Raw genomic sequence first — 57,671 nt, 5'->3', positions numbered from 1 at the left:
GACAAGTCAAAATGCGTTGAGTGCGGACAATGCGCAAAAGTCTGTCCATACACAGCCATTATTAATCGAAAAAGGCCGTGCCAGAATGCCTGCAAAATCAAGGCTATCGCAATTAACGAAGAAAATGCCGCTTCAATTGATAACAATACCTGCATTTCATGCGGAGCCTGTGTGTATCAGTGCCCGTTCGGCGCAATTACAGATAAATCATATATTTTAAATGTTATTGACTTGATTAAGAAAAGCGAACAAGGCAAAAAATATAAGCTGTATGCTGTTGTCGCTCCGTCAATTTCGAGCCAGTTTACATATGCAAAACTTGGTCAGGTTATAAGCGGGTTAAAAGAACTCGGTTTCCATACGGTTGTTGAAGCCGCTTTGGGTGCCGATATGGTTGCTCAGGCAGAATCAAAAGAACTTGCCGAAAAAGGATTTTTGACAAGCTCATGCTGTCCTGCGTTTGTGTCCTATGTTAACAAGGCATACCCTGAGTTAAAACAATATGTTTCGCACAACCTCTCCCCTATGGCTGCCATTTCAAAATACATTAAGGACACAACCGAAAACGCAAAAATTGTATTCATAGGACCGTGCGTTGCCAAAAAGGCAGAAGCTCAGCTTGATTCTGTAAAGCCGTATATTGATTCCGTGCTTACTTTTGAGGAACTTCAGGCTTTGTTTGACAGCCGAGATATTGATATTACAACGCTTGATGAAGATGTTCTTGACAACGCCTCATATTTTGGCAGAATTTTTGCCCGCTGCGGAGGACTTGCCGACGCCGTTGCCGAAGGTCTTAAGGAACAGGGGCTTGAAGATTTTGAGCTTAACGCAATTTCATGTGACGGAATTGAGGAGTGCAAAAAGGCTCTGCTTAAAAAGAGAAAAAATGTTTTGAAAGAAAACTTTATTGAGGGCATGGCGTGCGTCGGAGGTTGTATCGGCGGTGCAGGATGCCTTACTCACGGCGAGAAAAACAAAGCCCAGGTGGATAAATACGGAAAAGAAGCACTTGAAAAAACGATTTTAGACGCTATTTCAGTGCTAAAGTAAATAGATATATACATTCAAAAGGTGAGCGCAAATACGCTCACCTTTTTTTGCAAAAACCACACAAAAAAAGCAACCGACGCTTTGTTCGGTTGCTTCTTAGGGGGTATATTGGATTATAGAAGGAATGTATCAAAGTTATAAAGAAATAAGCATTGACATAACAAATAAAAGAAAACTTCAACAAATTATGTTTATTTTAAAACTCCACAAAATTACAAAAAACTCAATTATATATCAATGCTTATCTCTATTCAAATTCATCATCTATATTGTACATAAGCTATAATAACAAATCAATTGCATTTGCAACATAATCAAAATTTCATTGTAAAACTTTTTAAAGTAATTTTGTTAAAAACGTCTAAATAATGCCTATATAATATAAAAATCGAATTGATATAATTCTTCAATAGAAAAACAACAAACAAAAGACATAGTCTGCGGAATCTTCCGTAATGACCATGTCTTTGATTTTTAAAACAGAATCGTACTTATTTTGTTTGCAAAAAGCAGAATTTTCAACCGACTATAAACATCTCAGGAATGTGACTCCTCAGAATTTTAGCGGAGCATCTAATCCTAACCAGAATTTAAAATGTCCCCCGCCGACTTAGGAGTGAGGGACATCTGTATTATTTATAATTATATATTTTAATTAATTTCAAAAAGGACTTTTACAATATTTCTCCGCTGCCAATTGGCAGAATCCGATTTGATTATTACTGTCAGTGATTCCCTCTCGGCAAATATGTGGTATGAAGAAGTTCGTGAGCCTTATGCGTTCCGGGTTTTTCAAAATAATCTTCATAAATCATCTTAACCACGGGGCTCTCGTCACTGCTTCTAAGTGCACAATTTTCATCATAATTATAAAGCGCCTTAGAGCGAAGTGCCTTATAATCAACATAATTGCTGACTTTATCGCTTCTAATCGGCTGACCTCCGCCATTAATGCAACCACCCGGACAAGCCATAACCTCAACCATTTGGTAGTCTGCTTCACCGCTTTTTATTTTTTCAATCAGTTTTCTTGCATTACCAAGCCCTGAGGTCACTGCAACCTTAACTTCAACTCCCGCAACTTCGTACTTTGCTTCTCTAATCTGTTCGGGACCTCTTACCTCTTTAAATTCAACAGCCTTAAAATCGCCGTCAAGCATTCTTGCCGCAGTACGCAAAGCAGCTTCAAGGACACCGCCTGTTGCACCGAATATTGCGCCACCGCCCGTTGCTTTGTTGAACGGAGCGTCATAATCTTCATCTTCCAGGTCTGCAAAGTCAATGCCTGTGCTCTTTATCATCCTTGCAAGCTCTCTCGTTGTAAGTGCAACGTCAACATCGTCAAATTCCTTTGAGCGAAGTTCCTGACGTGTTACCTCAAATTTTTTACCTGTACAGGGAATAACGCTGACAACAAACATTTTTTCGGGGTCGATGTTGTATTTTTCTGCGTAATAGCTTTTTAATATTGCGCCAAACATTGCCTGAGGTGATTTGCAGCTTGACAGGTGCGGAAGCATTTCCGGATAGTAATGCTCGGCAAATTTAACCCAGCCTGGACAGCAGGAAGTGAACATCGGCAAAGTTTCGTGATTGGTGATTCTCTGCACAAGTTCGTTAGCCTCCTCAAGTATTGTAAGGTCGGCTGTAAAGTCCATATTAAATATCTTGTCTACACCAAGTCTGCGAATTGCCGAAACCATCTTTCCCTCAACATTGGTACCTATCGGCATATCAAAACTTTCTCCAAGAGTAGCCCTGATTGACGGAGCAGTGTAGAACACAACATATTTATCGGGGTCGGCAAGAGCCTCCCACACTTCATCTACATTGCTCTTTTCGTATAAAGCGCCGACGGGACAACTTACAATACACTGTCCGCAGCCAACACACGGCGAATCATTGAGACTTCTGTCAAACGGTGAACCAACGTGCACTTTATATCCGCGGCGAATAGGTCCGATAACAGACACAGACTGCACATTTTTGCAAACCGAAACACAACGCATACAATTTACACACTTATTGTTATCACGAACGATATACGGAGATTGGTCGTCAATCTCATATACCGGTTCTTCTGACGGGAATCTGTCTTCATCAACATTGTATTCCATTGCAAGTTTTTGAAGTTCACAGTGGTTGTTTCTGATACAAGATAAACATTTTTTATGATGGGTAGAGAGCAAAAGTTCAATAGTTGTTTTTCTTGAAGCCCTTACCTTTGGAGTATTTGTTAAAACCTCCATTCCGTCTTCTGCCGGAATTACACAAGCTGCGGTTAGTCCTCGTCTGCCTTTTACTTCAACCATACAGACACGGCAAGAACCGATACAATTTATTTCCTTTAAATAGCAGAGAGTAGGAATTTCAATTTTTGCTGCCTTTGCAGCCTGCAAAATAGTATAACCTTTCGGCACCGATACAGGAATTCCGTTAATTGTAAGATTTATCATATCCATAATTATCCCCTCCTTAATGCACTTCAATAGCCCGGAATCGGCAGTTATTCATACATACGCCGCACTTAATACACTTATCCTGGTTAATAACATGCGGTGTTTTAACCTTGCCTGTGATAGCATTTGCAGGGCAGTTTCTTGCACAAAGCGTACAGCCCTTGCACTTATCGGAGATAATTTCATACTTTTTGAGAGCCTTACACACTGCGGCAGGACAAGTCTTATCCTGAATATGCGCAATATATTCGTCTCTGAAATAATTCATTGTTGAAAGAATTGGATTTGGGGCAGTTTGACCGAGAGCACAAAGTGAAGAAAGCTGCATATGCTTTGCAAGCTCTTCAATCTTATCAAGGTCTTCCATTGTACCTTTTCCCTTTGTAATTTTATCGAGTATTTGAAGAAGTCTGCGAGTTCCTACACGGCATGGCGTACATTTTCCGCAGCTTTCATCTACGGTAAATTCAAGATAGAACTTGGCAATATCTACCATACAGGTATCTTCGTCAAGAATAATCATTCCGCCCGAGCCCATCATTGAACCGAGCTTGATAAGACTGTCATAGTCGATAGGCGTATCAATATGCTTTGCGGGAATACAGCCTCCCGAAGGACCGCCTGTCTGAGCAGCCTTAAATTTCTTACCGTTTGGAATACCTCCGCCGATTTCCTCTATAATTTCACGAAGTGTTGTGCCCATCGGTATTTCAACAAGTCCTACATTGGTAATTTTGCCACCAAGCGCAAAAACCTTTGTTCCCGGGCTTGTCGGTGTTCCCATTGAAGTAAACCATTCGCTTCCTTTTAAAATAATCTGAGCAATATTTGCATAGGTTTCAACATTGTTAAGGACAGTCGGTTTGCCAAAAAGTCCCTTTACCGCAGGGAAAGGCGGTCTTGGACGAGGTTCGCCTCGATGACCTTCGATTGAGGTCATAAGCGCAGTTTCTTCTCCGCATACAAAAGCACCGGCTCCAAGGCGAATCTCTATATCAAAGTCAAAGCCCGAGCCAAAAATATTCTTGCCCAAAAAGCCCATACTTCTTGCCTGATCAATTGCAATTTGCAGTCTTTGAACGGCAATTGGATATTCCGCCCTTATATATACGAAACCGTGATGAGCTCCGATTGCATAACCTGCAATTGCCATAGCCTCAATGATGCACTGTGGATCGCCTTCAAGTATGGAGCGGTCCATAAATGCTCCGGGGTCTCCCTCATCGGCGTTACAACAGACATACTTTACATCATTTACACTCGCCTTGGCAAAAGACCACTTTCTGCCTGTCGGGAATCCTCCGCCGCCTCTTCCACGAAGTCCCGAGGCGGTAATTTCATTGATTACATCGTCGGGAGTCATTGTTGTCAGCGCCTTTGCAAGGGCTTGATAACCGTCAACCGCAATATACTCGTTAATATCTTCGGGGTCAATAACGCCGCAGTTACGGAGAGCAATTCTCAACTGCTTCTTATAAAAATCCGTTTCGGACAATGAAATTATAGAACCGTCGGTATGTACTGTTTCTTTATATAAGAGGTCTTTTACGATGTTTCCCTCTTTAAGATGTTCTTTTACTATTCTTTGAACACCCTCGGGAGTTGCCTGAGAATAAAAGGCTCCTTCCGGGTACACAATCATAATCGGGCCCAGAGAGCAAAGTCCAAAGCAACCGGTTCTTACCACAAGGATTTCATCTTCAAGCCCATTATCCTTGAGAGATTTATGCAGTGCGTCAAGAACCTTTTTGCTTCCCGAAGAAGTACAGCCTGTACCTCCGCAAACAAGTACCTGCTTGCGATAGCCGGTTTCTTTTGCAAGCTTCTCACCCTCAGAAGCCACAATTTCTCTTACCTGAACAATCTTTTCGTGTTCCTGTTTAATTCTGTTAAGTTCTTCAAGCGTCATACGGATTTGCCCCCTTTCTCAATATAGCTGTCAATAATTTTGCCCACCTGATCAGGAGTCAATTTTCCGTACACCTCATCATCAATCATCATTACGGGAGCAAGTCCGCACGCCCCCACACAGCGACAGGAATCAATTGAGAACATTCCGTCCGGGGTACACTCACCGCTTGTGATTCCAAGTTTCTTTTCAAGCTCGGCAAGAATTTTGTCTGCACCCTTTACATAACACGCAGTACCCAGACAGACGCTTATCCTGTGTTCGCCCTTTGGGGTAAGGCTGAACTGGGAATAAAAGGTTGCAACGCCATAAACCTCGCTGAGAGAAATTCCTAAACCGTCAGCCACAGACTGTTGAACTTCTATCGGCAGGTAACCGAAAATTCCCTGCGCTTCTTGCAACACAGGGAGCAAAGCACCGGGCACATCTTTGTACTTTGCAATTACTTCTTTTAGCTTTTCATCCTGAGCAGACGTGCTCTTGAAAGCAAAAAGAGTTTTCTCAGACATAAAAATACCTCCAATTTTGAATTATTTATTTACTTGTACATACAATTATACAATATAGCGAAGAATAAAACAATATTTTTTTGAATATCGTAATATATGACTATTTTGATTGTTAAAAAATTATCAACTCAAAATTAAGTCCTGTGCAATAATTCCATTTATTTATTCATATTTTAAAATTTACTGTATTTATTTTGCCGATAAATTGTACTTAATTTGTTCTTACTTGATTAGAGTTCAAGCGTATTTATTATTCTAATTTAGAATATTGAACATCGAAGATAATATTTTCCATAAATTGCATATTATTATCACAAAAGTTTTAATATTAAAAGAATTAAATTTAGTGTTTTGGTATAAAATGCATATATGATAATTTATTCAATAGATAAAAACAGGGTTTTTGTTGAAAAACCAACTTAAAAGTGATAAAATTGAATTGTTGTATTTATAAGATTAAAAATTCAGATAACAGATTGAAGCATATATGCTCAGGGGGAAAGGTTATGTTAAGGGATTTGAAACCTACTGACCGAATAAACGGTTTTGACGTAAGGCCGGGACATTATACAATAAACGGTGCTACGCCGGTGCGCGGCGGTGTTAATTTTACCGTCAGCTCATTCTATGCAACTTCAGTAACCCTTTTGCTTTTTAAGACACGTGCCAAAGAACCATATGCACGTATTCCGTTTCCGGATTCATTCCGCGTCGGAAAAACTTACTCTATGATAGTTTTCGGACTTGAAATTGACAAGTTTGAGTACGCTTATGCAATTGACGGTCCATATGATAAAGACAAAGGTCTTATTTTTGACAAAACAAAATATGTTCTTGACCCATATGCAAAGGCCGTAACAGGTCAGAGCAATTGGGGCGAAAAACAGGACGACAGCTGCGTTTACAAAGCCCGTGTTGTATTTAACGATTACGACTGGGGCAATTTTTCAATGCCGTCTCACCCACTTGAGGAATTGATAATTTATGAGCTTCACGTGAGGGGCTTTACAAAAGATAAATCTTCGGGGGTTGAAAATCCCGGAACCTATGCCGGAATCCGAGAAAAAATTCCGTATCTCAAAGAGCTTGGCATTAATGCTGTTGAACTTATGCCGATATTTGAATTTGACGAGATGGGTTCTTATCGCAAATTCAACGGTGAACAGCTGTATGACTATTGGGGCTACAACACAGTCTGTTTTTTTGCGCCCAACACAAGCTATGAAGCGGACCATGAGCACAACCGTGAGGGCACGGAGCTAAAGCAACTCATCAGAGAACTTAAAGAAAACGGAATTGAAGTAATCCTTGACGTTGTGTTTAACCACACAGCCGAGGGCAATGAGGACGGTCCGTTCTTTAGCTTTAAGGGAATTGATAATAATATATACTATATGCTTACGCCGGACGGAAAATACTATAATTTCAGCGGCTGCGGAAATGTTCTTAACTGCAACCACCCTATCGTCAGAGATTTTATTAAAAATTGTCTGAGATATTGGGTTACAGAGTATAAAATTGACGGTTTTCGTTTTGACCTTGCTTCTATTCTCGGAAGAAACGAAGATGGCTCTCCTATGGACCAGCCGCCGTTGCTAAAGAGTCTTGCTTTTGACCCTATTCTCGGAAATGTTAAATTGATTGCAGAAGCTTGGGACGCAGGCGGACTGTATCAGGTAGGAAGCTTTCCGTCATGGAACAGGTGGGCTGAATGGAACGGCAAATACCGTGACGACATGCGCCGCTTTCTTAAGGGCGACAGCAACCTTGCATGGACTGCGGCTCACAGGCTGACAGGTTCAAAAGACTTATATAATCCTGTTCACAGAGGTCAAAACGCTTCTGTTAACTTTTTGACCTGTCACGACGGTTTTACTCTTTATGATTTGTATTCATACAATGAAAAGCACAATTTTAAAAACGGCTGGAACAATACAGACGGAGCCAATGACAATAACAGCTGGAACTGCGGTTTTGAGGGAGAAACCACTGACGGAAATATAAACGCTTTGCGCATTAAGATGATAAATAATGCTTTTGCAACATTAATGTGCAGCCGAGGTGCAGCATTATTTCTTGCCGGCGATGAGTTTTGCAATACTCAGTTTGGAAACAACAATCCGTATTGTCATGACAATATTATTTCTTGGCTCGACTGGTCAAGAAAAGAAAAGTATAAAGACGTATTTGAATTTTTCAAATATATGATTGCCTTTCGCAAACGCTTTCATGTAATAACACGAAACAGACAAGAAGCAACGTGCAGTTTTCCGTCTGAAAGCATACATTCTGAAATTCCGTGGAACACAGATTTTAATGTAAACACACGAATGATTGCGGTAATGTATGCAGGAGCTTCGGATAAAAATCCGTCGCTTGATGAAATTGTTTATTTCGGCGTTAATGCATATTGGGGCACGGTAAACGTTGAGCTGCCCGCACTTCCCACAGGTTATGCGTGGAAATTATATATTGACACAGGCAGAAACTCAAACGAAGTAATTACGGAACACCTTAATATTTTTCTGCATGACAGGCATTACGCAATGCAGGGCAGGTCTGTAATTGCCGCAGTTGCCGAAAAAATATACTGATTATTTTTTCAGCAATAATTATTCGAGGATAAAGTATTAATGTTACCTACAAGAGAAGAAGCCGAAAAAATATTAAAAGAAGCTGAAAAATGCAATCCCGGTGCATGGAGCAACCACAGCAGAATTACCGCCTGTTGTGCTGAAAAAATAGCCGAAAAATTTGACGGCTTAGATTCGGAAAAAGCATATATTCTGGGACTTTTGCACGATATAGGAAGAAAATTCGGAGTAAGTCATCTCAGGCACGTTTCTGACGGATATTCGTATATGATGTCTTTAGGGTTTGACGAAGCGGCAAAAATTTGTCTTACTCACTCATTTAACAGTCAGACTTTAGATGACTATATCGGCAGGTTTGACACCACAAAAGATGAGCTTAGATTAATTGAAGACAAGCTCAAATCCATTGAAATGAATGACTATGACAGGTTAATTCAGCTTTGCGATTCACTGGCGGGTTCCGAAAAAATTCTGAATATTGAAGAGCGTATTGCGGATGTTAAACGCAGATACGGACAGTATCCACAAGAAAAGTGGAATAAAAACTTGCAGTTAAAACAATATTTTGAAAATAAAATCGGTAAAGATATATACACAGTAGTAGGTAAAGACCATTTCAAAATTTAGAATTTAAGCAATTTTTTGCTTTAATATCAAAGTTTGCGACACCTTAGAAGCGAAGGGCTTTAGAATCTACATTAAATTTAAAAGGCAGCGTTAATTATTTATTAACGCTGTCTTCAATTATTTAAAACAATTAATAAACTGACAAACAAAACCGATCGGGTGCTTTTCGGCAACCCGACCGGTTTTTAAGGTGTTATTTGGTTTCAAATGTGAATTTATCATCTTTGTAGTCACACTCAACGGAAAAATTTTCTTTAATCCTGCCGTCAAGCATATACTCGGATAATGTATCCTCAATTTCGCTTTGAATAGCTCGGCGAAGAGGTCTTGCACCGTAATTATCATCAAAGCCCTTATCGGCAATTGCTGAAACCGCCGCATCGGTAAATGTGATTTTAATATCCATATTTTCAAGACGCTTTGCAAGTGTATTGAGCATCTTCTTAGCAATTTGCTTGATTTCGTCCTGAGTAAGTTTATTGAACACAATTATGTCATCAACACGGTTAAGGAATTCCGGACGGAACACATTGCGAAGCTCGCCCATAACAAGTTCCTTGATATCCTTTTGTGAATTATCTTTTTCGGAATCGTCTTTCTTAAAGCCAAGCGAGTTCTGCTTTTCCGTAATAAGTCTTGCACCGACGTTTGAAGTCATAATTATTACGGTGTTCTTAAAATCTACCGTTCTGCCCTGAGAGTCGGTCAAACGACCGTCTTCAAGAATCTGCAAAAGCATATTGAATACATCGGGATGAGCCTTTTCAATCTCATCAAAGAGCACTACCGAGTAAGGTTTTCTTCTTACCTTTTCGGTAAGCTGTCCGCCCTCTTCAAATCCTACATATCCCGGAGGTGAACCGATAAGTTTAGACACCGTGTGCTTCTCCATATATTCACTCATATCAAGTCTGAGCATTGCATTTTCGTCGCCGAACATTGCCTGAGCAAGAGCCTTGCACAATTCGGTTTTACCGACACCGGTAGGTCCGAGGAATATAAACGAGCCGACAGGACGCTTCGGGTCTTTAAGTCCAACCCTGCCACGGCGAATTGCCTTGGCAATTGCAGAAACTGCTTCATCCTGACCGATTACTCTTTCGTGAAGGACTTTCTCCATATTCAGCAAACGTTCGCTTTCCTCTTTGGTAAGCTGAACAACAGGTACACCTGTCCAATCAGAAACTATCTGAGCAATAACTTCGGCTGTAACCTCGCCGGAATTAGTTTTCTGGTTATCCTGCCACTCTTTTCTTGCCTTATCAAGCTTAGCCTGAACCTCTTTTTGTTCATCACGAAGTTTTGCGGCACGCTCAAAATCCTGTTCGTTGATTGCGCTTTCCTTTTCCTTGTCATAATCGGCAATTTGGTCTTCAAGCTCCTTGACATCACTCGGCGATGTAAGAGAAGCAAGTCTTACCTTTGAGCAACCCTCATCAATAAGGTCGATAGCCTTATCAGGCAGGAAACGGTCTGCGATATATCTTGAGGAAAGCTTAACGGCAGCGTCAATTGCTTCATCGGTAATTTTTACCTTGTGGTGAGCTTCGTAGCTGTCACGAAGTCCTTTAAGAATTTGAACTGCCTGTTCCTGAGTAGGTTCGCCAACCTTAACAGGCTGGAAACGACGCTCAAGCGCTGCATCCTTTTCAATATATTTTCTGTATTCATTAATGGTTGTTGCACCGATTACCTGGAAATCGCCTCTTGCAAGGGACGGTTTAAGAATATTTGCTGCGTCCGCACTGCCCTCGGCTGCACCGGCACCGACAATTGTATGAAGCTCATCAATAAAGAGGATAACGTTTTTGCTCTTCTTAACCTCATCAATTGCTGCCTTTATACGTTCCTCAAAGTCACCTCTGTACTTTGCACCGGCTACCATACCGGTAAGGTCAAGGCTTACAACCTTTTTGTCTTTCAAAATTTCAGGCACATTACCCTTGGCAATCTCAAGTGCCAATCCCTCTGCAACTGCGGTTTTACCTACACCCGGTTCACCGATAAGAACAGGATTGTTCTTGGTACGACGTGACAAAATCTGAATTACACGTTCAATTTCTTTTTCACGTCCGATTACAGGGTCAATTTCGCCGTTTTTGGCTGCCTGAGTCAAATCTCTGCCGAATTTTTCAAGCGCAGAGCCGCCTTGTTTGCCACCCTGGGGCTGTCCGAAACCTCCCATATTTTCTGAGAAGTTACCTTCGCCACCGCTCTGCATACTGCCCTCAATAGCCTGCACTATTGCTTCAGCGCTAACGCCAAGCTCATTGAGGAAAGCAACCGCATAGCTGTCGCTTTCGGAAATTACGGCAAGAAGCAAATGTTCTGTGCCTACATAGCCGCTGCCCATTCTTGAGGATATAAGCATTGCGGATTTAAGTACACGCTTTGTGCGCGGTGTAAAGTCATTTGGTGTCAGCGTTGTTGATGCGGCTATGCCGTCAACTCCGCTGATTTTATCGCTGAGGGCTTGTTCAGTAACGCCGCATTGCTGAAGTGCGGCAGCAGCTACACCCGAACCCTCTTTTAACAAACCAAGCAAAATATGTTCTGTTCCTACATAGTTATGTCCCATATCTTGTGCAGTTTCAACTGCAAGGTTAAGTGCGGTGTTTGCCTTTTGAGTAAAGCCTCTAAATTCATACATAATATTACCCCCTGTCAGATTTGATTGGGAAGATTTTGGCGAGTGTTAATCGCCGTAGCATTTATATTAAGCCAAAGCCGATTGAATCAACTTTGCTCTTTCAATATCTCTTTCGTGCGGTGAAAGATTCTTGTTAAGATTTACGGAAAGCGTTGCAGGCTCAACCGATAGCATAAGCTTGTCAACGGTTTCTGTTGAAACATTTTTGATTTGTCCCGACACAATGCCAAGACGTACGTTTGAAAGCAGTTTCAAAGCCTCATCGTGAGAAATTACAAGCGCTGATTTCAGTATGCCAAGGCTTCTGCTGATTGCATCCTGAATGTCAATACTCGAACACAGCCTTGTGCGGGCCTGATTTTCCTGAGAAATAAGCTGCATTGTAATATTCTTAAGGTTTTCAATAGCTGCTTTTTCAGAGATACCAAGTGTTACCTGATTTGAAAGCTGGTAGAGCGCACCGTTAGGTTCTGTTCCTTCCCCGTGTGCACCTCGGATAGTAAGTCCAAGCTTTGAAAGATTACCTGCAATTCTTCCTATTGCTCTGCTTTTTTCAAGAGCAGGCAAATGAAGCATTACCGAAGCACGCATACCCGTTCCGAGATTTGTAGGACACTGAGTAAGATAACCAAGTTTGTCATCAAAAGCAAAATCAAGGTTTTCATCAAGCAACGTATCAAGCTTATCGGCTATGTCGTACGTATCTTCAAGCGACAAACCGTTATTGATTACCTGAAGCCTTATGTGGTCTTCTTCGTTAATCATAATGCTGATGCTCTCGTCCTTGCTCAGAAGCAATGCCCTGCCCTGTGATTCGCTGATAAATTCAGGACTGACAAGTCTTCTTTCAACAAGGGACACACCCTGCTGAGGTGTGAGCTCAGACATTCTGATAAAAGAAAAATCTTTTGAAATGGGGCTGTTGCTGTTTTCAATTGCGCTTTTTACCTTTTCGATTATCTTTTCCTTGTCCTGGGTACTAAGCCTACACGGAAACGGATAATCTTTCAGGTTTCTTGCAAGTCTGACTCTGGTTGAAATTACAACATCATTACTCATTTTTAAGCCTCCATTTCTTTGATTTTATCTCTAAGTTCTGCGGCGTGTTCAAAGTTTTGTTCCTTAACAGCTTTGTCAAGTTCAGCCTTAAGAGCCTTTATCTTATCTTCTTTGGTCTGCTCGGCGGGCTTTTCTGTTTTAGCATTTTCAGCTCGTTTGCTGTTTTTGCCGCAATGGGTTGTGTTGCCGTGTATTCTGCGAATTGACGGATATAACTCATCGGCAAAAACGTCATAGCACTTTGCGCAACCTACATGACCTGTCTTGGCAATCTCGGGATAAGTAGTGCCGCAGAACTCGCAGCGAGTTGCCTGAGTTCTTGCAGGAAGAACATTTCCGAAAAAGCTTCCGAGGAAGTTTGAAAACTCATCTTCCATATCTGAGAACACATTAGTGTATCCCATTTTCTTTGCACAATCACTGCACAAATCATATTCCTTAAATTCACCGTTTATTATAGTTTTAACATGTGTATTAGCATTGTTTGCACCACATTTTTGACATTTCATAAATTATACCTCCATTCAACTGTTGAGAGTAAGTAACATATTTTTAAACAAGTCCGCTCGAATTGTATCACGCTTATCCTGTTCAATATGTGACAATGTTCTGTCGGATAATGCCGACGCAATGATTTTTGCCGAACGCAAATCAATTATTTGGCGCCCAAGCATATTGTGAAGCATCGCTTCGGCAGCCGCTTTGTCAAGAGTATTGCCAACCGAATTTATTATATGCATAAGGGCGGTTCCCTTATCCATCTTAACACGGCTTATTCGGATATAACCTCCGCCGCCTCTGCGGCTTTCTACCATATAACCCTGTTCAGGCGTGAATCTTGAAGTTATTACATAATTTATCTGGCTCGGCACGCAACCCAAGTTTCCTGCAAGTTCATTTCGCTGGATTTCTGCGCTGCCGTTTTGTTGTTCAAGCATTTCAAGAATGTATTGAGCAACTAAATCACTCATTCTCATTTATGTCGCCTCTTTTCTGCACATTGCTGTGCTTCTTTCGGGTTCTCTCAACCTTTTGACTATATTATAGCCTCAAGGTCAGGCAAAGTCAAAGTCAATTAAAGTCAAATTTTATATAATAATCTTACTTATGCTCTGATATTCTTAATTATTCTTTTATTTCCTAACAAATCAAAATATTTTTGACTTTTTCTGACTTTCACTTTCAAAAAAACAAGCCTGATTTTGGGAATGATAATCTCCAATTCGGCTTGTCCATAAATATAATTAATAAAAAACCGTTTGATACGGTTGTATCAAACGGTAATTAAATTATTTTAACTTTAAAAATTACTTGTTAACTATATCCTTAAAGCCTTTGCCTGCCTTGAATGCAGGAACCTTTGAAGCAGGAATTTCGATTGAGTTGCCTGTTCTTGGATCAACGCCTGTTCTTGCGTTTCTCTGACGCTGCTCAAATGTACCAAAACCTGTGAGTTGGATTTTGTCACCCTCTGCTACTGCCTTAATGATTGTATCAATTGTTGCGTTAAGTGCTTTTTCTGCATCCTTCTTTGTAAGTCCGCTCTGTTCTGCAATTGCAGCTATCAGTTCAGTTTTTTTCATTAAAAAATACCTCCAAGTTATTTTTGATTTATTTTAACTTCATCCCATAGGGAGTCGAGTTGTGAAAGTGGTGCCGATTTCATATCAATATTACGCTCTTTTGCAAGAGCCTCTACCTTTGAAAAACGGTCTGTAAATTTGTCACAAGCATCGTAAAGTGCGTGTTCACTGTCTATGTTAAGCAAGCGTGCAACATTAACCGCCGAGAATAAAACATCACCAAGCTCTTCACGCTGGTTTTCTTCATCATCACTTAGTATTGCCGCTTTCAGCTCGTGACACTCTTCATAGAGTTTTTCAAGCGCACCCTCTGCACTGGCCCAGTCAAAACCGGTTTTTGCGGCTTTTTGCTGGATTTTTGTGCTTCGCATAAGAGAAGGTAACGCCTTTGACACGCTCTGCATTGCTTCAGCCTGTGATTTTTGGGATTTAGTTTTCATCTTGACTGCATCCCAACTTTGGAGTGCTTCTTCGGTGTTGTTAGCTACAACCGTTCCAAAAACATGGGGATGACGTGTGATTAGTTTTTTGCAAACACCATCACAAACGTCTTCGATATTAAAGCTGTTTTTCTCGCTTTCAATTTCCGAATGAAGCGCAACCTGAAGCAGTACGTCGCCAAGTTCCTCTTTCAGCAGCTCGGTATCGTCCGTATCTATCGCTTCAATTGCTTCATAGGTTTCCTCAATAAAATTGGAACGAATGGATTTATGGGTTTGCTCTCTGTCCCACGGACATCCGCCCGGCGACCTGAGAATTTTTACTATTTCAACAAGGTCGTTAAAATTATAGTTCTGCTTTTCCTTAAAATCCATTTTCTATCCATCTCCGTTATCTTTAAGAGCTGTCAATACAACCCACAATTACTTATTTTAACCAATAAGATGCCATTTTTCAAGTACTTTTGCAATTTTTTCGCCTTTTGGCAAAAATTTTATTTCCGTTGATGTAAATGTTTTCATAAGTAACAAAACAATAAAATAAACTACAATTGCTGCCAATACTGAAATAATTGTTGATATTCTCTGAGGAATAATATTATTCAGCCACATATTTATGAAAAATGCCGTAGCAGAACTAAAAACTGAACCAATCAACGGCTTTACCGTTGTTCCGAAAAAGTCGGGTACAACTTTTGAATTTTTGATAAGCAAATACATTCCAACCACAAAACTGATTGCATATGCAATCAAGGAACCTGTGGTTGCACCCTGAATGTTTATTTCCGGTATGCTTACAAACATCCATGTGGTACCAATTTTTATCAGCATACACATTGTGTATATTTTCATCGGAAGCTTTACCTTTCCGATAGCATTCAGCATACTGCAAACAGGAGTAATTGCGGCAGTAAATATTGTGGTTATGCCCATAAGCGTAAGAACATTGCCGCCAATATCAACCAAAGCTCGGTCAGAATATATAAGTCCCATTATCGGATGCGCAAGCACACAAAGTCCAAACGCCATCGGCAAGGTAAACATCATAGTCATTCTGACTACTGTATTAATTGACCTTTTAAGCTCTGTTTTGTCGCCCTTTGTCCAGGCACTTGTAACGTTCGGCGTTGCGCTTGAACCAAACACCTGAGTTACAGAGTTGACAAGCTGCATAAGTGTGATTGCAGCCGAATAACATCCCAGCAAACTGGTATGAATTGTAATCGGTTGCTGGAAGAAAACGTCATCAGAATAATACTGGCTGTACTGCGAGTACAAAGCGTCGGGATTCTGAGTTGCAATATTAAGCAAAACATTTTGAAGAATAATCTGGTCAATAAGAGAACCGAGGCTCATTACAAGAGTACCTGTTGCAATCGGAATGGCTGTTTTACAGATTACAATAAAAGTATCTCTTTTTGCCCTTGCTTCAATAGAATTTTGATAATATTCTTTTGGGATTCCGTCGCCGCCGATTTTGTATTTCAGAAAAATGAACAAAAACGAAAGTATGCTGCCGAGAGAAATACCGATGATTGCTCCTGCAACAGAATAAGAAAGTATGGTTTTCTCAGCTTCTGCGCTTGAGGAAAAAGTAAACCACAAAAATGTTCCGTTATTATTGTAAGAATCCATTCCCCATACTATTATAAAGTATGCAAGAAAAGTGCCTGCAAGCAACTTTACGCCCGCTTCAATTACTTCTGATATTGCGGTTGGGAACATATTTCTCTGTCCCTCAAAATATCCTCTGTAAATAGAAGCTACACAACCAAAAAGTACTGTCGGAGCAAGGCATATCATCGCGGGAATAGAATACGGCTGTTTTATGACAAATGTAGCGTAAGGAACACTGGCACCGATTATGATAATAAAACAAATTATACCGACTATTGAAAAAAGCGGTACAGATATTCTGTGCACAAGCTTTACGTCCTTATATCGTTTTTGAGCCATATTTTGAGACACAAGCCTTGAAATTGCTATTGGAAGTCCGCCGGTTGCAACGGTAAAGATTACGTTGAAGACCTCAAATGCATTGCTGTAAAGTCCAAGACCTATTGATGAGGCACTGTCTCCGAACATTCCGTAAATGTTGGCAAGCAAAATTTTGTCAAGCAATCCGAACAACTTGACAATTACCATACTTACCGTAAGAATTGCGGCACCCTTTAAAAAGGTTTGAGACGAATCTTTTTCGGAAGTGGCTACCGCGTTATATTTTTTAGACAAGTTAAATCACCCAAGAGAATTATTCTGCAACTTCATCAGTTGTTTCTGACTGTACTTCTGCTGTCTGCTCTGCATCATTTTCTGACTCTGTTTCTGCTTTGACAGTTTCATCGTCTTCAATTTTTGCACCGCAAATATTGCAATAAAGTGAGTTTTTCGGAACAACCGCATCGCAATTAGGGCATTTGCGCTGATTTTTTGAATTTGCAATGTGTTCGTTGATTACTGCAAGGCTATCCTTGAGGTCGGTAATTTCTGACACAAGGGTTGCAATATCTTCGCAGAGGTCAACATTATGTACCTGTGCCTTATAAGTAAGAGCACCCAAATCTTTGAGCTTTTTGTTTATCTCGCCTCTGAGTTCAGCCGCTGTAATCTTATGTTTGGACGTATCATAAACGCTCGAAGCCTTTTTTGAAACCGCCGAAGCAGCAGCCTTGGCATTTACTACAACATCGTCAAAAATTTCGTCGAATTTTCCCATAGTAAAACAACCTTTCTGTTTAATATAATGCAAATTATTATACCACTATTGATTTTAATAATCAACAGTTTATTGCTTTGCTTACAAGAAGTGCAAAGGAACCATTAGCTTCTCAGGAGTTCAGTAAGAGATTATAACTTCCGCCGAAAACCTGATTCATCCTCCGCATTATGTGCGAGAAACATCTGCACCATGGTTATAGAACCGCTTAATTCCCGATTTTCTCGCAATTATTTCATCAAACCTGTCAATATATTCATATGGATATTTAAAGTTAAATATCCTTTCAAGATAATCATCAGCCTGATTTTTCAGTTTTGTAACTCCGCCCGAACCGCAGGCAAGAATTGTGTGGGTTTCGTCCATTACGTAAACATTGTACAGACTTTCAAAGCCCGGCTTTGACCAACCCACATTTTCAAGATTGCCAACCATTCGGCTCTGACGATAAAGATAATACGGTATGTACTCATTTGAAATAAGGGAATCCTGAGCGTATTTGAGCATTTTGCGTGCGGTTTCGGCGTCATCCCTGTTGAGCGAAACACCTTCTTTGGTAAGCGTTGAAGCACGCTTCATACAAAGGGTGTGAACGGTTATACATTCGGCAGAAAGGCTTAGCATTGAGTCAAGCGATGATTTAAAACTTTCAACCGTGTCTGTCGGCAGTCCTGCAATTAAATCGGTGTTTATATTATTAAAACCGCATTTTCGTGCAAGTTCAAAAGCAGAAAAAAACTGCTCAACAGAATGTTTTCTTCCGATAGCTTGCAAGACGCTGTTATTTGTTGTCTGTGGATTTATGCTGATACGGTCAACATTATTTTCTTTTAAAGCAAAAAGACGTTCTTTATCTATTGTGTCAGGTCTGCCTGCTTCAACCGTAAATTCACGACAGGTTGTCATATTAAAACTTGTGTTAACTGTTTTAAGCACACGATTAAGCTGTTCGGCATTGAGTGTGGTTGGCGTGCCTCCGCCAAAATACACGGTTTCAAGCCTTAGTCCAAGCCGGTTTGCTATTTCGGCAGTTGCCTTAATCTCTTCGCAAAGCAAATTTACATACGGTTCAATCAGTTTTTTTGCACGCTCGATTGAAGCCATTACAAATGAACAATAGCTGCATCGTGAGTGGCAAAACGGGATTCCAACGTAAAGGCTGAAAGACTCAGGTTTTGAAAGCTCCAAAATTCTTTTTTCGTGCTGTTCGGTGTCAAAAGCAAGGTTTAATTTTTCCCTGCTTACAAAAAATTCGTCTAAAAATGTTTGTTTTGCTTTATCAACACCAGATTCTTCACAAACTTTGCGAAAAAGTTTTACCGGACGAACACCTGTAAGAAGTCCCCAGGGCTGGTTTATTCCCGAATAACGGCAAAGGATTTTATACAAAAGCTGAACAGTAATAAGCTCGTTTGAATTATCATCGCTGCCGAGAGGAGCCGACAATTCGCTGACAAAACCGTTAATTTCAGCTTTTACAGTAACTCTGTCTGCCAATTCAGCCAAAATATAGGGAGTTACAGTTTTTTGTTCTTCACGATACACATTTATTTTTTCATCGGGGAAAAACAGCCGTGTTAAGTTTTCAAGTTCAAAGTGAAAATTATTGTTTTTAACGTATAAATTCATATCAAAGCGTACTCATAAGCGGATTGTATTTTCTTTCATGACTAAGTGTTGTAAGCTCTCCGTGACCCGGGATAACCTTATAATCCCCGTCAAGGTCTTTAAGCTTTTTAAGCGAAGCAGCCATATCGGCATAATTGCCTGTCGGCAAGTCAACCCTGCCGTAGGATTCGCAAAACAGGGTATCGCCGCACAATATCACATCATCAAAAATATAAGTGCCGCATCCGCTTGTATGGCCCGGAGTGGTAATATATTTTATCTCGGTTTCGCCCAGCATAAAGGTGTCTCCGTCTCTAAGCAAAATGTCTGCCGAAAACGGCGCAAGATTCAGGCTGTGCTTTGCTGTAAGATTAAGGGCAGGATTGCTGAGAAATTCGTTGTTCTTCTCCCCTGTTACAATCTTTGCGCCAAACATATCGGCAAGCTGCTTTGCAAAGTATATATGGTCATAGTGACCGTGAGTAAGCATTACATATTCAAGATGACCGCCGTCGGATTTAATTTGACTTATAAGCTCGTCGCTGCGTCCGCCCGGGTCAACAACAGCTGATTTTCCGGTTGCTTCATCCACAAGGTATGTGCAGTTGGTTTCAAGAAAAGTAACTTTGTATATTTTTATCTTTATCATCGTTTCAAATCCTTTGAATTAATATCTATTGTTACAGGACCGTCATTTAAAAGCGACACCTGCATATCCGCTCCGAAAATTCCCTTTTCAACAACACCAACGCCGTTGTCAAGAAGCTTTTGACAAAAATACTCATATAGAGGATTAGCAATTTCAGGACGTGCCGCACCGATAAAACTCGGACGTCTTCCGTGCGAACAATTGGCACATAATGTAAAATTAGAAATAACCAAAGCCGAACCGTTGACGTCGGCAAGCGAAAGATTCATCTTGTCATTTTCATCGGTAAATATTCGCAGTCCAGATATTTTTGAAGCAAGAACATCGGCTTCAACTTCATCGTCGCCCGATTCTACTCCGAGCAAAATCAAAAAACCTTTTCCTATCTTGCCCACTGTTTTATTATCAACGTCCACCTGTGCATGAGAAACACGCTGCAATATTGCTTTCATAATTATAGCCTCTTTATTTCTTCTATTCCGTTAATATCGGAAAGTTTTGATATTACGCCTCTCAGATGATTACGTCCCATTACATCAATAGTTGCGGTTACAATTGCTTTACCGTTTTTCAACTCACGGGAATTAAGTGAGTGAATAAAAATATGCATATTAGAAAGCATTATGGTAACGTCGGCAAGCAAGCCCGTTCTGTCGTTTGCCGTAATCTGCAATGTGCTGCGGAATGCCTCGCCTACCTCATCTTCCCAATAACATGAAACCCAGCGTTCGGGTTCCTCTGACTTTGAAATATCCTTTGGAACGTTAGTGCAGGTCCGCTTATGAATTGAAACACCGTAACCCCTTGTTATATAGCCGATAATATCATCGCCCGGCAAAGGATTGCAGCAGTTTGAAAACTTAACAAGCACATCTCCTGCGTCTGTGCCCTCAATAACAACGCCTGAATTTGATTTGGTGCGTTTTACGGGAGCTTGCGGAACATTTATATTTTCAATATCCGAGGCATAAGTCTTCTGATATTCTTCTTTGAGTCTCGGCATAATCTTCCAAAGCTGAATACCGCCATATCCGATTGCCGCATAAAAATCATCTATTGTATTATACTGCTTTTTGATAAAGAGCTGGTGCAGAAAGTCGCTCCACTCGCTTTCGGCAAGGTTGATTCCGTGACGTTTAAATTCACGTTCAAGCATTTGCTTGCCTTCTGCGATATTTTCATCACGCTTTTCGTGCTTAAACCATTGCCTGATTTTTGACTTTGCGGAAGCCGTTTTACATATATCTATCCAAGCACGGTTGGGATGTTCCTCTTTCTGCGTGGTAATCTCGCAGATTTCGCCCGTTTTGAGCACATAGTCAAACGGCACAATTTTTCCGTTGACCTTTGCACCCACCATTCTGTGACCGACCTGAGTATGAATAGTATAAGCCATATCTATCGGTGTTGAGCCGCGCGGCAGGCTGATTACGTCGCCCTTAGGGGTAAACACATATACGTCGTTTTCTTCAAAGTCGTTTCGGATATTCTTTGCAATCTCGGTGGAATCTTCCGCCTCAAGCTGTTCAAGAATCATATTTTTGACTTTTTCAATATTCTTCTTAAGCCTGTCATCGCCCTTGCTGTCAGGACCCATACCGAGTTTGTATTTCCAGTGCGCCGCAATTCCGTATTCTGCGGTATAGTGCATTTCCCATGTCCTTATTTGAACCTCAAACGGAATTGCATTCTTGTCAAGCACCGTTGTATGAAGTGATTGGTACATATTGGGCTTTGGCATTGAAATATAATCTTTAAACCTGTTTGGAATAGGCTTAAAAATATCATGAACAACACCCAAAACATTGTAGCAGTCAGAAACATTGTCAACAATTACACGAACCGCAAAAACATCAAAAATTTGGTCCATAGTTTGGTTCCGCATATAAGTCTTGCGGTAGATGCTGTTAATGCTCTTAACTCTGCCGGTTATATAAACATTCTTTATTGTATCTTTTGTTTTTTCGAGAATCTGCTTTTTGATTGACTCAATAAACTTATCTCTGCCCTCTTCATTCATAAGCAGTTTGTCTTCAATCTCTTTATAGCCTATCGGGTCGAGATACTGCAATGAGCGATCCTCAAGCTCATCTTTAATTGTTTTGATACCGAGGCGGTGAGCTATCGGCGCAAACACCTGCATATTTTCAAGAGATTTATCCCTGCGTTTCTGTTCGGGCATACAATCCATTGTTCGCATATTGTGCAGTCTGTCGGCAAGCTTAATAATTATAACACGGATGTCGTCAGCCATAGCAATCAACATTTTGCGTATATTTTCAGCCTGCTGCTGCTCACGAGATGAATATGGAATTTTGGAAATTTTTGTTACTCCGTCGATAAGCTTTGCAACGTCTGCACCGAACTTTTTTTGAATTTCATCAAGCATAACAGTCGTATCCTCAACCACGTCATGCAAAAGTGCGCCGCAAATAGTATCTGTATCCATTCCGAGTTCGGCAACAATACAGGCAACCGAAGTCGGATGAAGAATGTATGGTATTCCGCTCACCCTGCGCTGGTCACCGTGTGCAACTTCCGCAAACTTGTAGGCTTTTGTGATTTTGTCCATATCATAGCTGTTGCTTGAATGAGACAGAATGTTTTCAAGTTCAGAAAAATCCTGATAGTGTGCTACATTAGAATACTTACTCACAGTGACATCTCCTTTAACTTTCGGATTATTTCGGCCGATTCAAGATTGACCTTTTGCGGGTTGGGAATTACCCTTATTTCGGACTCCTTTACTCCCTCGTTTATCTTGATTAATCCAAGTTCGTTTAGAGCCTCAAGAATAACTCTGATTTTACCATATGTAAGTTTATTGTCAAGTCTGTGCATCAATGTTACAAACGGATAATTGTAACCATTGTTTTTTCTTAAATATGTGTACAGCAGTACAAAATCATTTCTGTTAGGTAAAATCTCAAAAATTTCTTTCCTTGTAATTTTGACGCCGCAACAAAAATCTTCAAAAATGCGTTGGCTTTTCAAGATTTTTTCGGTATCGTCAGATGAAAATTTAATTGCCTGCACAATCACCGACGGCTTGACATATCCGTTGTATTCATTTATATCAAGTTTGGCTGCAATATCAACCACATCGCCCTTATTATATGGAAAAGTTGATGTTGACATACCAAATTGCATAGCTTCAATTGTTGTGCCGTTTCTGTTCAGCATAAGCTTTAAGTGCTTATTATTCGCTAAAGGAATAATATCAGCAACAGTCATATTGTAAAAACCAAACAGCGGCGTGGGATTTCCTGCTCCGTACGGCTTTAGATAATCAAGGCTGTTTATCATATCCACATTTATGAATGCCGGATTGAGTTTGCAGGAAATGTTAAGTGAATCAAACGGCATATTCTCAAAGGAATTTGCAAACTCGTTTATTCTTTTGCGAAACAAATCTATATTTTGAGTTTTAAGAGAAAGCCCCGCCGCCATCGGATGTCCGCCGTGATGCATAAGCAAATCGGAGCAATATGCCACTGCTGTATGAATCGGAAACCCCTCAACGCTTCTTGCCGAGCCTTTGGCTTCATCGCCGTCATGAGATATTACAATTACGGGTTTGCCAAACGCCTCTTTAAGTTTTGACGCAACCAAGCCGTTCACACCCTGACGCCAGTTTTCGCCGTCAATCACAATGATACGTGAATTAACAAACGATGGATTTTGCATAATTGTGTTTTCAATCTCTGTCAACTCATCCGCCTCTATTTGACGGCGTTTTGAGTTGTCATCGCACATTAATTCTGAAATTTCATCGGCTTCTTCTTCATCGTCCGTAAGCAAAAGTTTTACTGCGGCTTCACAATTTCCAAGACGACCGACCGAATTTAGTCTTGGTGCAATTTTAAACGAAACATCATAAACCGATAGTTGTGATTTGTCTATATCTGATTTTTCCATCAGCTTGTTTATGCCGATTCTGTCACAAATTTTTAAGCTCTCAAGCCCGTGTTTTACAAACGCACGATTTTCGCCGCTCAGCTCAACAATATCTGCTATTGTTGCAATACATAATAAATAAGAATAATTTTCATAGAGAGAGTCAAAGTCGCAATCTTCGCCCTCCAAAGCCATAATTAATTTAAAAGCAACGCCTGCGCCGCACAAATTTTTAAATTTGCTCGGACAATCTTCACGATGCGGGTCAACAACGGCGTATGCCTGAGGAAAATCTTTCTGCGGCATATGGTGGTCGGTTACAACTGTATCAATTCCAAGCGAATTTGCATAAGCAACCTCATTTGCTGCGGCAATACCGTTATCAACTGTCACAATCAGCCTGACGCCCTTTTCATTAAGAAAATCAACAGCGTCTTTGTTCATGCCATATCCTTCATTTTCACGTGAGGGTATGTAAAACATAGCGTTCGCAGATATAGTCTGCAAATATGAATACAAGATTGCGGTTGAAGTTATGCCGTCAACATCAAAGTCACCGTAAACACAGATAAGTTCATTTTTGTCAATTGCTCTGTTTATGCGTTCTGCCGCCCTATCCATATCCTTAATCTCAAACGGAGAGGCAATTTTTGAATCATTAAAAAGATAATTATCAATCTCATCCTGCGTTTTTATGCCCCTGATTTGAAGCATCATTGCAAGAAGCGGCGGCAAACCGTATTTTGATTGAATTTCTGTTGCTTCGCTCTTGTCAAGCTGTGCAATGGACCATAGCTTCAAATAATTTCTTCCTCTCGTCTTTCTGGATTTTTAATCAGTTATCGTACTGTAAAAGCATTGACTCCGCATGCGACAAAGCCGCTTCGGTAATATTTACTCCGCCGATTATACGGGCAAGTTCATTTTTTCTGCCGTCGTGGTCAAGCAATCCCACGCTTGTAAACGTTCGTCCCTGCTCAACCTGTTTTTGTATAAGGTAATGATAATCGGCAAGAGCTGCGATTTGTGCTTGGTGAGTTACGCAAAGCACCTGACGGTTTTTGGAAACTTCTTTTAGTTTAAGCCCCACCTTTTCGGCTGCCGAACCGGAAATTCCCGTATCAACCTCATCAAAAATCAATGTGTCCACCGTGTCGGTGTCCGCAAGAACGGTTTTTATGGCAAGCATCATTCTTGAAAGTTCACCGCCGGAGGCGATTTTTGCCACAGGTCTCGGAGTTTCTCCGGGATTTGCCGATATTAAAAATTCGACCCTGTCAATTCCGTCGGGTGAAAGCTCAATTTTCTCAAATTCAGGTACAAGCTCAACATTAGGCATATTCAAAAACTTCATTTCGGATTTTACCTTTTTGGCAAAAGTCCGAGCCGCGCTCTTACGGCAATCACTTAGTTCCTTTGCCGCCTTAAGAGCCGCATCTTCAGCACTCTTGCAATCTGCGATTAACTTATCACGGTTTTTATCGTACCCTATAAGTTCATCAAGCCGTGATTGAATTTTTTCCGCATACTCGGGCAATTCATCACACGGACAATTATATTTTCTGGAAAGCCTGTTAAGCAAGTCGAGTCTTTCTTCAATCTCTTCAAGTCTTTCTGGATCACTTTCAAGATTGTCAATCAAATCGGATATACTTTCGCTGCAATCCTTAAGATTATAATAAATATCGGTCAGACTGCTGCTGAGTTCTTCATACTGGGGGTCAAGTTCCGCCGCCGACTGCATTGCCGACGAAGCAACGTCAACAGCCTCCGCTCCGCCGTTTGAATCTTCACCGTCCAGCATCATTTTGGCTTTGTTAAGCAAAGAAAAAATTCTTTCAAAATTCATCAGAGAGTTGCGCTCCGCTTCAAGAGCTTCTTCTTCTCCAATCTGAACATCAGCCTTAGCAAGCTCGTCTGACTGAAAAGAAAGCAAGTCAATTTCTCTGAGCCTTTCGCTTTCATCGGTATTTGCCTCATTTAATTTCTTATAGAGAATTTTATATTCTTTGTATTTTTCTTTATAAGCATTAAGCAAATTTTCAGACTTTGCATAGCTGTCAATATAATTTATGTGAGTTTCAGGAGAAAAAAGCTCGTAACTTTCGTGCTGTCCGTGAATATTAATCAAATTCAGCGAAAGCTCTCTGAGCATTGACGCCGTGGCAGGTTTGCCGTTTATCTTGCAGCTGCTTTTGCCGGCTGCAGAAAGCGTTCTCTGCAAAATAAGCTCGTCATCTTCTCCCGAAAAGCCAAGCTCGGTTAATTTTCTTTTTACAGTATCGTTTATATCGTCAAAAACAGCGCTGACAAATGCAGTTTTTTCTCCTGTTCGGATAATATCCTTTGAGATTCGCTGTCCCATAATCGCATTTATAGCGTCAATAATAATACTCTTACCTGCGCCGGTTTCACCGGTAAGCACATTAAGACCGGAATTAAAATCAATTGACGTTTTTTCAATTACGGCTATATTTTCAATATACAAAGTTAATAGCATAGAATTTCATCCCTGTTAAATCAGCTTCTTTAATTTGTGCGTAAGAGCCTGGGCAAGCTCGGAATTTCGGCAGGCTATAAAAATGGTATCGTCGCCGGCAATAGTTCCTACTACCGCATTGTTGTCGGTAGAGTCAAGAGCCGCACACACGGCATTTGCCATTCCGCTGTATGTTTTGACAACAACAATATTTTGAGCAATGTCAACGGAAATTACCGATGATGTAAACAGCGATTCAAATGTTGAACGCACGTTGCCCGTATTTTCTGACGGAGCAATATAATGATATTTTCCGTTGGAGTCGAGTGCCTTTACAAGGCGCATTTCCTTTATATCACGGGAAATTGTAGCTTGAGTGGTTATATATCCCTCAGCCTTAAGATGAGTTAGCAACTCGTCCTGGGTTTCTATCGGATATTTTTCAATAATTTCAAGAATTTTAGAATGCCGTCCCGATTTCATTAGAACTCCCTCTCTTTCAGCTTTTCGTTAAGGCGTTTGTAAAAATTGCGTTTGTGAATTGACAAAAGCTCAAGTCTTTGCGATGACTTTCTGATAATTACTTTGTCTGAGTCACATATATTTATGTTCTCCTCACCGTCTATTGTTAATACACAACTGCAACCTAAGGGAATTTTTACCATTACGGAAAGTTCGGACTTTCCGTCAAACAAAACCGAACGTGAAAACAAAGAGTGCGGACATACGGGCGTCATAAGGATACATTCCATCTGCGGAGCAAGAATAGGTCCGCCCGCCGACAGCGAATATGCCGTTGAACCTGTCGGAGTTGAAAACAAAAGTCCGTCCGCACGGTACTTTGAAATTATTTCGTCGTCAAGCGAAAGCTGAAAGTCAACAATTTTTGAAAGCTGACCGTGTGCCATTACCGCATCGTTTACAGCCAAATAGTGTTTTGATTTATTGTTTTTGACTACGGCGATGTCAAGCAACATACGCATTTCCGAATAGTAATCACCGCTTAAAAGCCTTGTAAGTTGTCCGATTTCATCAGCCTCAACATCAGCCGCAAATCCAAGCCTGCCGACATTAACGCCGATTATAGGCTTTTTGCACGGTGCGGCATACTTTGCGGCATGTATGATAGTTCCGTCTCCGCCAACGGTTATTGCAACGTCACACTGCAAAAACAGTTCCTCAATTGTATCTGAAAACACAATCTTTTTATCGGAATAAAACGGCTTACATTCGGAAAGCATACATATTTCCGCTCCGTTAAGGCGCAAAAGTTTTACAATCTGCTTTGCACAATAAATTGCGTTTTCTTTGGAAAGATTTACAACGATGGCTGTTTTCATAATATCACCTATTTATCAAGCTGACTATGTGACCTCTGCACAAGTTCCTGCGGCGTAATTTTGACATAAGACTTAGGGTCGTCGCTTTTTTGCAAGTGTATAAGGTATTCTATGTTGCCTTCGGGACCTTTTATCGGCGAAAAGTCAAGATTCAGCACATCAAAACCGTTTTGCAGGCAAAAATCATATATGTTTTGCACAACCTCGATATGTACATTCGGGTCTCTGACAACGCCCTTTTTCCCGACCTTTTCTCGCCCTGCTTCAAACTGCGGCTTTATCAGACAAACTGCCTGAGCATTGTCTGCCATAAGTTTTCGTGCAACCGGAAGTATAAGTTTTAAAGAGATAAACGAAACGTCTACCGAAAAAAAGTCAATTTTGTCCGGAACCTGCTCGTCTGTTACCTTTCGCATATTTGTGCGTTCAAGATTTACAACACGTTCATCGTTTCTGAGCTTCCAGGCAAGCTGACCGTATCCGACATCAATGGAATAAACCTTTTTTGCTCCGTTTTGAAGCATACAGTCCGTAAAACCGCCGGTTGAAGCTCCAATATCCATGGTGGTTTTGTCCTGCAAATCAAGGTTAAAGTTTTTAATTGCCTTTTCAAGCTTCAAACCGCCGCGGCTGACGTACCTGAGTGTATTGCCTCTGACCTCAATATTAACGTTTTCGTCATATGAAGTGCCGCACTTATCTGCTTTTTGATTGTCAACATACACAAGCCCCGACATAATTATTGCCTTTGCTTTTTCACGGCTTTCGGCAAATCCCTTTTCATATACAAGTATATCAAGTCTTTTTTTCATATATTATTCTTCGTTCCTTAAATTTGTTGTAATTACTTCAACCATACCCTTGCTGTCAAGCTTTAGCATTTCAAGAGCTTCGGATACGCTCATCTGCTTTACAAATTTATCATTTATAGCCTTTATATGGTAACTGCCTTTAAAATTTTTATAAAAAAGCATATCGGAGAAATTACGTGCAATTCCGCCGTTCTTTATGCCCTCTTCAAAAAACCATACATTTTTAAACTGTGCGGCAAATTCAACAGCTTCCACATCAATCGGCTTAAGGCGGCAAAGTTTTAATAAACAGACCTCAACGCCCTGTTCTTTAAGCATTTCCTTAGCTTTTGCGGCATATGAAAATAATCTTCCGTAAGTTACAATCAAATTACCGCATTCGGGGTTTCCATACGTATTAAAATCAATACTTTCTTCTCCAAAGTCATCGGGTTTGTAAAGTTCTCCGCCGCGCGGATACCTCACTGCCGCCAACTCGTCACAAGCGTAAACCGCATGATGAAGCGACTTTCTCAGTCCATCAAAATATGTGGGAGAGTATATTGTGGCATTTGGAATCGTATTAAGAATTGAAACGTCAAACACACCCTGATGAGTTTCGCCGTCGCTTCCGACTATTCCCGCACGGTCAATTGCAAGCACAAGGTGAAGTTTGCCCAATGCGGCGTCGTGAATAAGCTGGTCATACGCACGCTGTAAAAACGTTGAGTACACCGCAAACACAGGTCTCATTCCTTTTGAGGCAAGTCCGCATCCAAAGGTCACGGCGTGTTCCTCAGCTATTCCGACGTCAAAAAATCTGTCTTTGTACAGATGAGAAAATTCTCTCAAGCCTGTGCCGTATGCCATAGCTGCTGTTATTGCACATATCTTGCTGTCTTGTTGCGCAAGTTCACACATAAGGCTGCCAAACACGGCAGAAAAACCTGTATGGCTTGAAATAGGTTCGCCTGAGTCTATATCAAACTGACCGATACCGTGGAATTGTCCGGGCTTTTCTTCGGCAGGCAAATATCCTTTGCCCTTTTTGGTAACCACGTGCAAAAGCACAGGAGAGTTGATTTTTTTTGCAACCTCAAAAGCATTTTCCAGTTCATCAATACTATGACCGTCAATAGGGCCGAGATAGGTAAATCCAAAGCAATCAAAAAGTGTATTCTTATAAACCAAATTTTTAATTTTGGATTTGCTTCGTTTTAAAAACCACTTTATAACTCTGCCGAGAACAGGCAGCTTTGAAAGTGTTTTCTCGGTAATATGTTTAACTCTGATATACCACGGCTGAATCCTTACAGTAGTAAGATACCGAGGAAAAGCACCGACATTTTTTGAGATTGACATCTTATTGTCATTGAGCACAACAATAAAATTTCGGTTAAATCTGCCCGCGTTATTCATAGCCTCAAACGCAAGTCCGCCGGTAAATGAGCCGTCGCCTATCACGGCTATTGTCTGGCTGTTATCTCCCGAAAGCATTTTTGCGTTTGCAATTCCGAATGCGGCAGAAATTGAGGTACTGCTGTGACCTGTATTAAAGTCGTCATAACGGCTTTCCTCACGCTTCGGGAAGCCCGAGATTCCTCCTCTGAGGCGCAAAGTATCAAAATCTTTATACCTGCCCGTAAGCAACTTATGCGTATAGCTTTGATGTCCGACGTCCCATACAATACTGTCTTTCGGAAAGTTAAAACTGCGGTGCAAAGCAACGGTAAGCTCAACAACTCCCAAGTTTGGAGACAAATGTCCGCCGTTTACCGAAACAACCTCAACAAGCTTTTCTCTTATTTCCGTACAAAGAGTCTTTAAGCTTTCTTCTGAAAGTTTTTTGACGTCATTAGGTGATTTAATTGTAGGAAGAATTTTGTATTCACCCATATTTTACCCATTTCCTGTTTTGGCAAATTGCCATATCTAAACCTTTTATTTATTTCTCTTTGCAAGTTGCAAAGCATATTCTTTAAGCTGTGCCACATCGCTGTCAAATGCACTTAGCGAGTCAATTGCGGCTTGCGTCAATTCGTCTACAAGTTCTTTGCATTTCTCAATACCAAGCAACGATACATACGTAGATTTTCCGTTTTCGTTATCACTGCCAATCGGTTTTCCAAGCTCTTCAACAGAAGAAACTGCGTCAAGAATATCATCCTGAATTTGGAATGCGATTCCTATGCTTTCTCCGTAAAGCGAGGCAGCCTTAATCTTGTCAGAATCCGCTCCTGCCGATATACATCCAAGTTTGCATGCGGCTTTTATCAGGCAAGCGGTTTTTTTGCTGTCCATTTCACGCAAAACCTCAATCGGTGCATTGGTGTTTTCACTGATTAAATCAATCACCTGTCCGCCTACCATACCTATTGCTCCGGCATATTTTGCAAGAGTATTTACCGCAGCACAGCAAGCCTTTTCACCCGCAAGCTTTACCGCCTTTTCTGATGAAAGGACTTCAAACGCAAGCGTGAGCAACGCGTCTCCGGCAAGCAACGCAATATCTTCGCCGAACACCTTATGATTTGACGGCTTTCCTCTGCGCAAATCATCATCATCCATACAAGGCAGGTCATCGTGAATCAAGGAATATGTGTGTATCATTTCAACTGCACAGGCAAACGGAACAGCTGCTTCTTCTTTTCCTTTGCAAAGCGCATTAAACTCAAATACAAGTCTTGGACGCACTCTTTTTCCGCCTGCTTCAAGGCTGTAATTCATAGAATCAATCAGCACTTTTTCTCTGCAATCCGAATTTGGCAAAAAGTCTTTTAATGCCTTTTCTGTCAATTCAATGTAATTTTTCACGCTTGTTCCTCCTCGGAATTAATCTGCTTTATTCTTTCGTTTATATTCTCAATCTGTCCTTTGTAAGAATCAAGCTCTTTCATACAATAGGCAAGCAGTTCGCAAGCCTCGGCATATAAATCAACGCTTTGCTGAAGTGTCAGGCTTTTGTCTTCCATAGACTTTACAGTCTGCTCAAGCTTTTCATTAGCTTCTTCAAAAGTCATTTTTTTATCCATTGTTCTCCTCCGCAATATCCGCATATTCAAGCAGACGTTGTATTCTGTGATTTGCTCCGCTTCTGCTTATCGGCGGAGAAAGGTTTTGTCCCAAATCTCTAAGCGACATTTCGGGATTTTCAAGTCGAAGATACGCAATTTCACGCAAATCTTCGGGCAAAGTTTCAAGTCCTTTGGTTTTCTTTATGTGATTTATGGCTTCAAGCTGTTTTGCCGACGCCGACGCAATTTTTCCGATATTTGCAACCTCGCCGTTTATTCTTCTGTTGACATTATTTCTAACCTGCTTGATTGCTTTTGTTCCCATAATTTCCATTGCGCTCAGCGGAGCACCGATATATGTAAGCAAATCGCAAATTTGTTCGCTGCCCTTAAAATAAACTATGTAATTACCGTTTCTCAGCACGGTTTTCGGGCAAAAACCACATTCGGTTATTTCGGAAAGAATTTTGCACAAGTCAACCGAAAGGTTTTTGTGCGGCACACAAAATTCGGCGTGATAGCTTTTTTCGGGTGATGACACCGAACCGCAGCTCAAAAACGCTCCGCGAACAAACGCACGTGCAGGCTCGTCTCCCGATATGTTGGCTCTGTTCACACGCAATGTAACCTGCGAATTTGAATGACCGAAATCATCGAAGATTCTCATGCAATCGTCGTCGCCTACTACGGAAATTTTGAAAAGTCGATTTTCATTTGTCTTTGTGCGCAATGTGGTATGCTTTTCGATTATCGGCATATATAAATTTTCAAGCAAAGTTGTTATTCGCTTGCTGACATACTGATTTTCTGTTGTAAAAACAATTGAATTTTCACGAAATGTTCTTCCAAACAGCAACATTCCATAAAGCTCTGCCTTTAAAAGTTCCCTGTCAAACAACTCAATCGTACAAATTTCTTTTTTTACTTCGGAAGAAAAAGACACTCTTATTCTCCTTTACTTATTTATATCCCTGTGCTGAATTACACACTTATAGCCCTTCTGATAAAAATGTTCTCTGAGCTGTCTGGCAATAGTAACGCTGCGGTGTTTGCCGCCTGTACAGCCGATTCCGACAACAAGCTCGCTTTTTCCCTCTTTGAGATACAGCGGTACCGAGAAGTCGAGAAGATTCAGCGTAAGTCTCAAAAATTCCTGGGTATCCTCACTTTTCAGCACATAGTCTCGCACTGCCTTGTCATTGCCCGTAAGATATTTTAACTCCGGAATATAAAACGGGTTTGGAAGACATCTTACATCGGTTATCAAATCTGCCTCAAGCGGTATTCCGTATTTAAAGCCAAATGACATAAAGGTAAGAGTCAAGCTCTGTGAAGTATCTTCCATAAACACAGACATAACACGCTCTCTGAGCTGTTTGTTTGACATATAGGTTGTGTCAATATTATAATCCGCAAGTTTTTTTACAGGCATAAGAAGTTCTTTCTCAAGCTGAACAGCCTCAGCCACGGTTCCGTCCTTTAGCCTTTCTGCAAGCGGGTGCTTGCGGCGGGTTTCCTTGTAGCGGATAATCAACACATCAGATTTAGCGTCAAGATAAAGAATTTTTACATTATTATGTGCAAGTTTAAACTCCTCAATCTCTTGGTTCATCTTTGTATAATTTTCATTACCTCTTACATCAACAACAACCGCAACATGCTTCATCATTTCATCATCGGACTTTGAGCACAGCGTGTAAAAAGTCGTCAGAAGCGAAGCAGGAATATTATCAACACAATAGTAACCTATGTCTTCAAGGATATGCAATGCGGAAGTTTTTCCTGCACCTGACATTCCCGTAATTATTACAAATTCCACAATATCACCATTTATATTCTCGGTCGTTTACATTGCCGAGCCCTCATTATAATTAATTCCCGAAAAGAATATTAAATACTGTTGACTTACAAAATAATCAATTCACATTCCAGGTTGTACCCTGTTTCTTTTGCAACTGTTCTCTGAACTTCCTTAATAAGATTTCTAACATCATTTGCAGTTGCATTCGATTTGTTTATTATAAATCCTGCGTGCTTTTCAGAAACCTGTGCCCCGCCTACGCTCTTGCCCTTCAGTCCGCACTGCTCAATTAATGCGCCTGCATAATTTCCCTCAGGACGCTTAAACACACTGCCTGCGCTTGGATATTCAAGCGGCTGCTTGGAGCTTCGCCTGTTAAGAAAATCATCCATCTTGGCTCTTATATCTTCGGGATTACCTTTTTGGAGTTTTAGCGTAACGCCTGTTATAATCATTCCGTTTTTGCGATAAACGCTTGTACGATAACCAAATTCCAAATCATTTTTTTCTATTCTTCCGATTTTTCCATCAGAAGAAATATGTGCTACACTGACAACAACGTCTTTCATTTCTGAACCGTAGGCACCGGCATTCATAAATACGGCGCCGCCGACTGTTCCGGGGATTCCCCAAGCAAATTCCAGACCAGAAAGTCCACATTTTAATGCGAATTTGCACAAATATGCAAGAGAGGCACCTGCCCCGCAGAAAACCGTTGTGTCGTCAATAAGGGTAATATTGCGAAACTCTCCGTCAAGTCTTATTACCGCACCCTCTATTCCGTCGTCGCCGACAAGAAGATTACTTCCGTTGCCGAGCAAAAGAAAGTCAACATCTGAATCTTTGCACTCTCTTAAAATTGCACTGAGTTTTGAAAGCGTAGGAACCTTTATGTATGTTTCGGCATTTCCGCCGATTTTAAAGGTTGTGTGTTTTTTCATTGATTCATCTTTGCGTGCATCACAACCCAAAATTTTAGCAAGATTATAAATTGCTTCTGAGTTCTCCATATTAACCCCCAAGTATATTGTTATTTTAAAGCATTGCTTGCGACAGATTGCAAGCTTTGCAAGAAGCGCCGTTTGCACAAAATTTCAGCAAAAATTGTAACTCACAAAAATTTTATGTATCCTCACTTAAATGCGAATGTCAAATGTGCTTTGGCTATATAATCAGTTTCCCCATTTATCTACTATTACCTTTGGGGATTCTTCAACTTCATTCACATCCATACCAAGACTTGCAAGCAAATCCTTTGCGGCATTGTATCCCATCTTTTTCTGACGGTTATTCATAGCGGCTACTTCAATAATTACAGCAAGATTTCGTCCCGGTTTAACGGGAATTGTTAATGTTGGAACTTCAACGCCGAGTATATCCATATATTCGTTTGAAAGTCCCATTCTGTCATAAACCTTTGCATTGTCCCACAATTCAAGATTAATTACCATATCAATCTTTTCGCTGGTTTTTACCGCTCCCATACCAAAAAGCTGACGTGCATTAATAATTCCTATGCCTCTAAGCTCAATAAAATGACGAATATTCTGCGGCGACTGGCCTACAAGAGTGCTTGCCGAAGTTCTGAGAATTTCAACCGCATCATCGGCAACCAGTCTGTGACCTCGCTTAATAAGTTCAATTGCGGTTTCGCTCTTACCTACTCCGCTGTCTCCCAAAAGCAAACAACCTTCGCCGTATACTTCGACCAAAACTCCGTGTCTTGTTATTCTCGGAGCAAGTTCTCTGTTGAGATACTGAACCAAGCGGGCGGTAAGGTCGGATGTGCTGTCGTTAGTGCTTAATATTGAAACTTTATGGAGCTTTGCACTCTCAAGAATTACATTTGACGGTTCAATATCCCTGCAAATAATCACCGCAGGAGGACCAAAACTGAAAATCGAATCTATTACCATTTTTTGAGATTCAGAGCCAAACCGTCCTAGATACGCAAATTCGGTATTTCCGAGAACCTGAATACGTTTGTTGTCAAAGAACTCAAAATATCCGGTAAGTTCAAGTCCCGGACGATTGATTTCTACCGTAGAAATTTTAATATCATCATAGTTTTCTGCAATATAAACCTTATTGAGATTAAGATTTTCAACGATTTGAGATAACGGAACAGAGAATTCAGCCGACATATATCCACCGCCTTTGATGTATTTGAATTTTCAGCAAACAATACAATAATTCAAGTATATTATACACCATATTGACCTTGAGATAAAGTCTTTTTGTCAATTTTATTTCATTTTTAGTCCGCGTCAAAGTCGTATTTTCATAGTTTCAATTTTTAATTCCTTTTCGGCACTAATATATGCAACGCTAAAATCGTCATTGCTTTCAGAAAAACTGTTAAAAATCGAAAGGCACGTGGTATTAACCTTTTCGGTGCTGTTTTCTGTCAACATCAGCTCATTATCTATTATTTCAGGAACTCGTTTTTCCTCTTTCATACGCTTTACGGTATTTGAATCGCACAGCGTAACTTTTAGATTGGGCGAATAAACGGGCTGGGTTGAAATATACTCTATATCCGATTTCATAACATCTTTATACAGTTCTTCGTTTATCATAATCATATCTATTCTTGCAATAGATATATTCGGAATATAGCGGTTTTCAGCAAGGGCACATGCCTCTTCAAACGAATCCGCCGGAACATCAATTCCACACGGTTTGTCCTCGCTTGACAAAAGAAAGAATGTATATACGGTTTTTCCGTCAACCGTATCAACAGTCACATTCTCGGCAATTGCGGCAGTGTCAATTCTTCTTGCCTCCGAGCAGCCCGAAAAGAGTACAGAAACACAACAAATAAAACAAAGCAACAAGGCAACTATTTTTTTACGCATTTTCACTCCTCCTGAAAACCAAAAGATATATTCCCGGAATAATAAACGCTGCAAAAATATTAAACAAATTAAACAACATAGGATTTGTTAATATTTCTCCGACAGAATTAAGATATGACGCACAAATATGCAAAACAAAAATTACAATCGAAAATACCGAAACATTTAATATTGTTTTGCTTTCGCCCATCTCTCTGTTGATACAGCATAAAAGCAAGGTGATTATCATAAACACAGACAAAGTTGTAAGCGCAAAGTAAAAGCTCTCTATGCCGCTAAGACCGCTTATTTGTGATATTTTAGACATAAGAAAAGTCTGATAACTTTGGCTGTCGGCATAAGCTCCGAGTGCAAAACTTACAAAAAACAGGAAGGCAGCAAATTCAACCGCCAGTGATATAAGCGTTACAAATATCTGACGTGATTTAAAATTTTCGGAATATCCCGACAGTATTGCAAAAATAACCGCTATGAATGACGGCGTTAGAAAGAATGTTGTATTTGAGATAAAACCGATTGCACTGCCGCTGAAATCGAAGTGATGCAATTCAAAGTCAAGAGATTGAACACCGCCTGAAAAAATAAGAATATAGCAAAGCAATGCAAAAGCAGACAATATTATTCCAAACCTTGTTATGATATTTACACCGCGGCATGCACCGTAAAAACAAATTGCAATCATTATAAACGCAATAACGTTTACTCCCGCATCCGAAAAGTATTTATCGTGAAACATATCGGTATATCTCAGTAAGAAATACTCAGCCGTATACACCGCATATGCCGAATAAAAAGCCATAATTAAATAATATACTCTCGGCGTCTTTCTTCTTGTCAGCATAACAAAGTCAAGATTATATTTCCTTTTAAGAACCATTGACGGAATAAAAACTATACAGCACAGAACAAGCCCAACCACAAGACAAATCAGATTAAACAAAAAAGAAGTGTTGTCCGATATATTATAATTCTGTAAAAGAATTACGGCAGAACCACAGAAAAACAAAGACAATAAAAGTCGGTTAGAGGGAAATTTGAAATTTATCTGCATCATTAATCCTCCGATTCAGGAAAATTCTGAATTTTAATTGTACGTTTTGATAATATTTTCCACGGCGCCCTGATAAACACATCCCTCATACTGTTGCGTGAAAACGGCGCAAGCGAAGAAAGGTACGGAATACCAAGCGAGGTTTTTGCACTCATATTAACAAGAACCGCAATGGTTGTGAGAAGAATCCCCCACAATCCAAGCAAGCCGCCTACTATTATATAAATAAACCGAAGTATCATTATCGGAGGATAGAGCTGAGAAGTAACATAGCTGCAAATTGCCGCAGTCGCAACAACCATCAAAGTTGATGAACTGATTATTCCGGCACTCACCGCACTGTCACCGATTACAAGCGCACCGACAATACTGACCGCATGTCCAAGCGACTTTGGTATTCTTAAACCGGCTTCTTTCATAATTTCATAAATAAATGCCATCAAGATTACCTCAAGCGTTACAGGCAGCGGCGTTTGTGCAAGCGATTCAGACGTTTTAATCAATATCCATGTCGGAAAATATTCGGGATGAAACTGTGCAAGCGCAGTATAAATTCCCGGAAGAAAAACCGATACAAAAAAAGAAATATATTTTAAAATACGAATAAAAGCGGCGTAATACGGGCGGTTTGAGTAATCGTCCACTCCCTGAAATTCTTCAACAAACAGATGAGGTACCACTATTACCGCAGGAGTTCCGTCAATCAACACAGCAATTCTGCCCTCGGTAAGCTTGCCGCAAACGGTGTCGGGACGTTCGGAAATACCGATTCCTGAAAATATAGATTTTGACCATTCATCTTCAAGGTACTCAGACAAATAACCTGATGCAAAAACTGTATCCAAATCGCATTTTTCTAATCTGCTGCGCACTTTTTTCAGCAGCTTGGGCGATACGCTTTTTTGCAGATAACAAATCATAAGATGGGTACGGGAAGTTTTGCCGGTAGTAATTGTTTCAAAAACAAGGTCTGGGCTCTTTATGCGGCGTCTGATAAGCGACATATTGACACGAAGCGGTTCGGTAAAGCCCTCGCGTGAACCTCGCTGAACAACTTCACTTTCAGGCTCTGAAACGCTTCTGTATGAATATCCCTGAGCACCGACAGCAAGCGTTTTGGTTGTTCCGTCAACCATAATCACCGCAAAACCCGAAGTAGCAAATGAGATTAGTTCATCAAGCGTATTTATTTCAATAATTTCGCCGGAAGCAAGAACCGACAATACGATTTCATCTATTACCTTTTCGCCCTGAAGATTCTTAAAGTCATAGGTAGTAAGCGGAGATAAAATAGATGAGGCCGTAACTTCTTTGTTGCACATGCCTTCAATTGTAATCAAAGCGGCTGAAACAGAATTGGATGATATAAGATTCATTTCACGAATTGTTAAGTCAGCCGATTCTTTGAAAAGCTCTTTAAGCATTAGTATATTTTCTTTAATAGAATTATTCAAATCATTCATAAAATCACCTGATGAAAGTATCTGCATAAATTGCTAAATTATGTAATGAATAATGTTCAAAATTTTGCAAAACTTATTCGTGGTGATATTATGTTAATTTCTATTATCAGAACAATTGTATTATATGCATTTGTTATTTTTGCCATTAGAATAATGGGCAAAAGACAAATCAGTGATATGCAGCCAAGCGAACTTGTGGCTACGCTGATTATATCGAACATAGCTTCTTTGCCTATGCAAAACACCTCACAACCGTTTTTCAGCGGTGTAATACCTGTGGTTATTCTCGTTGCACTCGAGATAATAACAAGTGCATTTATGTTAAAAAACAGTAAGTTCAGACGTCTTGTATGCGGAAATCCGATTGTTGTAATTCGTGACGGCGTAATTTTGCAAAATCAAATGAGAAGATTAAGACTAAGCAACGAAGACCTTTTTACTCAGCTCAGGCAACAAGATGTTTTTAACATAGAAGATATACAATATTGTATTGTCGAAACCAACGGCTCAATAAGCGTACTAAAAAAACCTGAAAAAAGGCAACCGACTGCCGAAAATTTAAATATACAAATTCAGGACAAGAAAATACAGGCTGTTGTTATTAACGATGGAGAAATACTTGATAATTCGCTTGACCTTTGCCAAAAAGACGAAAATTATATTTACAAAATTCTAAAAAAGGAAAATAAAAAAGTGAGTGACATTTTTATTATGACACTTGATGGTATCGGAAATTATAATATTATCTTAAAAGACAAGCAAAACTAAAGTGCATTTTTAATTAAAACAGGAGATATGGTATGAAAAGAATATATTTTTCGCTTTTACTTCTTGCTCTGTCCATTGCAGGAGCGTTGTATCAATTTTGGTATGTCAGCGGTAAATCGGATGAATTTACCAAAAGAATCGAAGAAATAGACGAGTATATGTTAAAGGACGACTTTGCAAGTGCAATTGATGCGAGCAAAGAGACCGAAGACGATTGGTCAGAGACAGCCAAAAACATTGACATTTTCCTGATTCACGATTATGTTGACTCAATCAGCCTTGATATAGCGCAGCTTAGTGCATGTGTTGAAAACGGAAACCTGCAAATGTATTTTATGAAAAGTGCAAGCATAAAAAAAGGACTCACTTCCCTAAAGGAAAGTGAGTACCCTGTTATAGCCAATATAATTTAATTGATTATTTAGCTTTTGCAGCCTTTGCAGCGGCTCTTTTAGCAGCCTTTCTGTTTTGCCACATAACCCAAAGCGCACCTGCAATGCATACTGACGAATAACAACCTGAAATTAAGCCTATCATCATCGGAAGAGCAAAGCCCTTAACTGATGAGATGTTGTAAACAACTGCTACGACGTAAACAACAATAATAGCTGAAAGTGTTGTTACTGATGTCATAATTGTACGCTTTAATGATTTTGTACAGCTCAGGTTGAATGACTGTGCAACTGTTGCACGTCTGCCCAAAAGCTTTCTTTCTTCACGTACACGGTCATAAATAACGATTGTATCGTTAAGTGAGTAACCCAAAATCATAAGTACAACAGCAATGAAGTTTGAGTCAATCGGCATACGGAAAATTACGTACATGAAGTAAATCATAGCTACATCGTGGAACAAAGCAACAAGAGCCATAACGCCGGCAGACAAACCGCCGATTTTTTTGAATCTGATAGTAACGTACAATACCATCAGTATACTTGCAATTGCAACGGCTGAAAGACACTTGAGAAGGAACTTAACACCCATTGAAGCATCAACAGATGATGATTCAAGTACAGTAAATTCATTGTCAGGATACTCTTCCTGCAAATCCTTTTCAAGGCTCTGCTGAATATCGGTTGCAATAGCATCGTTGCCCGAGAACTGAACAGAAACATTGTTTCCTGTTGAGCCCATAAGGTCTGAAGAGAACGATGTTGTAATTCTGTCGGTTGTTTTATCCTGAATAAAGTCGTACAACTCATTCTGGTCAAGGTCACCGACATAACTGAATTTCAGTGTAGCACCGCCTGAAAACTGAATATCAAGCGTTGTGCCAAAAATAAAGTTGCATACAATACCTATAAGAATAATTGCAATTGAAATACCAAAGAATATTTTCTTGTGACCTACAAAGTCAATTACTTTTCTGCCATTATTATATTTCTCGGCGATTTCTTCATTGGTAAGTTGTTCTTTAGCCTTAGTCTGAACATTATTTGTCATTCTTTGCACCTCCAAACAACCACTTATGACGCACAAACTTAAAGCCGGATACGCTTCTGAGCATCAAACGTGTTAAGAATATACCCATTATAAAGTTGGAAATTACACCGATAAGAAGTGTATAACCAAATGCGTAAATTGTACCTGTTGTTGATTCACCAAAGATAATTGAGAGAACATTTGCAGGACCAAATACGAGCATAAGAATTATGGATACGATTACAACGGTCATGTTACCGTCAATAATTGCGGAAAGTGAATTTTTAGTACCTTTTTCAAGTGCACCGTCAAGAGTTCTTCCTGTTCTAAGTTCTTCCTTGATACGCTCAGCTGTAATTACGTTACAGTCAACGCCCATACCGATTGAAAGAATCATACCGGCAATACCAGGCAATGTCATTGTGAATGACGGGATTGTTGTAAAGAAACCTGATACGGCTGCAATAGTAAGACCCATCTGACCGCAAAGAGAAATAACGGCTATAAGACCCGGCAAACGGTAGAATACAATCATAATAATGCTGATTATAATCATAGCAATTACGCCGGCAACTGCCATTGCTGTAAGTGAATTTTCACCAAGCGTTGGGCTGACCTGACCGTAGTTTGCTGTTTCAAGCTGGAACGGCAACGCACCTGCGTTAATTTTATTTGCAAGTGCAGTGGCTTCATCTGCTGTGAAACTTCCGGAAATCTGTGCCTTACCGTTAGAAATAGTTGCCTGAACGGTAGGAGCCGACAGCATAATATCATCCATCCAAATTGATACTGTCTGTTTAAGATATGTTGTGGTAATTTCCTCAAAAGTCCTGGCACCGTCATCGGTAAGTTCAAGACTTACTACATACTGAGCTTCACCGTTGTTGTCCTGATAAACCTGAGCTTCGGCAGACTTAACCGATGAACCGTCCATAAGTATTTGTTCTGTGTCTCCCTTAGGAGTTTTATAAACATATTCACCGTTGGAGTCAACATCGGTTGTTTCGTACTCCTTGCCCGGTCTGAATGTGAGCTGTGCGGTTGAAGAAATTTCATTAATTGCTTCTACTGCGTTATGCTCGGTATCGTCTGATTTCCACGGAAAACGAACAATAATTCTGTCGCTGCCCTTATCAGCATACAGCTCATAATCTGTAATACCCTGTGAAACCATACGAAGTTCAATGATTGATTTTGCAGACTCTAACTGCTCATCAGTTGCGTCGTATCCGTCGGCAGGCTTGAACGTCGCCTCAACACCGCCCCTGATGTCGATTCCCCATCGTATGTCACCGATGCCCTTAAATACTGTATTCTTGTTATCTCCGTTGTAATAAGATATTCCGAATACAGAAGTAAACGTAAAGGCAAGTATCAGCAAAGCAACAATGAAGAACACTGGCTTTGGAACTCTTTTCATCCCTTTGAAACCTCCGTTCATAATTGTCTGAATCTACACAAAAAAACAACTCTGTTACAATGTATAGGTACAGACATAACAGAGTTATTATAAAATTTTTTTGCAAAAAAGTCAATGGAAACACAAATATTTGATAAAAAAATATTTAACTTTATCAAATATTGTGAATTTTTGATGTAAACTATACTCAGCCAAGCAACTTTTCACAAGCAGCCAGTTTGGTGCAGATACAAAATACATCCATTGCCGTCTGAAGCTCATCATTAGGTGGGAATGAAGGAGCAATTCTGATATTTTTGTCCTCAGGGTCTTTACCAAGCGGATATGTTGCGCCTGCCCCTGTTAAAATCAAACCTGCTTTCTTGCAAAGTGAAACTACTCTCTTTGCTGTTCCTGAAAGTACGTCAACACTTACAAAATAGCCGCCGTTTGGATTTGTCCATTCGCCTACTCCTGTTGGTGTAAGCTCTTTATCAAGTGTATTTAAAACAATTTCAAACTTAGGTTTGAGAACTTTTTTGTGAAGCTGCATATGCTTTAATACACCGTCATAATTTTTAAAATATTTTACATGACGAAGCATATTGAGCTTGTCATAACTGATAATCTCATAATTATATCTTTCGGCAAAAACATTCATATTTGCATCAGAAGCAGCCATTGCAGCTACGCCTGCACCCGGGAATGTAATTTTTGATGTTGAGCAAAACAATATTGGCATATCTTCGTTGCCTGCTTTAACACATTCATCATAAATGTTAAGCAGTGAATCAGGAGTATCGCTGATATCATGAATGCAGTATGCATTATCCCACATAATTCTGAAATCCTTAGCGGCAGGTTTCAGTGCAGCAAAACGTTTTACAGTATCGTCACTGTACGTAATGCCCTGAGGATTGGAATATTTCGGCACACACCAAATACCCTTGATAGAATCATCATTTTCAACAAGCTTTTCAACTATATCCATATCCGGACCGTTTGATGTCATTGGAACAGGAATCATCTCAAAACCATAGTACTCTGTTATTCCAAAGTGGCGGTCATAACCGGGAACAGGACACAGAAACTTTCTGTTTTTAACTTCATACCACGGCTTACAGCCATCAACAACCGATTTTGTCATCATACATGATATTGTATCAAACATCATATTAAGACTGGAACTTCCGCCGACCATAACATTATTATAGTCAACTCCAAGCATTTCACCAAAAAGTTTGCGGCATTCTTCTATTCCCTTTAAAATACCGTAATTGCGGCAATCCATACCGTCTGCGCCAACAAAATCCGAACTGCTGTTTACTACATCAAGAAGACCGAGTGATAAATCAAGCTGTTCTTTGCCCGGCTTACCTCTTGCCATATTAAGATTTAATCCCTTGCTCTTAACATCTTCAAATTGTTTTACCAAAGAAGAATATTCTTTTTCAAGTTCTTGTTTGCTGCAATTCAAATAACTCATTTTTGCTATCCCCTTAATTTATAATTGCAAAATTACTTTTAATACCATAATATATTCTACTACTCAGCAAGCATAAATGCAAGTCTTTTTTGCTAATCCTGCATTTTTTGTGTAAAAAAACAGACTTGCTAAGATTATAATAATAAAACTTAGTAAGTCTGTTGTCATTCTGATGTTCAGAATTAATAATACTGATAATAGTAATAGCCTCTGCCCTTTTTACGCTTGCTGACATCGCAGCCTACTTTTACCATACCGAGGACTTTTGAATCGGCAAGTTTAATACTGTCGAGTAACTCACGAATATCACCGTGGGTAGTGGAACCTTCTCTGATTACGATTACAAACCCGGCAATCAAATCCTTAAGTAACAACGCATCTGATACAACACCGATAGGAGGCGTATCAAGAATTATATAATCATACTCGTCAGTAAGACGCTTTATCATATTGACAAATCGCGGTGAACATAAAAGCTCAGATGGGTTTGGCGGAATTGTTCCTGAAGAAATAGCGTCAAGGTTTGGCAAAACATTACGGTGAACAGTGTCTTCAAAAGTTACCATATTACCGATAATATTAGAAAGTCCCGTTTTGTTGTCAACATTAAAAATATTATGAACGTTAGGACGGCGCAAGTCGCAATCAACCAAAAGCACACGTTTTTCAAGCTTAGAGAATGAAATTGCAACGTTTGCCGAAACGGTACTTTTACCTTCACCTTTAGAGTGACTGGTAACGGCAAAGACTTTTTTGTCATAAGCAGAAAGTGAAAACATTATATTTGTTCTTGCAAGCTTGTATGACTCAACAATCGCAAATTTGCTCTTATCAGATATTGCCATCGACGATGAGCCCGACTTAGATTGTTTTGACTTATCATGTTCCGAAGAACTGTGCTTTGAGGTCGTTTTATTGCTCGCATCTTGCTTGGACTTTTTATTCTGCTTTGATTTATCATTGTTAAATAATTTAATCTTCATACTTCATCACCTATTTTGCGGGTCAAAATTAGGAATCTCAGAGAATACAGGGAGATCGTACATCTGCTGGAGATCATCGTCAGGTTTAACTGTTGTATCAATAAGTTCAAGCAAAATAGAAATCAAACATGATGCAGCAAGACCGACAGCAAGTCCGATTAACATATTCTTAAAGTTATCCGGTCCGTAAGGTCCTGAAGGTACTTTAGCAGATCTGATTGTGCCTATTTGACCGTAATCAAAATGGTCATGGAATACTGTCTGAGCGGTTTCCGCAATATTGTTGGCAACTGTTGCACATTTTTCCGGATCCGTACCGTCAACGCTGATTGTTATGAAAAAGGTATCTTTTGTAACACTTATGTTAACCTGGCATCCGTCATAAAGAGCCGTTATTTCATCTGAATTCTGAAATAAGTTCACGCAAATGTTTGCAAGATTGGCAGAACCGCTGATATCGGAATTATAAATCTTTTGAGCCTGTTTATTGGAACCTTCGGAGACCTCTCCGTTTGCATTTATAGAATTCTGATTATTATCAGCATTACTCGCATTATAGTTCTGTATATAAATCATTGCCGAGGTAACATACATCGGCGTAATTACAATCTTTGAATACAAAAAAAACAAAAGTCCTACGACTAAGGTTGACAGGATTATAAATTTTAATCTCTGCAAAAGGACATTGAGGATTTTCTGTATTGAAATATTTTTTGCCATAAGCGGCACTCCTTCAATTACAATACTCAGCATTGCGCCAATAACACAAAATACAGCAACAACAATTAAAATAATTTTTAAGTCCATGATACTTTTCCATGATTAATTTATATTATTTTGGAATTTGCATATTATTTATTTTTATTATAATATAATAAAATTTATAAATAATTACAAATAAGAATTATTAATAAAATAGTGTAGGTAAATCACAGAAAAGATTGTCATAATCGCAACTAAAAAACAAAACAATACAAAAGGGAAGCAAAATGCTTCCCTAAAAAGCTTGTCAATAATTATTATACAACGTTCAAAAGAACACCTGCTGCAACAGCAGAACCGATTACACCGGCAACATTAGGACCCATAGCGTGCATTAATAAGAAGTTACCCGGGTTTTCCTGCTGACCAACCCTTTGTGATACACGCGCTGCCATCGGAACCGCAGATACACCTGCAGAACCGATAAGAGGATTAACCTTTCCTCCTGAAAGTTTATACATAATCTTACCAAAGATTACGCCAAACGCAGTACCCATACAGAATGCAAACAAACCGAGTATGATAATTTTAATTGTGCTTAATGTCAGGAAGTTCTGACCTGATGCTGTTGCACCAACGGTTGTGCCCAAGAAAATTGTGATGATGTTCATCAACTCATTTTGAGCAGCCTTAGCTATTCTGTCAACAACGCCCGATTCCTTAAACAGATTTCCAAGCATAAGCATACCTACAAGCGGTGCTGCGTCAGGAAGGAAGATTGCAATAAGAATAACTACGATAACAGGGAACATAATTTTCTCAAGCTTTGAAACAGGACGAAGCTGCTCCATTACTACCGAACGTTCCTTCTTTGTTGTGAGTGCCTTCATAATAGGCGGCTGAATAATCGGAACAAGCGCCATATAAGAATAAGCGGCAATTGCTATTGAACCGAGAAGGTGCGGAGCCAATTTTGTGGTTACATAAATTGCAGTAGGACCGTCTGCACCGCCGATGATACCGATTGCACCTGACTCTGCAGGAGTAAATCCAAGGAAGATAGCACCGAAAAATGTGATAAAAATACCAATCTGTGCAGCAGCACCGAGGATAAGGCTCTTTGGATTTGCAATCAGCGGACCAAAGTCTGTCATACATCCTATGCCAAGGAATATAAGCGGAGGATAAATTCCGAGCTTTACACCTTGATAAAGATAATAAAGTAAACCGCCGTAAGTCGGATTTTCGGCATAAGTAACGCCGTCAATTACCGTCTTTGCATGACTTGCAAAATCAATATTCTGCGCCGCACATTGTTGCTCTGTCAAAAGTTCAACAGACGGAGCAGCCATAATTGCAGGATAAAGGTTTACAAGTAACATACCAAATGCTATCGGCAGAAGCAAAAGAGGCTCATACTGCTTTTTGATTGCAAGATAAAGCAATACGATTGATACGCCTATCATAACATAGTTCTGCCAGTTAAGTGAACACAATCCGGAGCTTAAAAACAAGCCCTGTATTGCTTCGACAAAGCCATTAATAATTTGCATAATTCCGCTTCCTCTCTTCCTTAAAACGGACGGGTGTTTTCAAGCACACCTGCGTTAGCCCACGCCGAACGTTCTGTATCTGACTTCTTTATGCTTTTCACTCTCACGCCCTGAGAGGAGCCGTACATTGTAGACACCGCAGCCGAGATAACAGCAACAACCTCATCGGATATTCCGCTGTCAACGCTCGGTGCTTTGGCAACAACTTTTGCAGGCTGCACGGGAGCCGATGATGTTTTTGGAACTTCGCTGCTTTCTTTCAGCTTTTTCTTTTTGCGGTTTTCGGCAGCTCCCTGAGCCTTTTCTATAATAAGACCGTAAAGCTTTATTATAAGAATTAGCAACAGAAGTACGGCAAAAACCACCACAAAGCCTGTAAGAATAACCTTTGCCGATTCAATACCCTTTTCAGACAATGAAAGGTCGGCAGAAGTTACGAACGAAGCTAAATTGGAAATATTCATAAAACAACCCCCATATTTGTTATTACATACGTGTTTATTATACGTTATTATGCGTTTTTTTTCAATAACAAATATGGGGTGAAAATTATTTCGGTGAAATAACCAAATTTTATTAAGTTACAAATTGACAGTTTGTAAAAAATTCTAACTACAATATTATGCAGATTAATCCGTTACAACCGTCGTTTATTATTTTCTCTATCGTCTCTCCTATCTTTCTGCGTGCGTCGGCGGGCATTCTGTAAAGTTTATTGTGCAATCCCTCATTCACCAATTCGTGAACCGACTTACCGAAAATGTTGCTTTCCCATATTTTTTCCGGATTTTCTTCAAACTCCTTAAGCAAATATGAAACCAGTTCCTGTGATTGCTGTTCCGAACCCACAATAGGCGTAACTTCCGTCTGGGTTTCAACTTTCATCATATGGATAGACGGAGCGCTTGCTTTTAACTTTATTCCGTACTTACCGCTCTGCTTTATTATCTGAGGCTCCTCAAGCGACAGTTCTTCGATTGTCGGCATAACGATTCCGTATCCTGTTTCTTTCACCTGTTCATATGCCTGGGCAATCTTGTCAAACTCTTTTTGCTTCTGAGACAAATCGCTTATGCACTTGAGCAACGCACATTCATCGCTGATATCAAGGTCTGTCTGTTCCGACAAAATTTTATAAAACAGGCTTGGGTCAATCGTCACCGAAATTGTTGCAAACCCTCTGCCCAAATCAAGGTTCTTAAGTCTGACGTAGTTAACATATTCACATTCGGAAATTTCTCTGAGCGTTTGCTGAACCTCTCGAATTTTCTCAACCTTTTTTGCGGAATTCTTAATGCAGTCAAATACAGATGATTTGAGCCAATGGTCTTTTTTGAGCTGAACCACCCATTTTGGAATATCAACCTTTATTTCACGAATCGGAAATTCAAACAAAAGCTGTGCAAGTATTCTCTTTATCTCATTTTCTGAAAGCTCCATACAGCTGACAGGCAAAACCGGAACCTCATACTGTTTTGACATCTGCTCCGCAAGCTCAAGCGTACGTTCGCTCTCAGGCTCCATTGAATTTAAAAGTATGATAAAGGGCTTGTTTATAGCCTTAAGTTCATTTACTACCCTCTGCTCGCTCTCAACATAATCATCTCTCGGAATCTCTGAGAATGAGCCGTCCGTTGTTATTACAAGCCCGATTGTGGAATGGTCGGTTATAACCTTTTTTGTGCCGATTTCGGCAGCGTCGTCAAACGGTATTTCAGTATCGGACCACGGCGTTTTTACCATTCTGGGCATATCTTCTTCATTGTAGCCTATTGCGCTGTCAACAATATACCCTACACAATCTATCATTCTCACCTTGAATGTTGCGTTATTGCCAAGGTTTATTTCAACCGACTCTTCCGGGATAAACTTAGGCTCGGTCGTCATTATTGTTTTTCCCGCCGAAGACTGGGGTAATTCATCAACCGTGCGTCTGTAAATGCTTTCATCTTTAATATTCGGAAGCACAAGGGCGTCCATAAATCTTTTGATAAAGGTTGATTTACCCGTTCGTACAGGGCCGACAACTCCTATGTAGACATCGCCGTCGGTTCGCTGAGAAATGTCCTGATATACGTTTCTTTCCTCCATTATTATTCCTCCTTACACTCTTGGAATTAAAAGCATCTGGGAACTGTCGAGCACCATATCGTCGACCGAATTTTCCGACAAAAGCATATCAAGACGGGTGTTGTGTGATTTTGCAATGTTCCAAAGGCTTTCTCCGCTGCCTGCAAAATAAAGAGTCAGCGCACAGTTATCGGATACAATCGGTTTATCTTCAAAAATTTCAACATCGGATACCGCTTTTAAAGTTTCCTGCTTTATTGCGCAGGCTGTAATTTTAAGCTCACAGCGAATTTCGACGGTACTGTCGTCTGCAAGCCTAAAGCTCAGGCTTGCGGCACGAACCCGAAGAGATTTTAACATATTGCACTCACCGGCAGAATTTATCGGATGCTCATATTCTGACGACCTCTCAATGAAAACAGGAAAATTATCTTCGTTTAGCGCAAGCATACAAATATTAATTTTTCCCATAACTTTAACTCCGTCCTCGGTAGTCTGGCAATCGGTGCTCACAACATCGGCATAAATATCAAGAACTTTTGATATTTTTCCGTCATCAACTTTAATTGATAACTTTTCCATACAACTTTCACTAACGGGAGTTACTTCGCTTTGAAATCTCAGCTGTTCAAACTGAGGACTTGACGCAAAATGCACGGAATATGCGTCAGCCACTACTTCTTCATCATTGATGATATATCCTTCCTCGGTTACGCACAATTTAATATCGAGCACCACAGCGGGTTTTTCGGAAAGCATATCGTTTTTTAGGCGAATATCGTAAGACATAACCTCGCAGCTTACACAGTTTATTGTATCTTCATCAATTCCCTCACAGTCTATTATCTGATTAAACGGGAGCAAATAATCAATTTTTCCCGTTTCGCCGGACTCAACGTCAGAGAGATAAAACATCTTAAGATTAATTTCGCCGTTAACCATAAGTTTGCCGGTTACGGCTTTGGTATCGGTTATACTTACATCTACATTTGAATAAAGCACTGTCTCAATCGGCGGCTTGTCAGCAACCGAGATTTCCTCACACACATTGAACTGTTCCTGACAAAACGACTTTAGGTCGGCACAGCGCACGGTCATCTTTAATGCCTCAAGATCATCGTCGGCTTTTGAATATATTCCCGTAGTATTACAGGAGAATACCTTTGCATACAGCGAAAAAGCCCCGTGCATAACAAGACGTCGGGGACTTAAAGCCCTGCAATTTATGTATTCAGGCTTTGTCTTTGTAACAATGACAGGATTATCGGGGGTTTCTTTTACCGAAAAGCTCTGCGAAAAATTCACACTCTGTTCGCAGCAGCGTATGGTTTTGTTTATGCTCTCAACATAAAGCACGGTAACTACGCAATAGCCGTCAACCTGAAGCTGACCTCCCGAAAGTGATTTTGACTGAATTTTTGGCGTCAGCGTGCATTTTAAAATTTTTTCAATATCCGGACAATAATCGGGTAATGTCAAATCCACATCTGCAAGCTGTTCGGCAACCGTATCAAGCACTGTTACAGGGGTGCAGAATGAACGGTTATCCTGATTAAACTCCATATTTATCTCTCCTTTGATTTTTATATTTAAATATATTATTCCTCTAATTAATTTATGACTGAATTCTTAATTACGGAATATTCAATCAAAGCAGGTAGGTACGTTTTTATATATCCATATATCTGTATATCAAATACTGTAAAAACAAATATCGGGCTGCCCATTAAGACAACCCGAAAGCATAATTAATTATTTTTAACTTCTTTTTTAATTCCATAGATTTTACGCAATATAGGTCCGATTATTTTTGGGTTTTCGATAAGTACAACTTTCATAATTACCTCCGAATACATGAAATACTGACTATTACAAGTGTGGCGGCGGCTATAATAAGTACCCACTCTGTCGGCAAAACCGTTGCTATCAGCATACCAAGTCCGAACGCAACCGCCCATTTAATTTTGTTTGTGTAGCAATTCACCGTATCACCACCCATTATCAGTCTATACACTTAATAGAATTGTGTGAAGAAAACAACTTGAATTTTAATGCCGTTTGATATAAGATTAATATGTTTAGATAAAAGTAACGCTTTGCCCGCAAAGAGCAGAGCCTGCGATTAATTACAACCGGTGCAAAAATGCGTCTGCTCCTCAGGTTTCGGTGAGAAATTATAATCCGACTGAAATGCCCATACAACACCCGACGCTTTAAGGTCGGAGAACATTTGCACTTAGGTGTTATATATTGTATAGACAAAAAAACAAAGCGGGGTACAAATCTTGAGAACACTTGAAATAAATAAAAACGACGCCGGTCAAAGGCTTGATAAATTTTTGCAAAAGCGTTTTAAAACTCTGCCAAAATCACTGATGTATAAATACATCAGAAAAAAGTGCATTAAAGTCAACGGTAAAAAATGTGAGATTCAAACAATGCTTAATGAGGGCGATGTGCTGACTTTCTATATTAAAGACGAATTTTTTGAAAACGCACAGCCAAAGACTTATGAATTTATGAAAGCTCCCGCAAAATTTGACATTGTGTACGAAGACAAAAACATAATTTTGATAGACAAAAAGCCCGGAATCATAGTTCATCAGGACAAAAGCTATCATTTTGATTCACTTGTTGCAAGGGTACAGCACTATCTGTATGACAAGGGAGAATACAATCCGGAAGAGGACAAGTCGTTTTCACCCGCACTTGTAAACAGAATCGACCGAAATACGGGAGGAATTGTAATAGCAGCAAAGAATGCCGAAAGCCTGCGCATACTCAATCAAAAGATGAAAACCAGGGAACTCGAGAAATTTTATCTGTGTTTGTTATACGGCAAGCCGAAAAAAGACAATGACATACTAAAAGGTTATATAACCAAAAACGAAGCCAAAAACAAAGTTTCCGTATTTAAAAAAGAAGTTGAGGGTTCAAAAGAAATCCGTACAAAATACAAAATTTTGGACTTTAACGGAAAATACAGTCTGGCAGAAATTGAACTTCTTACGGGAAGAACGCATCAGATTAGGGCACATATGGCTTCAATCGGTCATCCACTTGTCGGAGACACAAAATACAGCAACAAAAAAGCACCTGACGGTTTTAAGTATCAGGCACTTTACAGCTATAAGATAAAATTTAATTTTACCGAGGCGGCAGGAAACTTAGAATATCTTAACGGAAAAGAATTTGAAGTTAAAAGGGTTTGGTTTGCAAAGAATAATCATATTTCTTTATGAGAAATATCTAAATTCACGCATTTCAAATTAACCCAAATTTATCACAAGTAAATAATAGTAAAAAGCAAAACAGACCGCCAAATGACGGTCTGTTTTGCAATTGTGTGTTTTATGAAAATGAATGTTTCAAAAACGAAGCATTGCATTTTTCCTAAATAAATAACAAACGGACATAAAATCCCATTCATTGACCTAATTATACAATTAAAAAACGACGTTTTCAAGGTCAAAACGTCCAATTTGTCTTTAATAGACAGGCAAAACGACACTTTGTACAATATTTTTTAAAAAAGTTTGTGCAACATTTTCTTCAAAATTTTAAAATACTTAAATTATAATTCTAAAATGCAAATTTAAATAGCAAAAGACACAAAATCAGATTTCAAATTTTCTACTCTTTTGTACTTAATTAAGACTTAAGCGGAGCAATTTTCTGCTTTCGTATGCGCTTCATAAGTATTAAAGACACTGCAAATGCACACAATTCTCCTATCGGGAATGATATCCAAATCAAGCTTTCGGCATTTGAAACAAAAGTTAGTGCATATGCAAGCGGCAAAGGCACGGCTATCAATCTTACTATTGACAAAACAAGTGAGCTTACACCGTTGCCCAAAGCCTGGAAGATTCCCTGAAATGCAATGTTTGCACCTACAAAAAGATACCCCAGTGTTACAATGCGAACGGCAATAAGACACAGTTCACGGGTTTTGTCAGACAAAGTAAAGACAGAAAGAATCGGATTTGCAAGAACCTGAAGTAACACTGCGCCTGCAAGCATAATAATCAGAGTATATATCATTCCATACTTAATTCCGTCATTGATTCTCTTTTTGTTTCTTCTGCCGTAATTAAATGCAATAATCGGTATCATAGCGTTATTCATACCAAAAGCCGCAAAAAATACAAACTGCTGTATTTTATAGTATATGCCGTATGCCGTTACGGCTTCGGTTGAAACAAGGGCAAAAATTACGTTTACGCCGTAAGTCATAAACGACATTAAAGCCTGCATTATAATTGCCGGCACACCAACACGATAAATTTGCCCTATTATTGTAAGCTCGGGTTTAATGTATTTAAGACTTGTTGAAAATTCCTTTGAATTATACTTATGATGAAATATTGCGTCAAGAATAAACGAAACAAACTGACCGATAACCGTCGCATATGCCGCGCCCTCAATTCCCATTTGCGGACAACCGCACAGACCGAATATCATTATCGGGTCAAGAATAATGTTGGTTATTGCTCCCGATATTTGGGCAATCGTAGACTGCATTGTTTTTCCTGTTGCCTGCAAGAGTTTTTCGTATGTCATATACATACTCACGCCAAGTGAACCTACGGTGCATATTCGCAGATAGGAAACCCCCATTTCTATTATCACAGGGTCGCTCGTCTGCGATTTTATATATGCATTGACACCAAAAAAGCCAAACAACAAGAACAAAACAAACATACAAAGTCCAAGAAAAATTGAGTTGCCGGCTATCTTCCCTGCCTTTTCCCTGTCACCCTCTCCAAGACTGCGTGACAGAATAGCATTTATTCCCACTCCTGTACCAACGCCTATGGCAACCATTAGCATCTGTACAGGAAATGCAAGCGTCAGGGCGTTAACCGCAAGGTCACTCAAATTGGAAATTCCATCGGTTGACGGCATACAACTGACAAAGTAACTGTCAACGATATTATAAACCGCTTGAAGTGCCATCGAAATAATCATCGGCAATCCCATAGTCAACGTTAGCTTTTTGACGTCGGCGATTCCCATAATATTTATTTGTTCAAAATTCTTCGCTGCATCTTCCATAATAACCTCCTGTTTTTGCACAAAAAAAGTGCAGCTATGAAAGCAATCCGGATTTATGCTTTCATAGCTACACGATTTGATACTATTATACAACAAACGCAAAATTTTTGTAATAGTCAAACTGACGAATTTTAATTAAATTCTAAACTTGTGCATTTTAAATTTCGACCTAAAAACTCCTTTGATTAACAAAAATACAGATAAAAAAGAAAAGTCCGTACAATAGGACAATGCATAGTTTTATGCAATTTATCGAACGTTTGTTCTTGATGTTCGAACAAAAATACATTATAATTAAATCAGGCAGTAAAAATTAAGCCTTTTAGTGAACCAACATCACTAAAGAAACGATTTTGCCCCACTCGTTTCATAGAATGAATAACAATCTTACAAGAGGAAGGAATGTTAATGAACTATTTTGAATGGTCGCAGGAATACTATGACACGGCAGAAAAAATCGCTGATATTATTGAAAGGCTTAAATTAAGACGAAAATCCGCCGTTCTTTCGGAGAAAAAAGAGCTTGATTTAAGAATTACAAATTACAAGGTAATATATAATGAATGTATGCAAATTGCCAACCATCTTTTGCAAAGGCATAAAGGAGTTGCTTAATGAGAACCGAAGTGGTACATTTTACAAGCAAAAACACAAATAAAATTTTATTTATGAAGCATATTGCAAACGGCTCAACAAACGAGCAAAGCCGAAATAAGATGAAAAAAATTCTTTCCAAGGCAATTTCCAGTGAACTCACCGATTTGCAAAAGCATTGCATTGTCGAGCACTACCTCAATGGAAAAACAGGCAAAGAGATTGCAAAGGAACTCGGTGTAAACGCTTCAACGGTATCACGACACATCAACGCAGCAAGAAAGAAGCTGAGAAATATTGCTTCATATTATATGTAACACTATAAAATAAGATAATAAACAAAAGACTTTCGCTAATGTGCGGTTAACAGATAACACACAAAGGCGAAAGTCTTTTTTAATCAGAACAATGATTTAACTTGATTGCAAAGAGCAGAGCTTATGTAAGATTTCAAATTATTGCTCTGGCACAACGGCGAAGAACACCAAGTCCTCATCGCTGTCGTTTATAAGGCTGTGCGAATGTCCCTTCGGGCAATAATGACACATTCCCTGTTCTACCGTTTCATATTCACCGTCATAAAGAACCTTGCCTTTTCCTTTTAAGAAATATATTATTTCGCTGTTGGTTTCGTGGGTGTGAAGTCCTATTGTTGCTCCGCTGACTAAAACGCCGTGCAAAATACGATTTTTACCGTCAAAATGCATTTTTGCGGAGATGTATTTTTCGCCGCCTTTGAAATTATCAATCGTTACAGCTTCTCCGTTTTTTAAATCAAATACCATATAATTATCTCCTTACAAATTGTGATAGTACAGACAAATATCCTCATAATGTCCGTCTTTCATCAAAAAGCCTTTCGGTACAACACCAATCATAACAAAGCCAAGACTTTCATACAACTTTCGTGCAGTTGTATTTGTGCTTACAACAGCATTGAACTGTAATATTTTGAACCCGTAATTTGCACCCATTCTAAGACAATCCTCAACAAGCATTCTGCCTATTTTTTGTCCTCTGAATTTTGAACTTACGGCATAACTTGCATTTGCAATATGTCCGCACCGTCCGATATTGTTTGGGTGCAAAATATAAAGCCCGGCAATTTCTCCGCTTTCGTCATCCTCGGCAACGCCGTAGTAAGTCTGAGAAGAAAAGAATTCTTCCCCTGTTTTATCGTCAAGAATCTCAAGCTGCGGAAATGCAATACCGTCATCCACGACCTCATTCCAAATACAATTCATCTGTTCAATATCTTTTTGTTCGTATTTTCTTATAACAATACTCACTTTAGACACCTCGTTTTACAGCTATTTTACCACAAGTAAAGAATTTTTTCAATTTTCTATTGTAATTTATAAAAATATAGTATATAATAGCCTTGTAAAAATAAATACTATCTTATCAAGAGTGACTGAGGGAACAGGCCCTATGAAGTCCGGCAACCTGCGAATGCAAGGTGCTAAATCCTGCGGTTTTACCGAAAGATGAGTAATTTGAACGCCTTTCGGTTGAAAGGCGTTAATTTTTTGCTAAATTTAAGGAGGTACAAAATTATGGCAAAGCACTTTTTCACTTCAGAATCCGTAACAGAAGGACATCCTGACAAAGTATGCGACCAAATTTCAGATGCAATTCTTGACAACATTCTTGAACAAGACAAGAATGCCCACGTTGCCTGCGAAACCACGGCTACAACCGGAATGATTCACATTATGGGTGAGATTTCTACTACCTGCTATTCTGACGTTGCTCAGATTGCAAGAAATGTAATAAACGAGATTGGTTATGACAATGCAGACTGCTGCTTTGACGGCTCAACCTGCGCTGTTCTTACTTCTATTGACCAGCAGTCGCCTGATATTGCTATGGGCGTTAACGAAAGTTATGAGCTTAAAGACGGTGAAAACGATGTTAACAACCAAATCGGTGCGGGCGACCAGGGTATGATGTTTGGATATGCCTGCGACGAAACTCCCGAGCTTATGCCGCTGCCGATTTCACTTGCACACAAACTTGCAAAGCAGCTTACCAAGGTAAGAAAGGACGGCGCACTTGATTATCTTCGCCCCGACGGCAAGACACAGGTTACCGTTGAATATGACGGCGACACAGCCGTAAGAGTTGACACGGTGGTTGTATCAACACAGCATAGCGAAAAGGTAACTCTTGAGCAAATCAGAAAAGATATTATTGAGAATGTAATTAAACCAATCATTCCAAGCAATCTTTTTGACAATGACACTAAGATTTTTGTTAATCCGACAGGCAGATTTGTAATCGGCGGACCTGCTGCTGACTCAGGACTTACAGGCAGAAAGATTATTGTTGACACCTACGGCGGATTCTCACGTCACGGCGGCGGTGCATTCAGCGGCAAAGACCCGACAAAGGTTGACAGAAGTGCTGCATACTATGCACGTTATATTGCAAAGAATATTGTTGCCGCAAAACTTGCCAAAAAATGTGAAATTCAGCTTGCATATGCAATCGGCGTTGCAAAGCCTGTGTCAATTATGGTTGACAGCTTCGGCACCTCGGAATATGACGACGATAAACTTGCAAAAGCAGTTGAAAAGGTATTTGACTGCCGTCCAAATTCGATTATAGAACAGTTAAAACTTAAAGAAACAAAATATCAGCCTCTTGCAGCCTACGGTCATATGGGCAGAGAAGAGCTCGGAGTTCGCTGGGAAGACACCGACAAGGTTGAAGAACTTATAAACGCAATTAAATAATTCATTTTAAGAAAATAAATTTGCATACAAAAGGCGCTGTGAAGAAACGAAGCTAAAAGCTTCCGACTTCACAGCGCCCTCTTTTTTGCAGCAGTTATGCGGAAAAATGTTGAAAAAGCCGCACGTTTCCCCTTACCCCAAAGGAACAGCTCTTTGAATATCACGCAGCCTTTTGGAGTCTGTTTTGCTTGTTATAGAATTTGTGGAGGTTAAACCCGATAGAAACCAGATAAATCTCCAGTTTAACCCTTTGCTGACCTTTTCGCACCATTCGTTTGTACCAACGGTCATACTTGATGACGCCAAAGGTGCCTTCGGCTTGTATCGAGCGGTTCGTTCGCAGCAGTG

The 57,671-nt window shown here is 39.8% G+C and carries 54 protein-coding genes and 1 riboswitch (1 of these 55 running past the window's edge); of the genes, 9 read left to right on the top strand and 45 right to left on the bottom strand.

The window, feature by feature from the left end; genetic code table 11:
• On the top strand, nucleotides 1–1,053 hold the 3' portion of the coding sequence (locus BLP46_RS03770; RefSeq protein ID WP_092975846.1) for a 4Fe-4S dicluster domain-containing protein. The gene continues 372 nt to the left of window position 1, outside the view; the window shows 1,053 of its 1,425 coding nt (coding positions 373–1,425); the start codon falls outside the window, past its left edge; the stop codon is at nucleotides 1,051–1,053.
• 725 nt (nucleotides 1,054–1,778) lie between these two features.
• Here the strand turns inward: BLP46_RS03770 and BLP46_RS03765 are convergent.
• The 3 genes from BLP46_RS03765 to nuoE are packed head-to-tail and all read right to left on the bottom strand — an operon-like array spanning nucleotide 1,779 to nucleotide 5,930.
• Nucleotides 1,779–3,515, bottom strand: a complete 1,737-nt coding sequence (locus BLP46_RS03765) for an NADH-dependent [FeFe] hydrogenase, group A6 (protein ID WP_092975843.1) — start codon at nucleotides 3,513–3,515, stop codon at nucleotides 1,779–1,781.
• A gap of 13 nt (nucleotides 3,516–3,528) precedes the next feature.
• Nucleotides 3,529–5,421 (bottom strand): NADH-quinone oxidoreductase subunit NuoF, encoded by a 1,893-nt coding sequence (gene nuoF, locus BLP46_RS03760; RefSeq protein WP_092975840.1) that lies wholly within the window; start codon nucleotides 5,419–5,421, stop codon nucleotides 3,529–3,531.
• Nucleotides 5,418–5,930, bottom strand: coding sequence for an NADH-quinone oxidoreductase subunit NuoE (gene nuoE / locus BLP46_RS03755; protein ID WP_092975837.1), 513 nt, complete (start codon nucleotides 5,928–5,930; stop codon nucleotides 5,418–5,420). Before nuoE ends, nuoF begins: the two co-directional genes overlap by 4 nt.
• A gap of 506 nt (nucleotides 5,931–6,436) precedes the next feature.
• Between nuoE and BLP46_RS03750 the strand changes: the two genes are divergently transcribed.
• Entirely contained in the window at nucleotides 6,437–8,524 is a 2,088-nt protein-coding gene (locus BLP46_RS03750; RefSeq protein WP_092975834.1) for a glycogen debranching protein, read from the top strand.
• Nucleotides 8,525–8,563: 39 nt separating this feature from the next.
• A complete protein-coding gene (locus BLP46_RS03745) occupies nucleotides 8,564–9,151 on the top strand; it encodes an HD domain-containing protein (RefSeq protein WP_092975830.1) in 588 nt (195 codons plus the stop codon).
• 193 nt (nucleotides 9,152–9,344) lie between these two features.
• On the opposite strand, the gene BLP46_RS03740 is transcribed toward BLP46_RS03745, so the two are convergent.
• The 27 genes from BLP46_RS03740 to BLP46_RS03610 all read right to left on the bottom strand — a co-directional run bounded on the left by BLP46_RS03740 (nucleotide 9,345) and on the right by BLP46_RS03610 (nucleotide 38,550).
• Nucleotides 9,345–11,801: an ATP-dependent Clp protease ATP-binding subunit gene (locus BLP46_RS03740; protein ID WP_092975827.1), complete on the bottom strand. Its 2,457-nt coding sequence runs from the start codon at nucleotides 11,799–11,801 to the stop codon at nucleotides 9,345–9,347.
• 66 nt (nucleotides 11,802–11,867) lie between these two features.
• Nucleotides 11,868–12,860 (bottom strand): protein arginine kinase, encoded by a 993-nt coding sequence (locus BLP46_RS03735; RefSeq protein WP_092975824.1) that lies wholly within the window; start codon nucleotides 12,858–12,860, stop codon nucleotides 11,868–11,870.
• Nucleotides 12,861–12,862: 2 nt separating this feature from the next.
• On the bottom strand, nucleotides 12,863–13,369 hold the full coding sequence (locus tag BLP46_RS03730) for a UvrB/UvrC motif-containing protein (RefSeq protein WP_092975821.1): 507 nt from the start codon (nucleotides 13,367–13,369) through the stop codon (nucleotides 12,863–12,865).
• A 15-nt stretch (nucleotides 13,370–13,384) separates the two neighbouring features.
• Nucleotides 13,385–13,837 carry a CtsR family transcriptional regulator gene (locus BLP46_RS03725; RefSeq protein ID WP_092975817.1) on the bottom strand — a complete coding sequence of 151 codons (453 nt, stop codon included), beginning with the start codon at nucleotides 13,835–13,837 and terminating at the stop codon, nucleotides 13,385–13,387.
• Between the two features lie 330 nt (nucleotides 13,838–14,167).
• Nucleotides 14,168–14,443: a non-specific DNA-binding protein Hbs gene (gene hbs / locus BLP46_RS03720; protein ID WP_092975814.1), complete on the bottom strand. Its 276-nt coding sequence runs from the start codon at nucleotides 14,441–14,443 to the stop codon at nucleotides 14,168–14,170.
• A 17-nt stretch (nucleotides 14,444–14,460) separates the two neighbouring features.
• On the bottom strand, nucleotides 14,461–15,258 hold the full coding sequence (gene mazG / locus BLP46_RS03715; protein ID WP_092975811.1) for a nucleoside triphosphate pyrophosphohydrolase: 798 nt from the start codon (nucleotides 15,256–15,258) through the stop codon (nucleotides 14,461–14,463).
• Nucleotides 15,259–15,315: 57 nt separating this feature from the next.
• The gene (locus BLP46_RS03710; RefSeq protein WP_092975808.1) at nucleotides 15,316–17,115 is read right to left on the bottom strand and encodes a putative polysaccharide biosynthesis protein; all 1,800 of its coding nucleotides are present in this window, start codon (nucleotides 17,113–17,115) and stop codon (nucleotides 15,316–15,318) included.
• Nucleotides 17,116–17,134: 19 nt separating this feature from the next.
• A complete protein-coding gene (locus tag BLP46_RS03705; protein WP_092975805.1) occupies nucleotides 17,135–17,599 on the bottom strand; it encodes a zinc ribbon domain-containing protein in 465 nt (154 codons plus the stop codon).
• A 168-nt stretch (nucleotides 17,600–17,767) separates the two neighbouring features.
• Complete coding sequence (hemZ, locus tag BLP46_RS03700) at nucleotides 17,768–19,228, bottom strand: coproporphyrinogen dehydrogenase HemZ (protein WP_092975802.1); 1,461 nt, start codon at nucleotides 19,226–19,228, stop codon at nucleotides 17,768–17,770.
• A gap of 1 nt (nucleotide 19,229) precedes the next feature.
• Nucleotides 19,230–19,856 carry an MBL fold metallo-hydrolase gene (locus BLP46_RS03695; protein WP_092975799.1) on the bottom strand — a complete coding sequence of 209 codons (627 nt, stop codon included), beginning with the start codon at nucleotides 19,854–19,856 and terminating at the stop codon, nucleotides 19,230–19,232.
• The gene (dtd, locus tag BLP46_RS03690; RefSeq protein ID WP_092975796.1) at nucleotides 19,853–20,308 is read right to left on the bottom strand and encodes a D-aminoacyl-tRNA deacylase; all 456 of its coding nucleotides are present in this window, start codon (nucleotides 20,306–20,308) and stop codon (nucleotides 19,853–19,855) included. Before dtd ends, BLP46_RS03695 begins: the two co-directional genes overlap by 4 nt.
• 2 nt (nucleotides 20,309–20,310) lie before the next feature.
• Nucleotides 20,311–22,512, bottom strand: a complete 2,202-nt coding sequence (locus tag BLP46_RS03685) for a RelA/SpoT family protein (protein ID WP_207645201.1) — start codon at nucleotides 22,510–22,512, stop codon at nucleotides 20,311–20,313.
• Nucleotides 22,509–24,554, bottom strand: coding sequence for a single-stranded-DNA-specific exonuclease RecJ (gene recJ, locus BLP46_RS03680; protein ID WP_092975793.1), 2,046 nt, complete (start codon nucleotides 24,552–24,554; stop codon nucleotides 22,509–22,511). The genes BLP46_RS03685 and recJ overlap by 4 nt, the downstream gene beginning before the upstream one ends.
• Before the next feature lie 34 nt (nucleotides 24,555–24,588).
• Nucleotides 24,589–26,253 (bottom strand): DNA repair protein RecN, encoded by a 1,665-nt coding sequence (gene recN / locus BLP46_RS03675; protein WP_092975790.1) that lies wholly within the window; start codon nucleotides 26,251–26,253, stop codon nucleotides 24,589–24,591.
• A 15-nt stretch (nucleotides 26,254–26,268) separates the two neighbouring features.
• A complete protein-coding gene (gene argR, locus BLP46_RS03670) occupies nucleotides 26,269–26,715 on the bottom strand; it encodes an arginine repressor (RefSeq protein ID WP_092975787.1) in 447 nt (148 codons plus the stop codon).
• Nucleotides 26,715–27,572 (bottom strand): NAD(+)/NADH kinase, encoded by an 858-nt coding sequence (locus BLP46_RS03665; protein WP_092975784.1) that lies wholly within the window; start codon nucleotides 27,570–27,572, stop codon nucleotides 26,715–26,717. Before BLP46_RS03665 ends, argR begins: the two co-directional genes overlap by 1 nt.
• Before the next feature lie 8 nt (nucleotides 27,573–27,580).
• Complete coding sequence (locus tag BLP46_RS03660; protein WP_092975781.1) at nucleotides 27,581–28,384, bottom strand: TlyA family RNA methyltransferase; 804 nt, start codon at nucleotides 28,382–28,384, stop codon at nucleotides 27,581–27,583.
• A gap of 3 nt (nucleotides 28,385–28,387) precedes the next feature.
• Nucleotides 28,388–30,259, bottom strand: a complete 1,872-nt coding sequence (gene dxs, locus BLP46_RS03655) for a 1-deoxy-D-xylulose-5-phosphate synthase (RefSeq protein WP_092975778.1) — start codon at nucleotides 30,257–30,259, stop codon at nucleotides 28,388–28,390.
• A 45-nt stretch (nucleotides 30,260–30,304) separates the two neighbouring features.
• Nucleotides 30,305–31,177 carry a polyprenyl synthetase family protein gene (locus BLP46_RS03650; RefSeq protein ID WP_318259454.1) on the bottom strand — a complete coding sequence of 291 codons (873 nt, stop codon included), beginning with the start codon at nucleotides 31,175–31,177 and terminating at the stop codon, nucleotides 30,305–30,307.
• The gene (xseB, locus tag BLP46_RS03645; RefSeq protein ID WP_167669169.1) at nucleotides 31,174–31,395 is read right to left on the bottom strand and encodes an exodeoxyribonuclease VII small subunit; all 222 of its coding nucleotides are present in this window, start codon (nucleotides 31,393–31,395) and stop codon (nucleotides 31,174–31,176) included. The genes BLP46_RS03650 and xseB overlap by 4 nt, the downstream gene beginning before the upstream one ends.
• Nucleotides 31,388–32,320 carry a DNA-binding protein WhiA gene (whiA, locus tag BLP46_RS03640; RefSeq protein WP_167669168.1) on the bottom strand — a complete coding sequence of 311 codons (933 nt, stop codon included), beginning with the start codon at nucleotides 32,318–32,320 and terminating at the stop codon, nucleotides 31,388–31,390. Before whiA ends, xseB begins: the two co-directional genes overlap by 8 nt.
• 12 nt (nucleotides 32,321–32,332) lie before the next feature.
• The gene (gene rapZ, locus BLP46_RS03635; RefSeq protein ID WP_092975769.1) at nucleotides 32,333–33,196 is read right to left on the bottom strand and encodes an RNase adapter RapZ; all 864 of its coding nucleotides are present in this window, start codon (nucleotides 33,194–33,196) and stop codon (nucleotides 32,333–32,335) included.
• Between the two features lie 86 nt (nucleotides 33,197–33,282).
• Complete coding sequence (gene murB, locus BLP46_RS03630; protein ID WP_092975765.1) at nucleotides 33,283–34,188, bottom strand: UDP-N-acetylmuramate dehydrogenase; 906 nt, start codon at nucleotides 34,186–34,188, stop codon at nucleotides 33,283–33,285.
• Nucleotides 34,189–34,350: 162 nt separating this feature from the next.
• Entirely contained in the window at nucleotides 34,351–35,322 is a 972-nt protein-coding gene (hprK, locus tag BLP46_RS03625; protein WP_092975762.1) for an HPr(Ser) kinase/phosphatase, read from the bottom strand.
• 123 nt (nucleotides 35,323–35,445) lie between these two features.
• Complete coding sequence (locus tag BLP46_RS03620) at nucleotides 35,446–36,036, bottom strand: Ger(x)C family spore germination protein (RefSeq protein ID WP_092975760.1); 591 nt, start codon at nucleotides 36,034–36,036, stop codon at nucleotides 35,446–35,448.
• Nucleotides 36,029–37,090, bottom strand: a complete 1,062-nt coding sequence (locus BLP46_RS03615) for an SLC5/6 family protein (RefSeq protein WP_143000442.1) — start codon at nucleotides 37,088–37,090, stop codon at nucleotides 36,029–36,031. Before BLP46_RS03615 ends, BLP46_RS03620 begins: the two co-directional genes overlap by 8 nt.
• Nucleotides 37,090–38,550, bottom strand: a complete 1,461-nt coding sequence (locus tag BLP46_RS03610) for a spore germination protein (RefSeq protein WP_318259451.1) — start codon at nucleotides 38,548–38,550, stop codon at nucleotides 37,090–37,092. Before BLP46_RS03610 ends, BLP46_RS03615 begins: the two co-directional genes overlap by 1 nt.
• Nucleotides 38,551–38,640: 90 nt before the next feature.
• On the opposite strand from BLP46_RS03610, the gene BLP46_RS03605 reads away from it, so the two are divergent.
• The gene (locus tag BLP46_RS03605; protein ID WP_092975754.1) at nucleotides 38,641–39,318 is read left to right on the top strand and encodes a DUF421 domain-containing protein; all 678 of its coding nucleotides are present in this window, start codon (nucleotides 38,641–38,643) and stop codon (nucleotides 39,316–39,318) included.
• A gap of 32 nt (nucleotides 39,319–39,350) precedes the next feature.
• Nucleotides 39,351–39,731, top strand: coding sequence for a DUF4363 family protein (locus BLP46_RS03600; RefSeq protein ID WP_092975751.1), 381 nt, complete (start codon nucleotides 39,351–39,353; stop codon nucleotides 39,729–39,731).
• A gap of 4 nt (nucleotides 39,732–39,735) precedes the next feature.
• Here BLP46_RS03600 and secF read toward each other — a convergent pair whose 3' ends face one another.
• From secF to BLP46_RS12970, 11 genes are all read right to left on the bottom strand, one after another.
• Nucleotides 39,736–40,761 (bottom strand): protein translocase subunit SecF, encoded by a 1,026-nt coding sequence (gene secF / locus BLP46_RS03595; protein WP_092975748.1) that lies wholly within the window; start codon nucleotides 40,759–40,761, stop codon nucleotides 39,736–39,738.
• A complete protein-coding gene (secD, locus tag BLP46_RS03590) occupies nucleotides 40,751–42,160 on the bottom strand; it encodes a protein translocase subunit SecD (protein ID WP_092975745.1) in 1,410 nt (469 codons plus the stop codon). Before secD ends, secF begins: the two co-directional genes overlap by 11 nt.
• A 187-nt stretch (nucleotides 42,161–42,347) precedes the next feature.
• Nucleotides 42,348–43,625, bottom strand: a complete 1,278-nt coding sequence (locus tag BLP46_RS03585; RefSeq protein WP_092975742.1) for an aspartate aminotransferase type Ic — start codon at nucleotides 43,623–43,625, stop codon at nucleotides 42,348–42,350.
• Nucleotides 43,626–43,807: 182 nt separating this feature from the next.
• Nucleotides 43,808–44,608, bottom strand: coding sequence for a CpsD/CapB family tyrosine-protein kinase (locus tag BLP46_RS03580; RefSeq protein ID WP_092975739.1), 801 nt, complete (start codon nucleotides 44,606–44,608; stop codon nucleotides 43,808–43,810).
• A gap of 6 nt (nucleotides 44,609–44,614) precedes the next feature.
• Nucleotides 44,615–45,328 (bottom strand): YveK family protein, encoded by a 714-nt coding sequence (locus tag BLP46_RS03575; protein ID WP_167669167.1) that lies wholly within the window; start codon nucleotides 45,326–45,328, stop codon nucleotides 44,615–44,617.
• 299 nt (nucleotides 45,329–45,627) lie between these two features.
• A complete protein-coding gene (locus BLP46_RS03570) occupies nucleotides 45,628–46,863 on the bottom strand; it encodes a sodium ion-translocating decarboxylase subunit beta (RefSeq protein WP_092975733.1) in 1,236 nt (411 codons plus the stop codon).
• A gap of 20 nt (nucleotides 46,864–46,883) precedes the next feature.
• Complete coding sequence (locus tag BLP46_RS03565) at nucleotides 46,884–47,327, bottom strand: OadG family transporter subunit (RefSeq protein ID WP_092975730.1); 444 nt, start codon at nucleotides 47,325–47,327, stop codon at nucleotides 46,884–46,886.
• 148 nt (nucleotides 47,328–47,475) lie between these two features.
• A complete protein-coding gene (gene spoIVA, locus BLP46_RS03560) occupies nucleotides 47,476–48,954 on the bottom strand; it encodes a stage IV sporulation protein A (RefSeq protein ID WP_092975727.1) in 1,479 nt (492 codons plus the stop codon).
• 12 nt (nucleotides 48,955–48,966) lie between these two features.
• Nucleotides 48,967–50,496, bottom strand: coding sequence for a DUF3794 and LysM peptidoglycan-binding domain-containing protein (locus tag BLP46_RS03555; protein WP_092975724.1), 1,530 nt, complete (start codon nucleotides 50,494–50,496; stop codon nucleotides 48,967–48,969).
• 185 nt (nucleotides 50,497–50,681) lie between these two features.
• The gene (gene spoVM, locus BLP46_RS12975) at nucleotides 50,682–50,771 is read right to left on the bottom strand and encodes a stage V sporulation protein SpoVM (RefSeq protein WP_167669166.1); all 90 of its coding nucleotides are present in this window, start codon (nucleotides 50,769–50,771) and stop codon (nucleotides 50,682–50,684) included.
• 2 nt (nucleotides 50,772–50,773) lie between these two features.
• Nucleotides 50,774–50,917 (bottom strand): hypothetical protein, encoded by a 144-nt coding sequence (locus BLP46_RS12970; protein WP_167669165.1) that lies wholly within the window; start codon nucleotides 50,915–50,917, stop codon nucleotides 50,774–50,776.
• Between the two features lie 301 nt (nucleotides 50,918–51,218).
• Here BLP46_RS12970 and BLP46_RS03550 point away from each other — a divergent pair, with 301 nt between their 5' ends.
• Nucleotides 51,219–52,175 (top strand): RluA family pseudouridine synthase, encoded by a 957-nt coding sequence (locus BLP46_RS03550; RefSeq protein ID WP_092975721.1) that lies wholly within the window; start codon nucleotides 51,219–51,221, stop codon nucleotides 52,173–52,175.
• A 409-nt stretch (nucleotides 52,176–52,584) separates the two neighbouring features.
• Here BLP46_RS03550 and BLP46_RS03545 read toward each other — a convergent pair whose 3' ends face one another.
• The gene (locus tag BLP46_RS03545; RefSeq protein ID WP_173312357.1) at nucleotides 52,585–53,991 is read right to left on the bottom strand and encodes an MATE family efflux transporter; all 1,407 of its coding nucleotides are present in this window, start codon (nucleotides 53,989–53,991) and stop codon (nucleotides 52,585–52,587) included.
• Nucleotides 53,992–54,399: 408 nt separating this feature from the next.
• Here BLP46_RS03545 and BLP46_RS03540 point away from each other — a divergent pair, with 408 nt between their 5' ends.
• Both BLP46_RS03540 and BLP46_RS03535 read left to right on the top strand, forming a co-directional pair.
• Nucleotides 54,400–54,606, top strand: coding sequence for a hypothetical protein (locus BLP46_RS03540; protein WP_092975717.1), 207 nt, complete (start codon nucleotides 54,400–54,402; stop codon nucleotides 54,604–54,606).
• Nucleotides 54,606–54,902 (top strand): sigma-70 family RNA polymerase sigma factor, encoded by a 297-nt coding sequence (locus tag BLP46_RS03535; RefSeq protein ID WP_092975714.1) that lies wholly within the window; start codon nucleotides 54,606–54,608, stop codon nucleotides 54,900–54,902. The genes BLP46_RS03540 and BLP46_RS03535 overlap by 1 nt, the downstream gene beginning before the upstream one ends.
• Nucleotides 54,903–55,040: 138 nt before the next feature.
• Here BLP46_RS03535 and BLP46_RS03530 read toward each other — a convergent pair whose 3' ends face one another.
• Together BLP46_RS03530 and BLP46_RS03525 are read right to left on the bottom strand one after the other, a co-directional pair.
• Nucleotides 55,041–55,370 carry a cupin domain-containing protein gene (locus tag BLP46_RS03530; RefSeq protein WP_092975711.1) on the bottom strand — a complete coding sequence of 110 codons (330 nt, stop codon included), beginning with the start codon at nucleotides 55,368–55,370 and terminating at the stop codon, nucleotides 55,041–55,043.
• A gap of 12 nt (nucleotides 55,371–55,382) precedes the next feature.
• Complete coding sequence (locus BLP46_RS03525; RefSeq protein WP_143000440.1) at nucleotides 55,383–55,874, bottom strand: GNAT family N-acetyltransferase; 492 nt, start codon at nucleotides 55,872–55,874, stop codon at nucleotides 55,383–55,385.
• 109 nt (nucleotides 55,875–55,983) lie between these two features.
• Nucleotides 55,984–56,079, top strand: a riboswitch (SAM riboswitch).
• A 62-nt stretch (nucleotides 56,080–56,141) separates the two neighbouring features.
• Here BLP46_RS03525 and metK point away from each other — a divergent pair.
• Nucleotides 56,142–57,323: a methionine adenosyltransferase gene (gene metK, locus BLP46_RS03520; protein ID WP_143000439.1), complete on the top strand. Its 1,182-nt coding sequence runs from the start codon at nucleotides 56,142–56,144 to the stop codon at nucleotides 57,321–57,323.
• A 160-nt stretch (nucleotides 57,324–57,483) separates the two neighbouring features.
• Here the strand turns inward: metK and BLP46_RS03515 are convergent, their stop codons facing one another.
• Nucleotides 57,484–57,621: a hypothetical protein gene (locus BLP46_RS03515; protein ID WP_318259455.1), complete on the bottom strand. Its 138-nt coding sequence runs from the start codon at nucleotides 57,619–57,621 to the stop codon at nucleotides 57,484–57,486.
• Nucleotides 57,622–57,671 lie beyond the last annotated feature (50 nt).

This window comes from Ruminococcus sp. YE282 (assembly GCA_900101355.1).
Lineage (GTDB): Bacteria > Bacillota > Clostridia > Oscillospirales > Acutalibacteraceae > Ruminococcoides > Ruminococcoides bromii_A.
The sequence above is the reverse complement of the archived record's forward strand: the minus strand, read 5'-3'. Positions and strand labels throughout refer to the sequence as shown.

Coding starts and splice junctions, on each gene's coding strand:
- secF (WP_092975748.1), bottom strand. CDS start 40,761: ATGACAAATAATGTTCAGACTAAGGCTAAAGAACAACTTACCAATGAA.
- BLP46_RS03735 (WP_092975824.1), bottom strand. CDS start 12,860: ATGAGTAATGATGTTGTAATTTCAACCAGAGTCAGACTTGCAAGAAAC.
- BLP46_RS03615 (WP_143000442.1), bottom strand. CDS start 37,090: ATGATGCAGATAAATTTCAAATTTCCCTCTAACCGACTTTTATTGTCT.
- mazG (WP_092975811.1), bottom strand. CDS start 15,258: ATGGATTTTAAGGAAAAGCAGAACTATAATTTTAACGACCTTGTTGAA.
- nuoF (WP_092975840.1), bottom strand. CDS start 5,421: ATGACGCTTGAAGAACTTAACAGAATTAAACAGGAACACGAAAAGATT.
- xseB (WP_167669169.1), bottom strand. CDS start 31,395: ATGGATAAAAAAATGACTTTTGAAGAAGCTAATGAAAAGCTTGAGCAG.
- metK (WP_143000439.1), top strand. CDS start 56,142: ATGGCAAAGCACTTTTTCACTTCAGAATCCGTAACAGAAGGACATCCT.
- BLP46_RS03750 (WP_092975834.1), top strand. CDS start 6,437: ATGTTAAGGGATTTGAAACCTACTGACCGAATAAACGGTTTTGACGTA.
- hprK (WP_092975762.1), bottom strand. CDS start 35,322: ATGTCGGCTGAATTCTCTGTTCCGTTATCTCAAATCGTTGAAAATCTT.
- BLP46_RS03620 (WP_092975760.1), bottom strand. CDS start 36,036: ATGCGTAAAAAAATAGTTGCCTTGTTGCTTTGTTTTATTTGTTGTGTT.
- BLP46_RS03695 (WP_092975799.1), bottom strand. CDS start 19,856: ATGATAAAGATAAAAATATACAAAGTTACTTTTCTTGAAACCAACTGC.
- secD (WP_092975745.1), bottom strand. CDS start 42,160: ATGAAAAGAGTTCCAAAGCCAGTGTTCTTCATTGTTGCTTTGCTGATA.
- BLP46_RS03585 (WP_092975742.1), bottom strand. CDS start 43,625: ATGAGTTATTTGAATTGCAGCAAACAAGAACTTGAAAAAGAATATTCT.
- BLP46_RS03600 (WP_092975751.1), top strand. CDS start 39,351: ATGAAAAGAATATATTTTTCGCTTTTACTTCTTGCTCTGTCCATTGCA.
- hbs (WP_092975814.1), bottom strand. CDS start 14,443: ATGAAAAAAACTGAACTGATAGCTGCAATTGCAGAACAGAGCGGACTT.
- BLP46_RS03530 (WP_092975711.1), bottom strand. CDS start 55,370: ATGGTATTTGATTTAAAAAACGGAGAAGCTGTAACGATTGATAATTTC.
- spoIVA (WP_092975727.1), bottom strand. CDS start 48,954: ATGGAGGAAAGAAACGTATATCAGGACATTTCTCAGCGAACCGACGGC.
- BLP46_RS03660 (WP_092975781.1), bottom strand. CDS start 28,384: ATGAAAAAAAGACTTGATATACTTGTATATGAAAAGGGATTTGCCGAA.
- BLP46_RS03535 (WP_092975714.1), top strand. CDS start 54,606: ATGAGAACCGAAGTGGTACATTTTACAAGCAAAAACACAAATAAAATT.
- BLP46_RS03740 (WP_092975827.1), bottom strand. CDS start 11,801: ATGTATGAATTTAGAGGCTTTACTCAAAAGGCAAACACCGCACTTAAC.
- nuoE (WP_092975837.1), bottom strand. CDS start 5,930: ATGTCTGAGAAAACTCTTTTTGCTTTCAAGAGCACGTCTGCTCAGGAT.
- BLP46_RS03605 (WP_092975754.1), top strand. CDS start 38,641: ATGTTAATTTCTATTATCAGAACAATTGTATTATATGCATTTGTTATT.
- hemZ (WP_092975802.1), bottom strand. CDS start 19,228: ATGAATTTATACGTTAAAAACAATAATTTTCACTTTGAACTTGAAAAC.
- BLP46_RS03705 (WP_092975805.1), bottom strand. CDS start 17,599: ATGGGAAAATTCGACGAAATTTTTGACGATGTTGTAGTAAATGCCAAG.
- murB (WP_092975765.1), bottom strand. CDS start 34,188: ATGGAGAACTCAGAAGCAATTTATAATCTTGCTAAAATTTTGGGTTGT.
- spoVM (WP_167669166.1), bottom strand. CDS start 50,771: ATGAAAGTTGTACTTATCGAAAACCCAAAAATAATCGGACCTATATTG.
- BLP46_RS03610 (WP_318259451.1), bottom strand. CDS start 38,550: ATGAATGATTTGAATAATTCTATTAAAGAAAATATACTAATGCTTAAA.
- BLP46_RS03730 (WP_092975821.1), bottom strand. CDS start 13,369: ATGAAATGTCAAAAATGTGGTGCAAACAATGCTAATACACATGTTAAA.
- recN (WP_092975790.1), bottom strand. CDS start 26,253: ATGCTATTAACTTTGTATATTGAAAATATAGCCGTAATTGAAAAAACG.
- BLP46_RS03570 (WP_092975733.1), bottom strand. CDS start 46,863: ATGCAAATTATTAATGGCTTTGTCGAAGCAATACAGGGCTTGTTTTTA.
- BLP46_RS03565 (WP_092975730.1), bottom strand. CDS start 47,327: ATGAATATTTCCAATTTAGCTTCGTTCGTAACTTCTGCCGACCTTTCA.
- BLP46_RS03540 (WP_092975717.1), top strand. CDS start 54,400: ATGAACTATTTTGAATGGTCGCAGGAATACTATGACACGGCAGAAAAA.
- BLP46_RS03580 (WP_092975739.1), bottom strand. CDS start 44,608: ATGAAGATTAAATTATTTAACAATGATAAATCAAAGCAGAATAAAAAG.
- dtd (WP_092975796.1), bottom strand. CDS start 20,308: ATGAAAGCAATATTGCAGCGTGTTTCTCATGCACAGGTGGACGTTGAT.
- BLP46_RS03575 (WP_167669167.1), bottom strand. CDS start 45,328: ATGGCAAAAAATATTTCAATACAGAAAATCCTCAATGTCCTTTTGCAG.
- BLP46_RS03545 (WP_173312357.1), bottom strand. CDS start 53,991: ATGGAAGATGCAGCGAAGAATTTTGAACAAATAAATATTATGGGAATC.
- dxs (WP_092975778.1), bottom strand. CDS start 30,259: ATGGGTGAATACAAAATTCTTCCTACAATTAAATCACCTAATGACGTC.
- BLP46_RS03765 (WP_092975843.1), bottom strand. CDS start 3,515: ATGGATATGATAAATCTTACAATTAACGGAATTCCTGTATCGGTGCCG.
- BLP46_RS03555 (WP_092975724.1), bottom strand. CDS start 50,496: ATGGAGTTTAATCAGGATAACCGTTCATTCTGCACCCCTGTAACAGTG.
- BLP46_RS03745 (WP_092975830.1), top strand. CDS start 8,564: ATGTTACCTACAAGAGAAGAAGCCGAAAAAATATTAAAAGAAGCTGAA.
- argR (WP_092975787.1), bottom strand. CDS start 26,715: ATGAAATCGGGACGGCATTCTAAAATTCTTGAAATTATTGAAAAATAT.
- BLP46_RS03725 (WP_092975817.1), bottom strand. CDS start 13,837: ATGAGAATGAGTGATTTAGTTGCTCAATACATTCTTGAAATGCTTGAA.
- BLP46_RS03665 (WP_092975784.1), bottom strand. CDS start 27,572: ATGAAAACAGCCATCGTTGTAAATCTTTCCAAAGAAAACGCAATTTAT.